This is a genomic window from Streptomyces sp. NPDC034099 (genome assembly GCF_055575415.1).
In genome coordinates, this window is the sequence record NZ_JBVISR010000021.1 from 1 (window position 1) to 55,363 (window position 55,363).

Sequence of the window (55,363 nt, forward strand, 5' to 3'; positions counted from 1 at the left end):
TCCTCCGCCTTGCAGCTGCACGCACCAGACCCCGCTCGGCTCGGCCACAAGGCACCGTCGCCCGGAGCCGGCCTGATCCAAACGACACCCCCTAGCCCTTGACCGCCCCCGCCGCGAGGCCGCTCATGATGTGCCGCTGCATCACGATGAAGATCACCAGGATCGGGATCACCGCGAGCAGCAGGGTCGGGAACACCTTGGTGTAGTCCGTGGAGTACTGGCCGACCGCCGCGTACACACCCGTGGTGACGGTGTAGACGCCGCTGCCCGGCCCCAGGATCATCTGCGGGCTGGCGAAGTCGTTCCAGACGCTGAGCGAGTTGAGGATGAAGACCGTGGCGATGATCGGCCGCATCAACGGCAGGATGATCCGCCACAGCGTGTAGTACCTGCCGGCCCCGTCGATGGCCGCGGCCTCGTCCAGCGACCTGGGCAGCACCCGGATGTAGCCGAAGAAGACGAACAGGGTGAACGGGATGGTGGTCGCCGTCATGAAGAGGATGAGCCCCGGCAGCGTCCCCATCAGACCTACCGCGCGCAGCACGAAGATGACCGGCACCAGGATCACCTGGGTGGGGATGAACATGCCCGCGATGAAGAAGAACAGCAGCAGCCGCGCGACCGGCCGTGGCGTGCGGGCCAGCACGTACGCCGCCGGCGCGCACACCGCCATGGCGAGGGCGTTCACGCAGAGCACCAGCGCGATGGTGACGCCGTAGCCCTTCAGGATGCTGAAGTCGGGATTGTTCCAGGCGTCGGCGAGGTACTGGAAGGTCGCCGAGCCGAAGGCGGGCGAGAACGGGTTGGCCAGGATCTCCTGCTGGCTCTTGAAGGCGTTGACCACCAGCAGGTACATCGGCACGAGCATGCCGAGGGACACCAGGGAGATGAACGCGACCCGGACGGTGGCGGCCGAGGTGAGTATTTTCTTCATCCGATGGACTCCGCGTCGTCCTCGGCCCGCCTGCGCAGGACGAGGACTGTGATGGCCAGGACCGCGGCGGCGACGATCAGCAGCACGGCCTGGGCCGAGGCGACGCCGATGTCCCGCTGCGGGAAGGAGACCGCGAGGATCGAGTAGGCGAGGGTCTTGGTGGACCCCGCCGGGCCGCCCCCGGTCAGCGACACGACCACGTCGTACGTCTTCAGCAGTGAGATGCCGGAGGTGATGACGGCGACTGTCACGGTGGACGCGAGCGAGGGCCAGGTGACGGCACGGAAGGTCTGCCACCTGTTCGCGCCGTCGATCCGCGCCGCCTCCAGCAGATCCGCCGGCACCGCCTGCAGGCCCGCCAGGTAGAGGATCAGCTGGACGCCGAAGAGCGACCAGACGATGACGAGGATCATCGACCACAGGGCCCAGTCGGGGTCGCTGAGGAAGGGGAGGCTGTCGGTGCCGACCTTCTCCAGCATCGTGTTGACCACGCCCTGCGGACCGAGGATGGCCTGCCACAGGAAGCCCACGACCAGCGCGCTGAGCACGTGCGGGTAGAACATGACGGCCCGGCCGAAGGTGTTGAACCGGTTGGTGCGCTGCAGCAGCAGCGCGAGCCCCAGCGCGGCCAGGTTGACCGCGACCGCGCCCACCACGGCCACCACGGCGGTGACCACCATGGTGCCGGTCATGTCGTCGGACTTGAATATGGACTCGTAGTTGTCCAGGCCGACGAACTCGGGGACGCGGTGGGGGAATCCGTTGTACCTGGTGAAGCTGTAGTAGATCGCGTAGATCACCGGTACGACCAGCAGCGCGGCGTAGATGAGCACCGCGGGGGCGACCATGCTGACACGGGCGCCCAGGTCGCGCCATGCCCGCGGCTTCGAGACAGATGTCCGTTCCATGGGTCAGCGGTTCTCGTCGACCCACTGGTCGATGTTCCTGGCCGCGTCGGCGGGACTCGCTCCGGTGTACAGGCTCTGCGCGACCTCGGTGAACTTCGGGTTGAACCCGGTGACGGGCAGCCGGACGTTGCCCTGGCCCTCGCCGACCGCGACCAGTGCGGGGGCGGTGTCGAGGATGCCCTGGATCTGCGCGTCGACCTCCGACTGCTTCGACTCGGAGCCCTTGCGGAACACCCCGTCCGAGCCCAGCTGCGCCTCGATGGCCTTGGCGTCGGTGACCAGGTACTCCACCAGCCGCTTGGCCCCGTCCTCGTCGCCGATGCCCTTGCGGATCATGTACGGGTTGGCCATGGTGGCGCCCTGCGGGCCCGGGTACTCCTTGCCGTCCGCGGCCGGCGGGGAGAACACGCCCACCTCGAAGGGCAGGTCCCCGGCCTTGTCCAGGGTGGCCGCGAACCAGCTGCCGTTGGTGTAGAGGCCGACCTTGCCCGCGGTGAAGTTGCCGTCCGCCTGGGACGGGCTGAGCCCGACGTCGCTCTTCTTGATGTACCCGGCCTTGATCCAGTCGGCGTACAGCTGGAAAACGGGCTTGTAGGCGTCCCCGACCTGGAGCTTCTCGTCGGAGACCTCGGTCTGCCACTTCGGGTGCAACTGGTTCAGCGTCGGGTGGTAGATCTGCTGGAGCTGGAGGCCGGTCTGGAAGTCACCGGCCGTCTGCATCGGCGTGTAACCGGCCTTCTTCAGGTCGCCGAGGTCCTTGGTCAGCTCGTCCCAGGTGGCGGGCGGCTCGCTGATCCCGGCCTTCTCGAAGGCGGTCTTGTTGTAGTAGACCAGCGACTGCGTCTGGGTGCCGACGCCGACCGCGTAGTGCGCCTCGCCCATGGCGTACTCGTCGAACATCGGCGTGTCCTTGGCCCAGGTCTCGCCGCCGAGGTCGATCAGCTCGGGCGCCGTGTCGTCGTCCGGGAAGACCGACTGGATGACGTCGGGCGCGGTGCCGGCCGCGAGTTGCTGAGGGAAGGACTCGGCGACGGACTTGCCGGTCGGGCCCTCTATCTTCACCCTCAGACCGGTCTCGTCCTCGAACGGCTTGACCAGCTTCTCCCAGTATGCCTGGTCGAGGTTGTCCGTCAGGTTCACCATCATCCGGATCTCGCCGTCCTCGCCCTCCGCCGAGCCGGAGCCCGACGAACAGGCCGCGACCAGGAGCAGTGGAACCACGGCGGCGAGCGCGGCACCGCGTGCCTTGCTCCCTCTTCTGGTTGACGTCATTGTCATCTCTCTTTTCCTCGGTGGGGAAAGCCGGCGGTGTCGTTCGGTGGTCACAGCCGCCCCCGGTAGGGCAGGGGCCCGACGGCCGTGATGTCGGTGGGGGCCTCGCCGTGGTCGACGCGGTAGATGCCGTCGTCGGCGACGAAGAACTCGGGGACGTCCGGGTAGCGCAGCTCCTCGGGCAGCGGCTCGCGGTCCGTCCAGGCGAAGAACTCCCGGGCGAAGACGGCCCGGTCCTTGCGGCCGTACAGATGCAGGTCACCCGCGGTCAGGGGGCTGCGCACGGCCCAGTGGACGCCGGACTCGGCCCAGTACGCCCGGTCGCCGACCAGCACCGACTGCCGTGCGCGCGGCGCGGTCACCCGGTCCCAGAAGTCCTCGTCCGGGCCGTGCCGGGCCATCAGGAACAGCAGGTCGTGCGCGTGCCAGGCGGTGCTGGGCGCGATGTCCGCCTCGTTGTGCCAGCCGCTCGCGGACGTGAAGTACCCGGCCGGGGTCTGGTGGCGGGCGTAGGTGGCGAGGCAGGCCTCGGTGAAGGCCTCGAGCTCGGCGTCGGGACCCTCGGCCAGCACCTCGTGGATGCCGTACAGGGTCAGTCCCATGCCCGCGATCAGCATCGGCGTGTCCGTCTTCAGGGCGCGCTCGCCCCGTACGTACCAGTAGCGGTGGTAGCGGGTGGCGCCGCTCTCGTCGGTCCAGGCGGAGCGGGCCACGTGCCGGCACAACCGCCGTGCCTCGGCGAGCAGTTCCGGATCGCCCTGGGCGCGGTACCCCAGCACCAGCGGCACGATCATGAGCCCGTAGTACTCGGCGGGCTCCAGGATGCCGCCCTCGGCGCGGTCGCGCACGGTGCGGAACGTCCCGGCGCTCTCCGCGTCGGGAACTCCCCGGTGGTGGAAGAGCCGGACCAGTTCGGCCAGGTCCTCGGGGATCTCGTCCGCGTAGGTCTTGTCGTCGCTCAGCTCCGTGTAGAGCTGCTTGACCCAGACCCGGGCGTACTCCTGGTTGCAGGTGCCGTCCTCGCCGGGGCGTCCGCCGCCGTAGACCTCGCAGGCGTCCAGGTTGCGCCGTACGGCGACCAGTACGGCGGCGACCTCGTCGGCGGGCAGCAGGTGACCGGCGTGGCGCACCGCGAGCAGCATGCCGAGACTGCCGACGGCGTTGTGGATGAGGCCGGTGGTCGCCGACTCGCCGACCTGGAAGCCGATGTGCGCGTACTGCCCGTCGGGCTGGACCTCGGCGCACTGGTACCGCAGCAGCCGCCGCAGCAGGGCGACGCCGCGCTCGTCGGGGCGTGCGGCCAGGGCCTTGGCGAAGGCGCCGACGGCCGGACCCGCGAACGTGGTGTGTCCGCTGGTGAAGTCCAGGAAGGTGGCCGGGTTGGTGCCCCACACGCTGTGGTTGTGGAAGCCGTTGACCGCCCCTTCGTCCGTCACCCAGCTGTGCAGCCAGCCGGCCAGCGCGGCCGTGTCCGGCGTCGTGGTCTGGTGTTCCATGGCGTTGGCGTTCCTTCCGGAGCGGATCACCCGGCCGCGTCGCGCGCGGCGTTCAGCAGGGCGGGGTCGAGGCGGTAGAAGCGGGCGGCGGTGCCGCCGAGCACGGCGGCGCGTTCGTCGGGGGCCAGCGGGGCGAGGAGTGCGCACACGGACTCCCAGGTGCGGGCGTAGCCCCCGGCCAGCAGGGAGATCGGCCAGTCCCCGCCGTACATCAGCCGCTCGGGGCCGAACAGCTCCAGCGCGTCCTCGACGAACGGCCGCACCTGGCCGGTGGTCCACGCGTCGAGGGGGCCCGAGGCCGAGTAGAGCCCGGAGACCTTGGCGTGGACGCCCGGGTGCTTCGCGGCGGCGGCGATCAGGCGGCGCCACTCGGCCCGGTCCTCGCGGCCGCCGCCGACGGGCGGCTTGCCGAGGTGGTCGACGACCAGGCGCAGGGTGGGGTGGCGGACCGCCAGCTCGGGCAGGTGGCGCAGTGCGGCGGGCGACGTGGTCGAGTAGTCGAAGGGGAGACCGGCCTCGGCGAGCAGCGCGAGACCCGCGTCGGCGTCGGGGCCCGTGATCCAGTCCGGGTCGGACCTCTCGTGGAGCAGGGTGCGTACGCCCACCACGTGCGGGTCGCGGCGGAGCGCTCTCAGGCGCGCCGCGGCCCGGTCCGGGTCGTCCAGCGGGACCCAGACCACGACGCCGACGACCTCCGGGTACGCGGCGGCGGTCGCCAGCATGTGCGCGGTGTCCGCGTCGTTGTCGGCGGCCTGGACCAGGACGGCCGCGGTGACCTCGGCCGTGCGCAGCGCCGGACGGGCCTCGCGGAACCGCATGGCCCGGTCGACGGGCGCCATCGCGGGCCCCAGCCAGTCGTAGGCGGCCGCCCCCGGGTCCCACACGTGCAGATGGGCGTCGACGACGGTCATGACGGCTCCCTCGTGGCGGGCGGCGCGGGCGGCGCGGACGGAGCGTCGGGAACGTCCGGGACCAGGCCGAGGTCCGCCAGCTCCGCCCAGAGCGCGTCCGGTACGCGGGCCGCGAGCCGCTCGGCGTTCGTACGGGACTGCCGCGCGTCGCGGGCGCCGAGCACCACCGACACGACCGCCGGGTGCCGCAGCGGGTAGGCGATCGCGGCCTCGGGCAGCGTGACGCCGTGGCGTTCGCAGACGTCCGCGAGGGCGTCGGCCCGGGCGATCAGCGCACGGGGTGCGGGCGAGTAGTCGTAGGTGGCGTCGGCCGGCGGACGGTCGGCCGCGAGCAGGCCGGAGTTGTAGACGGCGGCGGCGACGACGCCGACCCCGCGCTCCCGGGCGAGCGGCAGCAGTGCGTCCCGCGCGGACTGGTCCAGCAGGGTGTGACGGCCGGCCACCATGACCAGGTCGACGTCCGAGCGGCGGACGAACTCGGTCAGCATCGCGGCCTGGTTCATGCCCACGCCCACCGCCTTCACCACGCCCTGGTCGCGCAGCTCGACGAGGGTGTCGACGCCGGTGGTGGAGGCCTGCTGCCAGTGGTCGTCGGGATCGTGCAGGTAGACGATGTCGACGTGGTCGAGGCCGAGCCGGGTCAGGCTGCCCTCCAGGGAGCGCAGGATGCCGTCCCGGGAGAAGTCCCAGTCGCGCCGGAAGGCGGCGGGCACCGCGAAACCGCCGTCGTCCTGCCGGTGCGCGGTCTCGGGGCTCGGCACCAGCAGGCGGCCCACTTTGGTGGACACGGTGTACTCGGTGCGCGGGCGCCGGGCGAGGGCGGCGCCGAGGCGGCGTTCCGACAGCCCGAGCCCGTAGTGCGGGGCGGTGTCGAAGTAGCGCACGCCGCTGTCCCAGGCCGCGTCGACGGCGCCCTGGGCGTCCGCGTCGCTGGTCTCCCTGGCCAGATTGCCCAACTGGGCGGCGCCGAGACCGAGTTCGGTCAGCTCGGGCCCGCGTGCGGGGGTACGGGATCGCATCCGCCTCACCACACCCTCGTACGGGCGGAGGCCGCGAGGTCCTCCGGATGGGCGAAGGGACGGCCCGCCGCGAACCGCTCCACCTCGTCGGCGACGGCGTCGCCGATGCGGTGCAGTTCGCCGCCGAGCGAACCCGCCAGGTGCGGGGTCAGCACCACGTTGTCCAGTGTCCACAGCTCGCTGCCGGGGTCGGGCGGCTCGGGGTCGGTGACGTCGAGGACGGCGTCGATGCGGCCGGTGCGCACCTCGGCGAGCAGGGCGTCCTGGTCGACCACGGCGCCCCGCGCGGTGTTGACGAGTGTCGCGCCGTCCGGCATCAGCGCCAGCCGGCCCGCGTCGATCTGGCCGCGGGTCGCGGGAGTCAGGGGCTGGTGCAGGGACACCACCCGGCTGCCCGCCATCAGCTCGTCCAGCGGCACCAGACGCGCACCGAGGACTTCAGCCTGCTCCGCCGTGACCGTGGGGTCGTACAGCAGGACCTCCAGGTCGAAGGGGCGCAGCAGGTCGAGCACCGCGCGGCCCACGGTGGAGGCGCCCACGACGCCCACCGTCTGCCGGTAGTTGCCGCGGCCGGCGTACGCGCCGAAGTGGTCGGGCCGGGTCCGCGAGGCGCGGTAGCGGCGCTCCTCGGCGAGGACGCGCTTGTTGGCGAGCAGGATCATGGCGAGGGTGTACTCGGCCACGGGTCCCGAGTTGGCGGCGCGGGCGTTGGCCGCGACCACGCCGCGGGCGGCGAAGGCGGCCGGGTCCTCCAGGCAGGTCGCGGCGACCCCGCCCGCGTAGACCACGGCCCGCAGCCGCCCGGTGCGGGGCAGGTGCTCGGCCCGTACGACGGGCGCGTCCCAGCCCGCGACGAGGATCTCGGCGCCGGCCAGCGCGTCGCGGGAGCGGGCGGAGTCCAGTTCGCCGAGGACCAGTTCGGTGTCGATGTCGGTCGCGCGGCGCAGCCGGGCCAGGGCGCCCTCGTCGAAGACGGCGCGGACCAGCCGGGGGTTCATGGCGAAGACGGCGCGTGGTCGCGTCACGGCGTGCTCTCCCTCTCGGTGCGCCCACTGCGGGCGGGACGGTGGACGGGGCCGGGCACGGCGGGGGAGGCGGTGCCCGCGGAGGTACGGCCGGCCGAACCCGGGGGGCCGGGCTCGGGCACGAGCCGCAGGCCGGCATCACGGGGGCGCACGTGCGGGCCGTCGGAGCGGGCCCAGCCGGCGCCCCCTTCCGGGGCGGCGAGCGTGCTCTCGTCGACCGTGATGCCGAGCCCCGGCGCGTCGCCGAGCACGATGCCGCCGTCCTCGATCGTCTGGTCCACGCTCAGTCCGGCCGGTGTGCCGGTGTCCTGCACCTCGGTGACCAGGTGGTTGGGGGTGGCGGCGGCCGCGTGCGCCAACGGGTTGGCGTGGTAGCCGACCGGGCTGACCGGGAGGTCGTGGCCGTGGGCGAGGGTCGCCACCCGCAGGAAGTGGGTGATGCCCCAGACACCGGCGGTCTGCACCACCTGGAGGGCGTCGGCCGCCAGCAGGGGGCGGAACTGCTCCAGGCCCGTCAGGTTCTCGCCGCTGGCCACGGCGGTGCGGGCCGCCCGGCCCACGGCCCGGTGTCCCCTCGCGTCCCAGCGGCGCACCGGCTCCTCGATCCAGGCGAGTTCGACCCGGTCCTCGATCCGGGCGAGCAGCCGTACCGCCTGGTGCCTGCCCCAGGACTCGTTGACGTCGAGCATCAGGGCGGGGGAGCGGGTGTTGGCCCGCAGTACCCCGGCGACCGCGCGCAGTCTGCCGATGTCGCGCTCGGTGTCCAGGCCGCCCTTGAGCTTGGCGCCGGTGAAGCCGCGTGCGGCCCAGCCGGCGTACAGCTCGACCAGTTCCTCCTCGTCCAGCGCGATGTCGAGACCGGACGCGTAACCGGGCACGAAACGGTCCGCGGCGCCGAGGGTGCGCCACAGCGGTTCGCCGGCCATCTTCGCCTTGAGGTCCCACAGCGCCATGTCGAAGGCGCCGATGGTGCCGAAGGCGGTGCCGGCGTGACCGCTCTTGAAGGTGTGGGCCAGCATCCGGTCGTAGAGCGTGGTGACGGCGCGTGGGTCCTGGCCGTCGAGGGCGGGGAAGACCCGCCGGGCCTCGTCGTGCGCGCCGAGCCCCACTCCGGTGAGGCCGCCGTCGGTCTCGACCAGCAGGACCGGGACCTCGGTGACGCCCTGGGCGACGATGCCGTTCGCGTCCCCGACGGGACGCCCCCAGCGGTGCACGGTCGTCAGGCTCCGGAATCCGGTGATCTTCAAATGCTCCCCCTCTTCGAGCTCTCCTCGCCGTCCCGCCCACCCGGCCCACCCGCCCCGCCAGGGAGGACCGAGGCGCGCGGGAGGTGGGGGAGCGTGCCGTCGGGCCAGGGGAACGGGCGTGGTGCGGCCGCCGGAATCAGTTCCGCAACCGGGCCCTCATTGAGTCGTAACGTATCATACAAGTGATGACTGAGGAGAGGTCTTGGCGGCGACAAGTGACTGGCGCTGACGGCCCAGTCCCTCGATCTCGATCTCCATCACGTCACGGGGCCGCAGATAGGGGAAGCGGCCGGACAGGGCGACGCCTTCCGGGGTGCCGGTGTTGACGACATCTCCTGGGTCCAGGACCAGGTACTGGCTCAGGTCGTACACGATCCGCGCGACGGAGAAGATCATGTCCGCGGTGCGGGAGTCCTGCCGCGGCTCACCGTTCACGAAGGACCGCAGTCGCAGGTCCTGGACGTCGGGCACCTCGTCGGCCGGCACCAGGAAGGGGCCGAGCGGGTTGAACGTGGCGCATGACTTGCCCTTGGACCACTGGCCGCCGGAGTGCTCCAGCTGGAAGTCACGCTCGGAGACGTCGTTGGAGACGGCGTAGCCGGCCACGTGCTCAAGGGCCTGTTCGGGGGAGTCCAGGTACCGCGCGGTGCGGCCGATGACGACGGCGAGTTCGACCTCCCAGTCGGTCTTGGCGGAGCCGCGCGGGATCTCCACCTCGTCGTACGGGCCGACCACCGTGTTCGGGGGTTTGAAGAAGATCACCGGGCGGGTGGGCGGCTCACTGCCCGACTCCGCCGCGTGGGCCGCGTAGTTCTGCCCGACGCAGACCACCGCGCCGGGTCGGGCGACGGGCGGCCCGAAGCGCAGCCCCTCGGCCTCCAGCACGGGCAGCGCGCCCTCGGCCAGGGCCCGGCGGGTGCGGGTGATGCCGTGCGCGGCGAGGAAGGCGCCGTCGATGTCGGAGGTGAGGGAGGAGAGGTCCCGGGTGACGCCCCGGTCGTCGATGACGGCGGGGCGTTCCCGCCCGGGGTCTCCGAGCCGTACGAGTCTCATGTGCCGCTTTCCTTGGTCGAGGGCCGGGTCGGGCCGTGGTGGCCGCCGTGCCGAACACGCCTGTACCGGCGGCCGGACGCAGAGCCGGCGAAGGCGGTCGTCACCTGGACGGGACAGGCGCCGATTCCCGGGCGTGCGCGGAGGTCCGCGGTACCGGCGCCCTCGTGGCGCCGCCGCTCCGGGGCTTGCGGGCCCAGTATCGGTGTACGCCACCGCTGGTTGTCAATGGACTGCTTTACTGTCAACAGGCTGACAATTAGGGTGTGGCGCCATGAGTACTCGGGACGGATCGGTATGGGCCAGTGCCGCACCGGCACCGGCCGTGCTGCGGGCGGGCGCGATCCTCGACGCCCTGGCGGACGCCCGCGGCCGTGCGCTCTCGCCCGCCCAACTGGCCGCCGCCGCGGGTGGCATACCGCGCGCGTCGGTCGTCAACATCTGCGCGGCCCTGCACGAACGGGAGCTGGTCCGGGCCGTGGAGGGCGGCTTCGCCCTGGGCCCGGGTTTGCTGCGGCTCGCCCAGTCCTACCTGGACGCCCTCGATCCGGTACACGCCTTCCGGGAGCAGGTAGGCCGCCTGGGCGACCGGGAGGAGACGCTCCAACTGGCCACACTGGACGGCACGGACGTCGTCTACCTGGCGGTGCACGAGGGCACCGTCCTGATGCGCCTCACCAGCCGGGCGGGCGCGAGGCTCCCGGTCACCTGCACGGCGCTGGGCAAGGCCATGCTGGCGAGCCTCGACGACGCCGGGGTGCGTGAACTGCTGGCCGGCCGCGAGCCGTTCGAGGCCCGTACGCCCTGGTCCATCACGACCCTCGACGCGCTGCTCGCGGACGTGCGCGACGCGCGCTCGGCCGGTCACGCCGTCGACGACCAGGAGACCGCCGAGGGCATCGTCTGCGTCGCGGCGGCCGTGCCCGGACCGCCGCCGGGCGGCCGGCCCTTCGCCGTCAGCTCCTCGCTGCTCAAGTCCCAGGCCACGCCCGAGCGGGTGGCGGCCCTCGCCGCCCTCATCAAGGGCGTCGTGAGGCGGATGGGCGGAGTGGTGTGAAGTGATGCCGGGGAGGTGGCGGCCGGTGCTTCACCGTCCGGTGCCGGTGCCGGTGCCGGTGCCGGTGGCGGTGGCGGGCCCGGACCGGTCGGGAAGGTAGCGGGCGGTCTCGCCCGCGGCGTGGTCGGCGAACATCGGTCCGGCGACGTCCGGGTCTCCGTGGCGCAGGACGTCCAGGAGTTCCGCGTGGTGCTCGGCCATCGCGCCCCAACTGCCCGCGTAGCGCGGGTCACCGAGCACGTGCAGGTCCCACAGGCTGGACTCGATCATGCGCCACAGACGGATCATCGCCGCGTTGCCGGCCGCTTCACACACATGCCGGTGAAAGGACATGTCCGCGTCGCGGAAGGCACCGATGTCGTCCTCGGCCGCCGCGCGGCGCAGTCGGTCCACGTCCTCGGTGAGCAGTCGGATGTGCTCGGCGTCGAGCCGGCCGGTCACCCGGCGGGCCGCGTATTCCTCGAACATCACCCGGATGTCCCGGACGTCCTGCGCCTGACGCTCGGAGACCTGGGCGACATAAGTGCCGCGGTGCGGCTGGGAGATGACCAGCCCCTCGTACGCGAGGCGTTTGATCGCCTCACGGGGCGGCGCCTGACTGGTGCCGAAACCGCGCGCGATCTCCGACTCGACGAGGCGCTGACCGGGTGCCAGCCGGCCGCCGACGATCCAGTCGCGCAGCAGGGTGTACACGTGGTCGGAGAGCAGCTGCCGCGGCATGCGCGGCGTAACCGGCGCCGGACCGCCCTCGGCTCCGCCCGGGTCCCCGTCCGTCTCCCCGCGCGGACCGCCCGGGCGCGCGACCGGCGGATCGGGCAGCCCGGCCTGCTGCTCCCGCCAGATCCGGGCGATCGTGGACTGCGACAGACCGAGCGTGTCGGACAGTGAGCGGGTCGAGGGCACCGGGGCACCGGCGCGGGCCTGTTCGAGCACCGCCGCCACCCGGGCCTCCGCCTGCCGCCGGTCCGCGCTGCGGGGCCGTCCCGGACGAGGAGCGTCGTGCAGCCCGGCGACGCCCCGCCGCAGATAGCGCTCCCGCCACTTGGCCACCGTGGCGGGGCTGACCGTGAGCCGCCGGGCGACCTCCGCGTTGGTCAGCCCCTCGGCACAGGCCAGCACGATCCGGCCGCGCAGCCGGAGGCCGGCCGGCTGCTGCCGGGCGAGGTCCGTCAGGTCCGCCCGCTCCTGAGCACCGAGCTGGGGAAATGCCGGCAGGTCGGGATCGGTCATGGCACCGCGCTTCCTGGGATGCGTGAACTTATGACTCACGGGCCGCGAGTTCGTCGCCCCTCAGGTCATCAATTTCAGGTTCAGCCTCGCGTATTGACGACACCACGGCACGAACATATTAACTATCGTTGCTCGATCAGTGACCCACTAGTCATGTACGGCGATGCCGCGCGGGTGCTCCGCCGGAACGAGCACCCCGGGGGCGGGCCCCGCCCCCTCCGGGCCCCGGGTCCATCGGCGGACGGCGCGCAGTCGCCGGACGGCGCCGAGGTCCCCGCACCAGGAACACGAGCCCGCGCGGCACCTGAGCCCGTGACGGCACCGAACACACCGTCCGGCCCACGCGGACCCGGACCACGACATCACGCCCCCTCACGCACTCCACGCGGCAAGGAGACCTCGTGCCAACCACCCAGGTACGACCAGTACGACGACGGACCAGAAGACTGCCCCTGCTGCTCGCGGCCGGCGCCCTGCTGGTCGGCGGCGCGACCCTGGACACGCCCGACGCGAACGCCCAGGCCGCCGGCTGCAAGGCCACCGAGCTGTTCGTGTCCCCCGACGGGAGCGACAAGGGCAAGGGCACCGAAAGCAAGCCCTTCAAGACCATCGAGAAGGCACGCGACCACATCCGCGACAAGGGCCTCAACCGGCCCGGCAGGATGCGCTGCGACATCCACGTCAACCTGCGCGCCGGCGACTACCCGCTGAGCCGCACCGTCGAACTCGACGACCGCGACTCGGGCGCCGGGGGCCACCAGGTCGTCTACCGCTCCTACGACGGCCCCGGCAAGGCCCGGGTGATGGGCGCCGCACCGGTGACCGGCTGGGAGGAGTACAAGGACGGCATCTACCGTGCCGACGTCGGCACGGAGAACCCCTTCTACACCCTCTTCGAGGACGGCAAGCGCGCCACCACCGCCCGCTACCCCAACCGCAAGTCCGACGACGAGTGGGCCCCGTACCTCACCTCCACCCTGCCGGAGCCGGAGAAGGAGGCCGTCCACCAGTGGCTGTACTCCCACCCCGGTGACTGGGACGCCACGTGGGACCTGAGCAACGCCCAGGCGGTGGTCTGGTCCGGCGGCAGCTGGAGCTGGTTCACCGACACGGTCCCGATCCGGGACTGGAACCCCGCCAAGAACCAGATGACGCTCAAGTACTGGACCCGGTACGCGCTCAACAACTCCGGCGGTGGCTCACGCTACTTCCTCCAGAACTCCCTCGACTTCCTGGACCAGGCGGGCGAGTACTACCTGGACTTCAAGAAGGGTCAGCTCTACTACAAGCCGCGCGGCGACATCGACGACGTCACCGTGCTGCGTCCCACGGTCACCACCCTGTTCGACCTGGCCGGCACCGCCCCGGACCGGCGGATCCAGGACGTCGCGTTCGACGGACTCGCGCTGCAGTACAGCGACTTCGTCGACTGGTACCGCAACGGGTGGATCAGCGACGGCGACTCCGGCGAGGTGCACAAGTACCCGGAGTACGACCGGCAGATCGAGATGCCCCGCAACCGCTTCGGCGCCGTCACCGTCACCGACAGCAAGGACGTCACCCTTTCCCGGCTGAAGATCTCCGACACCGGCTACCACGCCGTCTACGCCCTCGCCGCCAACGACCATCTGACGGTCCGCGACAGCCTGCTGGAGAACATCGGCGCCGACGGAATCAAGGTGGAGGGCCCCTACCCCGGAGAGGGAAACACCTCCAACGGCCACCTGCTGACCAACAACTACATCACCCACTACGGTGAGCTGAACCCCGGCGACGCTTCCGGCATCGAGCTGATGAACACCGGGCACAGCACCGTCAGCCACAGCCACGTCAAGCACAGCGCACGCTACGGCATCAGCCTCGAGGTACGCCCCGAGGTGGCCCTCAAGGACAACTACGCCCGCGGCAACACCTTCGAGTACCTGCGCATCGACGAAGCCGGCCTGGACAGCGGCGACATGGGCGCCTTCTACACCTACGGCGTCAACAACGTCGAGCCGTACCCGATGGACAACCACGTACGCCAGATGGTCGTCGGCGACGTGATCCCGGACGAGTCGATGCCCGACAGCGGCACCCGGGGCATCCACATGGACGCCGGCGGCTGCGGCTTCACCTTCGAGGACATCGAGGTCGGCAAGACCACCGACCAGTCGTACCAGAGCTACCAGTGCAACGACGTGAAGAACGCCAACTGGGAGGACGGGTACGACGCCTCCAAGATGGAGTACGACAAGATCGGCGTCACCGCCGACTTCCCCTACCCGCTGCCCGACGGGGACACCCAGTGAGCCGTCGCTGACCGGTCGCCACCGATGAGCGCCCCCGGGCAGCGCGCCGTACGAGCCGCTGCCCGGGGTGCGGTGGGCGCGGGCCCGAACCGGCCCGTGCCGAATGCACCGAGCACACTCACCGCCCTCAACACCTATCTGGAGGCACAGCCATGCCCGAGTTGTCCCGACGAAACGTCCTGGCCGCTGCCGGAGCCTCCGCGGCGGCGACCGCGCTGAGCGCCGCTCCCGCACAGGCCGCGCCCCAGACGGGGGACGCCACCGCGTCGGCGGCGCAGCGAGGGGACCACGAAGCCAACCCGATGCGGCTGTGGTACCGCGCCCCGGCGGGGGAGTGGCTCGAGGCCCTGCCGGTCGGCAACGGGCGGCTCGGCGCCATGGTCTTCGGCGGCACCGACACCGAACGGCTCCAGCTCAACGAGGACAGCCTGTGGGCCGGCGGCCCCCACGACTACGCCCGCCCCGGCGCGGTGCGGCACCTGGCCGAGATCCGCCGCCTCGTGGTCGAGGAGAAGTGGAACCAGGCACAGCGGCTGATCGACGCCGAATTCCTGGGCAGCCCCTCGGAACAGGCCGCCTACCAGGTGCTCGGCGATCTCGAACTCACCCTCGCGGGCCAGGGCGAGGTGAGCGACTACGAACGCGAGCTGGACCTGGAGACCGCCGTGGCACGCACCAGCTACACACGGGGTGGGGTACGCCATGTCCGTGAGGTCTTCGCCAGCGTCCCCGACCAGGTACTCGTCGTCCGGCTGAGCACCGACACCCCGGGCGCCGTCGGCTTCTCCGCCCGCTTCACCAGCCCGCAGCGGTCCGACGACTCGGCCGTGGACGCCCACACCATCGCCCTCGACGGCGTCAGCGGCGACTGGTACGGACTGCCCGGCTCGGTGCGCTTCCGGGCCCTGGCCCGCGCCGAGGCCGAGGGCGGCCGGGTACGCACCGACGGCGGGACACTCACCGTCGAGGGCGCCGACAGCGTCACCCTCGTGATCTCCATGGCGACCAGCTACCGCAACTACCTCGACGCAGGCGCGGACCCGAAGGCCCGCGCCCGCACCCACCTGACCCCGGCCGCGAGGAAGCCGTACGCACACCTGCGCGCCCGGCACGTCGCCGACCACCGGCGCCTGTTCAGCCGCGTCGCCATCGACCTCGGCCCCTCCGCACGTACGAACCTCCCCACCGACGAACGCATCCCGCTGTTCGCCGACGGCAAGGACCCCCAACTGGCCGCGCTCTACTTCCAGTACGGCCGGTACCTGCTCGCCTCCAGCTCCCGGTCGCCCGGACAGCCCGCCAACCTCCAGGGCCTGTGGAACGACAGCCTGAACCCGGCCTGGGAGTCCAAGTACACCGTCAACATCAACTTCGAGATGAACTACTGGCCCGCAGGCCCCGGCAACCTCGCCGAGTGCTGGGACCCGGCCGTGCGGATGGTGCACGAACTGGCCGAGTCCGGCACCCGTACCGCGAAGGAGTTGTACGACGCCCCCGGCTGGGTACTGCACCACAACACCGACGGCTGGCGCGGCACGGCACCGGTGGACGCCGCCCAGTACGGCATGTGGCCGACCGGCGGCGCCTGGCTGTGCGTGATGCTGTGGGACCACTACCGGTTCACCGGCGAGACGGGCGCGCTCAGCCGCAACTACCCCGTGATGAAGGGCGCGGTGGAGTTCTTCCTCGACACCCTCCAGGTGGACGCGGAGACCGGCTGGCTCGTCACCAACCCCTCGCAGTCGCCCGAGGTCACCCACCACCAGGACGAGGGGGAGAGCGTCAGCATCTGCGCCGGCCCCACGATGGACATGCAGCTCCTGCGTGACCTCTTCGACGCCTTCCGGCAGGCCGCCAAGGTACTCGACCGCGACGCCCGGCTCGTCGAACGCGTCACCGAGGTCCGCGACCGGCTCGCCCCCACCCGCGTCGGCTACCTCGGCCAGATCCAGGAGTGGCTCGTGGACTGGGAGGAGGCGGCCCTGGTCAGAAGCCGCCATGTGTCCCACCTGTACGGCGTCTTCCCGAGCGCGCAGATCACCCCCCGGGGCACCCCGGAACTCGCCGAGGCAGCCAAGAAGAGCCTGGAGCTGCGCGGCACCGCGGGGCAGGGCTGGTCCCTCGCCTGGAAGATCAACATGTGGGCCCGGCTGCTCGACCCGGCACGCGCCTACCGGCACCTGGCGGACCTGCTCACCCCGGCGCGCACCGCACCCAACCTCTTCGACCTGCACCCGCCCTTCCAGATCGACGGCAACTTCGGCGGTGTCTCCGGCATCACCGAGATGCTGGTGCAGAGCCACGCCGGCGAGATCGAGCTGCTGCCGGCGCTGCCCGACGCCTGGCCGACCGGCTCCTTCCGCGGGCTGCGGGCACGCGGCGGCTTCGAGGTCGACCTGGAGTGGACGGCGGACGGCATCACCCGCGCGGAGGTGCGCTCGCTGCTCGGCAACCCCGTACGGATCCGCACCCCGCACCCGGTGCGCGTCGAGGGGGCCGACCCCGACCGCCCCGAGCCGGGCGTGGTGTCCTTCGGCACCCACCGCGGCGGCCGGTACGTGCTCGGTCCGGTCGCCCCGTAGCGGCACCCGTCACAGCGTCACCGCGGCCGCCTCACCGGAACGGGGCGACCGCGGTGCCGTCGACGGGGTCCGCCACGATCCGGTCCAGTTCGCCACCGATGGCCTCGCGCAGCGCGTCGTGCCGAGGGCCGAGCCCGAACTCCCCGTCACTCCACCGCTCACGCGGATAGAGCCACACCGGAAGACCCACCACCTCCGCCGGCTCCCACTCGTACCGCGGCCAGACATGCGCGTGCAGGAACGGATCCGTGTTCCCCAGGATCTCCAGGTTGACCCGCCGGAAGGCGGGGTCCAGCCGCCGGCAGGCGCGCTCGACGGCCTCCCCGAGCCGGTCCATGTCCGACAGGAACGACAGCCGCCCGGCCCTCGGCAGGTCCGACAACCGCTGCACACCCGGCCGGTCCACGAGCAGCACCGAGTAGCCCGGCAGGAACTGGACATCCCCGATCACCGCGAATGAGGCCGTCAGCCGTCGCAGCACGGTGGGGTTCTCACCCCTGAGCGCGGTACCGATCCGATCCGTCCGCCAGCCATCCGTCACCGCCTCAACCTACAGCGGGTGGGACGGTGTTGGATGGGCGCATGAGCGAGACGACGGACGCTGCCCTGCGTCTGCGGCGGGCGATCGCCCGGACCCGGCAGGCAACGCGGGACCGCGCCCCCGCCGGGTGCCGCCCGGAGGAGGCCGACGACGTGCGGGGCACCTTCGCCACGGACGGGGCACTCGGCTTCGACCCCTTTCCCTTCCTCCGGGCACTGCACGACGCCGGATCGCAGGCGGTGGTCATCGGCCAGGTCGCCGGCCTCCTGCACGGCTCCACCGAACTGACCGGAGACCTGGACCTGTTGTGGGACGGCACCCCTGACGAGGCGCGCGCCCCGCGTGCCGCCCTCGCCGCCTGCGGCTGCACCGAACTGCCCGATCCCGGCCGTGAACAGGCCGGGTACCGGGTCACCGGCGCAGAGGGAGACCTGTGCACCCCCGCCCTCCGCTGGGGCGACCTGGATGTGACCCCCTGCCTGGCCCGGGCCGGACCACGCGCGACCCGGTGGGCTTCACCATCCGCTACGCCGCACTCGACGACCTGATCCGGATGCGGCGGACCCTCGGCCGCCCGAAGGACCACCGTCGCGCGGACGAACTCGCCCGTCTGCGGCGGATGGACCGCACTGCTGCTGGACGCCCGCCCGCCGAAGGCGGCGGCATCAGCCCACGGAGAGCCTGACCAGCCCGTCGTGCGCGTGCGGTGCGCCCTGCACCGTCACCGCGACGTACCGGGCCGAGCCCGCACGGGTGAGCCGGCGGACGCGTCCGCGGCCGTCCAGGGTCCCGGCACGCTGGTAGCGCACCCCGTCGGTGCTGAACTCCACGCGGGCCGCCGGAGCCGCCCCGGTCCTCCACTGTGCCTCCACCCAGCGCACTTCGGTGGGCGCCCCGAGGTCGACCACCATGCGGCCGTCCCGGCCGGGCTGCCACGCCGTGTCCGGGTCGCCGTCCACGGCGGCGTCCGGACGGGACATCCCGGGCGGCAGCGGGCTCGTCGGGAAGGTCGTCCGGCCCAGGGCGTGGTCGTGGTGCGGGAAGGGCTGTGCACCGCGCAGCGTCACACGGGTCTCGCGCCCGTCCCGCACGACGGCGTCGGTGCTGCGGCCCTGCGCCTCGATCCGCAGCCGGCAGTGCGCGCCGGACAGGATCAGGGTCGCCCCGTCGGCCACCCGGGCCCGCAGCCCGGACGGCAGGGTCCGGCCGGACAGCGCGGTGAGGACGAAACGCGGCGCGAGCAGCGAAGCCGACGCCGCGTCCAGCCGCGCACGGTAGTCGACGCCCTCCCGGGTCACCGTCTGCTCGCCCTCGTAGACCTCTCGGCGCCCGCCGCGCTGCGGCACCACGACCCGCGTCTCCACCTCGTCCGCCGACAGGTTGAACAGGCCCAGGTACCCGTCCACCCGCGCCGCGCGGACCCGGCCGTCCGCGGCGGTGGGCGCGGCGCCCGCGGCCAGCACGCGCAGCTCGTCCGCGGACACACCGCAGTGCCCCTCGATCACGAGTGGCTCCCGTGCCCCCTCGGCCGGGACGATCGTGTCGCCGTACACGGCCAGCGTGTGCTCGTCCCCGCCGCGTACGACCAGCCCGGCACGGCCGTCGACGTCGAGCCAGCCGCCGCGGCTGCGCAGCGACGGGGCCGGGCCGGCCGCCAGGTCGGTCCACCGCTCGCCGTCGGACGAACCCTGGATCCGATAGGAGCGGCCGGCGGCCGCCTCCCAGCGCAGCGTGACCCGGTCCAGCGCACGCTCGGCGCCGAGGTCCACCGCCCACCAGCTGTCCGCGCGCTTCCGGTCCTCGCGGGAGACCGCCCAGCGGGTCCGGGCGTCACCGTCCGCGGCCAGCCCCGGACCCATGCCGGCCGACTGCGAGGAGGCCGTCGCCGTGCCTCCTCGCGCCAGGTCGGGGCCCTCGGCCCCGTCCCGCACCTCGACTGCGTACAGCGAGTACCCGTACGTCGGGTCCGGCTGAACGCCCAGCATGCGGAGGTGCCGCACCGTCGTCCGGGCGAAGCCCAGTTCGTCGACCCGCCCCGCGGCCGAGTCGGTGGCGTCCTGCGCGCGGACCGTGGCCGAACCCTCCGCGAACCGGTAGGTGCGGCTGCCGTCCAGGCCGGCCACACCGGGCATCGTGAGGTTGTGCACGTCGAGCCGCGACCCGCCCGCGACCGGCCCGTCGGGCGCGTAGACGACCGCGCCCGTGGGAAGTGTCGCGTACCCGGCGAAGCTCTCGCCCAGGCGCAGCACCGTGGCGCTGCCGTCGAAGCCGTCCCGCAGCGCGGTGTGCACACGTACCGTCCTGCCGGTGACCTCCGCGGCGGTCGACGGCAGGAACATCGGGGTGTCGCCGCCGAGCCGGAACAGCCAGTCGTCGTGCGCCGGCTGCCAGGCGAACTTCACGAACCCGGGCTTGGTCACCGCACCGGCCCAGGCCGCGGGGGACTGATGGGACACCAGACCGGGGCCGGTCCCGAAATCGGTGACCCCCGACGCGTGCGCGAACAACTCCTCGCGGGACAGGGGACGTACCCGCGGCCCCGCGTCCGGCCACACGTGCAGCAGATAGCTGATGGCGAGTTCCGCGCGCGCCTCGGGCTCGTACTTCGGCTCGCCCGAGAACTTCGCCAGCCGGTACTCCGGCGGGTACGCCTGGTAGGCCTCCAGCCGCGAGGCCAGCTCCGTCTCCGCGCGGGCCGCCGCCCGGTCTCCCACGACCCGGGAGAGGAAGGCCAGGGGAATGACGTCCCTGCCGTACAGGTGCTCGCGGTCGTCCACCATGGGCATCAGCGGCTCGCCCGCGTCCGACATGACGCCCAGCAGCGTCCGCCACAGCGGCTCCGCGTTGGGCTGCCTGGTCAGCACCTCGGGCAGTGGCCGGCCGGCCGCGAGGAAGTGTGCCGCGTTACGCCCCGAGGTGCGCCACATCTCCTCCTGGTAGTGCGGCCCGAACGAGCCGTGGTTCTCGACGATGAAGGTGTCGTACGTGTTGTGCGCGGTGTTGCGGGAGACCGGGACCCCGTCCACCCGTGCCGGATTGGCGAGGTCGGCGGGCGGCAGACCGCCCTCGTTGCGCGACCAGGTGCCGTAGTCGGTCGCCCACTCGGAGTGGCGCCGGTCGTCCGGTGCCCAGGCCAGCGCCGGAGCGAGGGTCTGCGCGTAGAGGCCCATCTCCTCCAGCTTGGTGTCGCCGACGTACCCGCCCTTGAGCCCGTTCGGCGTCCAGTCGCCGGAGGCCGGGTCGTCGCCCGTGCCCAGTGAGTGCGTGTACGCCGCCTGTTCGCGGGTGATGGTGTCCACCGCGGAGCGGGTGGCGGCGTCGAGCTCGTCCCACAACAGGTGCGCCGCGAGGATGAAGTACGACTGGAAGGTGGTGTCGAAGAACAGCGTGCGGCCCCACTGGGTGCCACCCGTGAGCCGGTTGGAGGCGGCGAAGTGACGCAGGGTCGCCAGGGTGCGGCGCCTGAGCGTCTCCCGGTCGATGCCGGCCGCGTCCTCGTCGAAGGTCCCGTGCGTCAGCAGCACGGCGTGCCCGAGGACGACGGCGAAGCCGAAGTACCGGTCGGTGTAGGTGCCCTTGGCGTCGTCCCACTGCGTCTCGGACCAGCGGGTGTGCCTCAGGAGCACGCGGTGGTACGTGGCGGCGACGTCGTCCGGCGGGTCAACGGCTCGGGCGGAGCCGGAGGACGAGGAGGAGGCGGCGGCCGAAGGGGACCCCAGCGCGGGTTGGAGGGCGGCCGCGGCGCCGGTCGCGCCGAGGAGTCGCAGCAGGAGTCTGCGGCCGAGGGGGACGGATATGGGGCCCATGATGGTCCTCTTCACCAGACGACAACGTTGTCAACGGGGTCATCCTCGAACGCCCCGAAGTGGCGTGTCAATGGGCGCGGATCAGGCAGATCCACCTTCAGCCCCGCTGAAGCGGGCGGTCGTGCTCCCGGACGGCGATCCTGGCCGGCTTGGTCGGCATCATGCCGTTGCGGACCTCGACGAGGTAGTCCACGGGCAGTCCGTGCATCCGGATTCCGGGTCCCCGCAACGCGTGCCAGTCCAGCACGAAGAGCGTGGCGTCGCCCCAGGGCATCAGCTTCATGGCGATGCGGGCCGCGCCGAACGGCTCGGCCCGCGCCTCCAGTTCCAGGCGGCGCTCGGGTTCGCATACGCGGACGACACAGGTGTCGTCGAGGACCAGCGGGCCCACCCCTACCCTGACGCGCAGCCGGGCACGGGAGGAGCGGTTCCACGCACCCGGAGAACAGCTGGGCACGGGCGCGATGCCGCGCCGCCACCGAGGAACCCCTCAGTCCTTGACCGCCACCCCGCAGACGGACACGTCGGCCGTGGGCTCCTCGGGCCGGTCGGCGGCCGGGCGCCAGGAGGCCGTGGCGACGACCCCGGGCTCCACCAGGTCGAGCCCGGCGAAGAAGGCGGCGATCTCCTGCGGGGAGCGCAGACGGTAGGTGTTGGCCGACTGCCCGTTGTAGACCTCGACCGCCCGGTTGAGCGCCGCGTTGCCGTTGGTGCCGTCGCTCAGGGCCAGGTAGCTGCCCGGGGGCAGCGCCGAGAGCAGCGTGCCCAGCAGCTCCGCGGGACGCTCGGCGTCGGAGATCTGCCCCATGATCCCGAGTGCGGTCAGCGCGACCGGGCGGCTGAGGTCCAGGGTCCTGGCGGCTTCCGCCAGGATGCGTTCCGGGTCCCTGACATCGGCGTCGACGTAGGCGCAGGCACCCTCCGGGCTGCTGGTGAGCAACGCCTGAGCATGGGTGAGGACGAGGGGGTCGTTGTCCACGTACACGATGCGGCTCTCCGGCGCGATGCGCTGGGCCAGCTCGTGGGTGTTGTCCGCGGTGGGCAGTCCGGCGCCGATGTCGAGGAACTGGCGGATGCCGGCCTCACCGGCCAGGAAGCGAACCGCGCGTGCCAGAAACCGTCGTTGCAGCCGGGCGACCGCGGCGAACTCCGGGAACGTCGTCAGGATGACCTCGCCGGCCTCTTGGTCGACCGGATAGTTGTCCTTGCCCGCCAGCAGGTAGTTCCAGACACGGGCGGAGTGCGGACGATCGGTCCGCAGTCCGGCCCCGACTTCTTCACGCCGATTTGTCATGGGCGAAGCTTCACACAGGACTGCGTGAGCGGGGGCCGCCGGCCGAGCCACTGCTCGGCGTCCCAGGCCCGGAACCGCTCCACCTCGGTGAAGCCCAGCTTCGCCGCGAGGCGCATCGAGCCGGAGTTGGCGGTCTGGGTGGAGAGCACCACGGGCTCGCCGGGAAGGGCGTCGTCGAGCCAGTCGAGCGCCGCCGCGCACGCCTCGGCGGCATACCCGTGTCCCCACGCCCGCGGCAGGAACAGATAGCCGAGGTCGAGCTTCCCCACGGCGGCCGGACGAAGATGCTCCGTCGTCCGCCTGAGCAGGATCTGACCGATCATCACCCCGTCCAGAGCAACGACGAAACTCCCCGGCCACCGCTCGGGCACCACGGGCAGCTCGCGCTCCAGCTCGGCACGCGGCCGGGGACCGCCGAGACAGGTGTGCACCTCCGGCGACGCCAGCAGTTCGACGAACACCGCACGGTCCCGGGCCTCGGGCTCACGGAGCACCAGCCTCTCCGTCCTGATCGGCGCGGGTGGCCAGGCGACGGGTCCCAGGGACGACATGCGCGAAGGGTAGCAGCCCTGGAGGCGTGTCAACCCTGACGATCGTCAAGGGCCGGTGTTGCCGTTCGGCTCGGGTTCTCGGCCGTACGCGCTCCTACGTTCGGGCTCATGGAACGAGAACAGCGAAGGAAGGTCCGGGGCGGCCGGACGCTCGGCGTGCCCGCCGTGCTGGGGGCGGGAGCGGGGGTGGTCGCGTGGCTGTCGCCCGGCGGGCTGGGCGAGGCCGGTGCCGTCGAGGTGACCGGGGGTGCCTCGGCGCCCGCGTACCGGTCGGTGACGGGGGCGGTGGCGGACGCGCCGTCGTGGACGGGGTCCGCTCTGGAGGTGGCCACCGAGGGCACGCTCGTGATCCTCGGAGTGCTCCTGCTCCTGGTGTGGTGGACGGCGGTGCGCCGCAAGGACGCACGAGCGGTCGCCGGGACGGTACTGACCGGACTGGGCACCGTCGCGGCCTACGCGGTGAGTGAAGCGGTGAAGCTCGTGGTGGACGAGGAGCGTCCGTGCCGTGCGCTCGGCGCGGGAGCCGAGGCGGTCGCGGAGTGCCCCGGGGTGGGGGACTGGTCGTTCCCGAGCAACCACGCCACCCTCGCCACCGGGTTGGCCGTCGGTCTCGCCGTGCTGCGACCCCGGCTCGGCGTGATCACGCTGCCGCTGGCCGCCGCAGCCGCGCTGCTGCGCGTGCTGGTGGGGGTGCACTACCCGCACGACGTGCTCGCCGGTGCGGCGCTCGGCGGCGCCGTCGTGGCGGCGGTGCTCCTCGCGCTGCTGCCCCTTGCCCAGCGGACGGCCTCACGGTTGGGGAGGCTGCGGCGGAATGATCCCGGCCTCGTGGGCCACGACGGCGGCAGCGGCCCGGTTGTCGACGCCCAGCCTCGCCAGGATGGAACTGACGTGGGCCTTGACCGTCCCCTCCACCACATGGAGTCGCCGGGCGATCTGACCGTTGGACAGACCGCCGCCCAGCAGGGCCAGTACCTCTCCCTCCCGGGCGGTGAGCGCGGCGACCCGGCGGCGGGCGGTGGAGCGCCGGCCGGCCGACGTGCCGGCACCCGTGGCGGCGAGGTGCGCGACGACCCGGGCCGCGATCTTCGGTGACAGGTAGGCGGCGCCCTCGGCCACCGCGTGGACCGAGGCGATCAGTTCCTCGGGTTCGCCCGACTTGGTCAGGAAGCCTGCGGCGCCGCCGCCGAGCGCCTCGAGGATGTAGTCGTCCTCGCCGAAGGTGGTCAGCATGATGACGCCCGTACCCGGCACGGTGGCGCGGATCTCCGCGGCGGCGTCGATGCCGTTGACGCCCGGCATGCGGATGTCGAGTACGGCCACCGCGGGCCGGTGGCGCCGGACCAGTTCCACGGCGTCGTGCCCGTCGGCGGCCTCGGCGACGACGTCGATGTCCGGATCGGTGGCGAGGACGGAGCGTACCCCGGCACGGACCATCGGCTCGTCGTCGGCGATCAGCACCCGGATCATCGCGTGCTCACGGGGTGACCGTGCCCAGGGACACCAGGGTGTCCTTCCGGAAGCAGAGCCGGTAGGCGTCGCCGGACCGGTCGTCGAACCGGTCGGCCGTCATCGCGTAGTACTCGCACGTGGTGCCGTCTCCCGTGGGCTCGTGGGTCAGCGGTCGGTAGTCGGTCTGCCGCTCCGGCAGAAGACGCCGTACCTCGGAACGAGGTTGCCCCACGTGCAGGCGGGCGTAGTCGCGGGGGTCCAGGACCGACCGCGACGCCGACATCGTCTCCCCGACCATGAGCGCTCCGCTCAGCAGGGCTCCCGTCACGAGGGGCACCATGACCGCGGCGACCAGGGTCCGGCCGACCCGGCGCCGGGCGCGTCGGTGTTCCTGCGGCAGTGGGTCACCGCGCGGGTCCGGGGCGGAGAGCGGCGGCGGTGTGAGGTGCGGGGGTGAGGGTGTGTGCGGGATGCGCGCGACGACCGCGTACCCTCCGTCGCGCGGTCCGTGGTCGAACGAACCGCCGGTCAACCGCACACGTTCCTCGAGGCCGATCAGGCCGAGCCCTCCACCACCGGGTCGGGACCGCTCACCGGCGGCGGCCGACGGGGGGCCGTTCTCCACGACGACCTCCGTTTCCGCCGCCGCGTGGGTCACGCGGACGGTAGCCGTCGCGCCGGGCGCGTGTTTGACCACGTTGGTGAGGGCCTCCTGCACGACCCGGTGAGCCGCCCGTTCGGCCACGGGCGGCAGACCGTCCGACTCGCCGTCGACGCGCAACTCCACCATGAGCCCGGCCTCGTGGGCCTCGGAGGTCAGCCGGGTGAGACCGGAGCCGTCGGCGTCGAGCCCGGTGGTGCCGGTCTCCTCCCGCAGGACCCCGATCACCTCGCCGAGGCGGTCCACCGCGGCCGCCGCCCTGGCACGGATGTCCGCCGCCGCCCTTTGGTGGTGTTCCGCGAGGTCCGGCGCCAGTTTGAGGGCGCCGGCCGCCAGCGCGATCAGGCTGAGGTCGTGGCCGAGTACGTCGTGCATGTCCTGCGCGATACGCGCCCGCTCGCGCGAGCGGACCTGGTCGGCGATCAGCCGCTGCTCGCGCTGCAGTTGATCGGCACGCTCCCACCCGGCCCGGACGAGCTGCCGGTACTGGCACCAGAACCGGCCCGCGAACCAGGGCAGCATCGTGGCGGCGACCACCACGGTCACGAACCTGCCCGCCAGCGGGAGCCAGGCGGGAACGACGGACAGCGCCGTCACACCGGCCGCGAGGATCGCGACCAGGGCGAGCGCCGTCGGAGCCGTCCGCCCGGGCCGCCGCCCCGCGAGGAACGCGGTGACGGCCGTCGGGACGGTCCACCACGGGCTCGTCGCGCTCAGACCGGCGGTCAGCGCGGTGGCCCCGATGAGCAGGGTCCCGGGGTCACGCGCCCACCGCGGGAAGACGATTGCCCTCGTACTTCCGGTCCGGCCGTTGGCCGTTGTGCTCTCCACGGAGGTGACGTTACGGACCTCGGACGCCCGCCGACCACTGCCGAAAGTCTCATACGGCAGACCAGGGTCTCCGGACGCCCGGGTGCCGGGGGCTAGAGGCCGAACTCGAGGTGCTCGATGTCCGTGAAGCGGACCTCCTCCAGGCTGCCGGCGCGGCGGCCGCCGTCCTGGAAGTACACCTCCTTGAGGGCTTCGGCCGCGATCTCCTGGAGACGGGCGTCGCCGGCACCGGCTTCCCGGGCGTCGAAGAGACGGGCCGCGTACTGCGGAGGCAGGGCGACGGTCAGGTGCCGCACGCGGTCCTGGTCGGTCGACCCGACCGGCGCGGTGTAACCCATGCGGGCGCGGGTGTCGATGACGATGCCGTCGGTGGTCGCCGCCCGCTGCCGCGCCCTGGCCCGGACCTGCGGCTGCCAGCGCTTGCGCACCTCGCGTTCGAGGCGCGCGGCGAGATCCGGGCGGGGCCTCTTGATCTGGCCCTTCACATACCGCTCGACGGTGCGCTGGGAGACCTGCAGCAACCGGGCCACCGCCTTGGTGCCCTTGAGCTGCCTGACCAGGTACCGCATCTGCGCGGGCGCGCTCTTGGGCGCCGGTCGGGTGAACGCCTTCTGCACCGCGGCGTCCAGGCCGTCCCCGAACACACTCATCGTCCGCTACTCCCCGTTGTCGACGTCGGTGACGGTGCCGTCCTTGATGTACCGGGCGAGGTTGAGCTCCGGGGCGTCGAACCGCTCGCGGACCTCCTCGCCCCACAACACGCTCTGGGTGCCCTCGTGCTTGACGAGCCCCGGATTGACGCCCAGTTTGAAGCCGCCCGGCAGGGGCTTGCCGTCCCGGTAGGGCAGGAAGTCCAGCGGCGAGGTGCCGTCGGCCGCGTAGACGACGCAGTCGGACAGGACCGCGACCGGGTACTGCCCGGTGAACGCCGCGTGCTTGACGATCTTCCGGTGGAGGTTGACCCGGGTACGGGAGATGACCGCCGCGCGGATGTCCGGCCGCCAGGTGGGGCGGGACAGGGCACGCCACGGTTCGCCGGGCCGCCAGCCCTCACCGCGAGGCCGCTCGCGCAGCTTGCCCAGACCGCCCTTGACCGTCGCCTTGATGGCGGAGGCGACGACGGCGAGCTGCGGGTCGCGTTCCCGGTAGCCGTCCATCGCCGCCAGGAAGTCGGCGGGCGCCAGGTCGGTGCCCACGCCGAGGTCGGCCATGGTGGCGAGGTAGGCGTCCCGCAGCCGCTGGTACCAGCCGTCCAGGTACCGGCCGTTCTCGTACCGGAGGTACGCCTCGACCGGCCGCACCTCGTAGCCCAGCTCCACCGCGTACGCCACGGTGGGCGTCGCGTACCAGGCCGGGCCCGTGGGGCGCTCGCCCTTCGGGGTGAACGGGCTGGGCAGCAGCTCCGCGTCCAGCTCCGCCCACCTGTCCTTGCCGACCTTCACCCGGGCAAGGTCGACGTGGGACAGGTCCACGAGCCAGGAGCCCGGCAGCTTCGGGTCGAACACCGGCGCCCTGACGCGGGTGGGTCCGCCGAGGCCGACGACCAGGCCGTTGGCCCCGGCGGCGAAGGCCATGTTGACGTCGATGCCGACCAGGTGCCGCAGGGTGCACTCGTCGTCGGTCAGCGGCCGCGCCCAGTCGTACGCCTCCTCGAACAGCTTCTCGCCGGGCCCGCGCACATGGAACCGGGGGAGTCCCTTGAGCAGTGGATGCCCGTCGGGTGCCTCGCACGGCGCGCAGTCCACCGGATCCGTGCCCAGCGAGCCGGGGTTGCGCTCGGGATGCCGTTTGCCCGTCGCGTCGGGGCCGGACGCGCGAGTCGCCGGGTGCAGCGCGGTCATCAGCTCCAGGCCGGTCACCGCGGTCGATCCGCGCGGCGTCATCACCCGGGACGCGTACACGCCCAGGACGCGGGCGAGTTCGGCCGGCGGGAGCTGCCCGGCCTCGCCCCAGTGCCGGGAGTCGAGCGCGTGCCAGGACGGGATGCACAGCTGCACGCAGGCCCGCGCGGACCCGGTGGCCGGGCGGTAGATCCGCGCCCACGGCCCGAACCCGCGCTTGGTCAGCTTCCATTCCGCGCGGGCCAGCTGCTTGACAACCTTGTGGCCCTCGCGGAGCCGCCCGGCGAGCCGTTCCTCCTCGGTGAGGGTGACGGGGAGGCCGTAGCGCTTCAGCGCGCCCTCGGTGAGCACGAGCAGCGGGTCGGCGTCCTTGCCGGGGCCCGACAGCTTCGGCTGGCCGAGCCTTGCCTCGGACAGCGTCCAGTCCACCAGGGCCGGGACGCTCCTGGCGGGCACGTCCAGCACCAGACCGCCGGTGCAGTACGCCAGCACCCGTCCGTCACCGTCCACGTCGACGACCGCCAGTGGCCCGTTCTCGAACCGCGGGTCGCGGCCGTCCTCCGCGGCACCGGACGGAGCCGCCTGCCGCACACTCGGACGGCGCGCCGTCGACGACGGCCCGGTGGTGGGCGCAGGACCCGGGACGGGCTTAGCACCCGGAGCGGGGGGCGGGGCCTGTTCGACCGCCGTGACGAGCGCGGACCCGGAGTCCGGCCCCGTGGACGGTTTCCGGACCTCCGCCGCGTCGGGGACGCTGCCCTCCGGCGGCGCGGGGTAGAGCTGCGCGAGCTTGTCCAGCAGCCGCGCGTACGCCTCACGCTCCGGTCCGCGGGGCTCGGTCGGCTTCTTGGGCGACTCCCAGCCGGACACCGTGGCCCGGCGCACCTTCAACGCGGCGGCGACTTCGTCGAGGGTCAGACCGTGCGCGACCCTCAGCCGCTTGCGCTCCTCCGCCGGCGGCAACGGAGAACGGGACGCGACCAGCGCGTCGACCGCGTCGAACAACTCGGACATGGAACACCTCCCGGACCCACACGCTACCCCTAAGCCGTACGGACACCGTACGAACCGCGTACGCATGCCGGCCCCTTGGACGGCCCCACGGGCGGCCCCTGCGTGGCGCACCTTGCCTGATCTATCGAGAAACGATAGATTCCCATCGCGGTTCGATCGAAGGAGTGATGATGGGAAAACTGACCGTGCTCGCACTGCGCGCGGTGCTCGTGGCACTGCTCGCCGGCTCGGTGTTCGTGCAGACGGTGATGGCGGTCCTGCTGGCCGTCGACGTCGAGGACAGCGCCCTCTCCGGCCGGCTCGTCCCGATCCTGACGATCGTGGTCCTCGGCGTGGCGGCGGCCCAGGTCGTCCTGGTCTGCGTGTGGCGGCTGGTGACGATGGTGCGGCGCGGCACCGTCTTCTCGCTCGCCGCGTTCCGGCACGTACACCTGATCATCGGCGCGTTCCTGGCCGCCTCCCTGCTGGTGTTCGCGCTCGGGGTCGTCCTGGCGCCGGGCGAGGCCGTCGCGCCGGGCATCGTGCTCCTGCTGGGCGGAGCCGCGCTGGCCGTCTTCGGGGTGGCGCTCGTCGTCCTGGTGCTGCGGATGCTGCTCGCCCAGGCCGTCGCGCGGGACGTGGAGGCGTCGCGGATGCGGGCCGAGCTGGCGGAGGTGATCTGATGCCGATCGTCGTGGACATCGACGTGATGCTGGCCAGGCGGAAGATGTCCGTGGGCGAACTCGCGGAACGGGTCGGCATCACCCCCGCCAACCTGGCCGTGCTCAAGAACGGCCGCGCCAAGGCGGTGCGGTTCACCACGCTCGCGGCTCTGTGCGAGGTACTGGAATGCCAGCCGGGGGATTTGCTGCGCTGGGAGGCGGAAACACCGGCGGAGGCCGTACCCTCCGGAACGGCGTCCGCGGGTCCGGGCTCCTAGCCTCGGCGCGCCTCGACGGCGGCGGGGCTCACGGTCCGGCGGAGTCGGGCGCGGCCTGCCGCTCGCCGGCGTGCAGGGAGCCGAGGAGGGCCAGGGCGTGGGCCGACGGGCTGCCCGGCTCGGCGTGGTAGATGACGAGTTGCTGCCCCGGCGCGTCGCGGACGTCGAAGGACTGGTACGTCAGGGAGAGGGCGCCGACCTCCGGGTGGAGGAGCTGCTTGGCGTCCCTGGTCTTGCCGCGCACGGAGTGCTGCGCCCACAGGCGCCGGAACACGGCACTCTGCTCGGTGAGCGCGTCCACGAGCCGGCCCAGAGGCGGGTGGTCGGGGTCGTGGCCTGCCGCCTGGCGCAGGTTGGCGACCACGGCCTGGGCGGCCCGGTCCCAGTCCTGGTAGAACTGCTTGCCCACCGGGTCGAGGAAGACCATGCGGGCCAGGTTGTCCGCGGGCGTGAAGGGGACGAAGAGCGCGTCGGCCAGGGCGTTGGCGGCCAGCAGGTCGAGGGTGCGGCTCATGACGAAGGCCGGGGTGTGGGCGTAGCCGTCCATCAGCTGGCGCAGCGCGGGGCTGACCTGCTCGCTGACGTGCAGCGAGCCCCGGGCGGCCGGCGCCACTCCGGCCAGGCGGTGCAGGTGGAGGTGAGCGTCCGTGTCGAGGAGCAGTGCGCGGCCGAGAGCGTCGAGCACCTGCGGTGAGGGGTGGCGCTCGCGGCCCTGCTCCAGCCGGGTGTAGTAGTCGGCGTTGACCCCGGCCAGAACGGCGACCTCCTCGCGGCGCAGCCCGGCCACCCTGCGCACGCCGTGACTCGCCATACCGACGTCCTGCGGCCGCAGTCCGGCGCGGCGCGCGCGCAGGAATTCCCCGAGGTGGTTGTCGTCCATGCCCCCAAGGCTAGGCGATGGTCCGGTGCGCTTCCTGGGTGTGCCGCACCCAGGGTGAGACCGGCCATCACCTCGGCTACGTCGACGACACCGGCTTCACCGCCACCGACGAGCCCGGGGCCAGCCGGTGGTAGCGGGCCGGGACGCCCGGGCCCCGTTCGCCGAGGAAGCCCTCGACCATCGTCGTGCCGATGTCGTTGAGGGCGCCGTCGTGCACGGCGTAGGCATCGTGGGGAGCGACCTCGCGCACGTAGTCGATCAGATCGCCGACCGTGGACCAGGGCGCGTGCACGGGCAGCAGCAGCGTGTCGACGGGAGTGCCGGGGACGGTCAGGGCGTCGCCGGGGTGGAACAGGGACTCGTCCACCAGGAAGCCGATGTTGGGAATGCGCGGGACGTCCGGGTGGATGACCGCGTGCCAGGTCCCGTGGACCCGGATGTCGAAGCCCGCCACGCTGAAGGCGTCCCCGTCCCCGGTGGTGACGACCTGGGTGCCGAGGCCGTCCAGGCGCTCCGCGACCGAGGCGTTGGTCCAGATGCGCAGCCCCGGACGCTCTGCTGCCGCCCGGCGCAGCACCTCCTCCGAGAAGTGGTCGAAGTGCTCGTGTGTGACGAGCACGGCGTCAGCGCCGTCCAACGCCCCGGGGTCGGTCAGACCGCCCGGGTCGATGACCAGGCGGCACCCGTCCTTCTCGAGCCGCACACACGCATGACCGAACTTGGTGAGTTTCATGACAACAACGTCCCTCTCATCTCCACCGAAATGAATTTGTACAACCTAACTGTACAACTAGACGATGAAGATGCGACTAGGATGACCCCATGGACGAAGACACGCTGGCTGAGGAACTGCGGCGGTCGATCGGGGAGCTGGTCCGTGCCGTGCGAGCCGTGGACACCATGCCTCCCGGCGAGGCCGCCATCCTCGGATACCTCGACCGTGACGGCCCCTTGACGACGGCCGACCTCGCCCGCCTGCGCGGCGTCACACACCAGTCGGCCGCCAAGTCGGTCAAGGACCTCACCGCCGACGGCCTGGTCCACAGCGAGCGGCACCCCGGCGACGGGCGCAAGTTCCTGCTGCGCCTCACCGACGCCGGCCGCTCCCGCCTCCAGCGGGAACGCACCCTCCGTGCGGGTGCCCTCGGCACCGCCATCCGCGAGACCTTCGACCCCGATGAAAGGCGACGGCTGGGCGAGTCCGTAGCCCTGCTGTCCCGCCTGACGGCCCACCTCACCGGACGCTGACGGGCTCAGAGGCAGTCTGGTCAGGCGTTGAGCGCCGGTGCGCGCGGGTCGCCGGTGCGCTGCGTTCCCGCCAGGTAAGGCCAATAGGCGACGTTGCCCCCGTATGGCATGGTCACTAGAGTCGGTCGCGTGACTGCCGGGTCGGCCATGGGCCACGCACGAGTGAGGTTCCCGGCCTCGGCGTGAGCGCGAGGCGGGCAAGAGCCCCGCCGCCGTTTCTCCGCGTCCGAGTGCCCGGCGCCCGCACAGGGCGCCTCGTTCCAGCGGTTCCCACGACCGGAGACACACCTCTGATGTCCACTGACCAGCAGCCCTCGCTTGCATCCGAACTGCCGCCGGGTGGCGTGCAGTTGAACCACACCGCCGTCTACGCGCACGACCGGCACCTGTCCGCCGAGTTCCTCTCCGTGGTCCTGGGCTTGAAGGTCGGCGCCCCGTTCGGGCCGTTCCTGCCCCTCGATCTCGGCAACGGCGTGACGCTCGACTTCTACGAGAAGAGGGACGAGCCGATTCAGTCGCAGCACTACGCCTTCCTCGTCCCCGACGAGCGGTTCGACGCCGTCATCGCCCGTCTTGAGGCGCTCGGCGTCACCTACTACGCCGACCCCGGTCACACCGAACCCGGCCGGATCAACCGCCTGTTCGGTGGTCGCGGCGCCTATTTCGACGACCCGGACGGTCACAACATGGAGGTCATGACTCGGCCTTACGTCCGCCCTTAGGGCGGAGCAGGCCGGTGGAGACGGTCCAGAGGCGCTCGGCGGTGGCCGGGTCGAGCGCCCACTCCTTGACACCGTGCGGGTGTCGCGCGAGGTCGGCGTCGTCGGGCACCGTGTAGGCCTCCTGCGCGTCGTCGAGATAGTGGCCTCCGGAGTGGGCGAACTCGGGGGCGACGGCCGCGACGACCGTGGTGGCGGCCCCCTGCTCGACCGTTTTGTACGTGAAGACTCCGGCGGCCTCGGCCGCGTCCAGCGACGCCTTCTGTTCCGGCGTGAAGTTCCGCTGCAGCCCCGTCGCGACACCGCCGGGGTTCACCGCGTTGGCCACGATCCCGTCGGACGCCCACAGACGGGTCGCCTCGACCGCGAAAAGGGAGTTCGCCGTCTTCGACTGGGCGTAGGCGATCTGCGGGTCGTAGCCGCGGCGCTCGAAGTGGAGGTCGTCGAAGTCGACGCCGGCCCGCATGTGCGCCGTCGAACTGACCGAGACGATCCGTGCCCCGTCGCGGTCGGCCGCTCCCCGGGCCAGGGCGTGGTGCAGTCCGGTGGCCAGGGCGAAGTGGCCGAGGTGGTTCGTCGCGAACTGCAACTCCCAGCCCTCACGGGTCCGTTCGAGACCGCCGGTGACCACGCCGGCGTTGTTGACGAGCAGGTGGAGCGGGCCGCTCCACACGTCGACGAACCGGGCGACGGTCTCCCGGTCGGCGAGGTCGAGCCGGACGACGCGGGGCCGGACCCCACCGGTCGACTTCCCGATCGTCTCGGCGACGGTGTCTCCCGCGGCCGTGTTGCGGACGGCGAGCGTCACTTCCGCCCCCGCGGCGGTCAGTGCACGAGCCGTCTCGATGCCGAGTCCGGAGGAGGCCCCTGTGACGATCGCGCGGACACCGGCGAGGTCGATGTCCTCCAGCACCTCGTCCGCCGTGCTGGAGGAGGTGAAGGGCGTACAGATGAGCCGGCGGGTATCCATGCCTCTACTATACGAACTAGACGATACTTGTATAGTGCGGTCGGCGCTCGTATGCTGGCCCCCATGAACAGTTCCGACGCCGGCCGACCGCCCTCGGCAGGTGCCGATGCCGACCGTCGAACCATGGTCCTGGAGTCCGCCATGGCCACGTTCGCGCGGTTCGGCTACCGCAAGACGTCGATGGAGGACGTGGCCCGTGCGGCGCACATCTCCCGGCCCGGGCTCTACTTCCTCTTCTCCTCGAAGGAGACGCTGTTCCGGGCCGCGGTGACCCAGGCCCTGGACCGCGACATCACCGCGGTCGAACAGGTCCTGTCCGACCGCGGCCGCCCCCTGCCGGAGCGTCTCGTCGAAGCGTTCGACCAGTGGGCCGGCCGCTACGTCGGCGGCCCGCTGACGCACGATGCCGCGACGGTCATCGACGACAACCCCGACATCCTCGGAGAGATCGTCGAGACCGCGCCGCGGCGTTTCGAGCAGCTGATCACCGACGCGATCGCCGTCGAGTCAGGGCGGGAGGCGGCCCTCCTCGTCGCACAGACGCTGATCAGCGCATCGATCGGCCTCAAGCACCAGGTCGCGTCGAGGGAGTCGTACCTCGAACGGCTGGCGGCCGCCGTCGGTCTCCTGGTGCGCTGAAGCGGTTCACTACCCGGCCGCACGGGTGGTCAGGTCCTCGTCCGTGATGGTGCGGGTCACCCGGCAAGGTGTTCCGACCGCGATGGACATCGGGGGAATGTCGCGGCTGACGACACTGCCGGCGCCGATGACCGACCCGTATCCGATACGGACCCCGGGCAGCACCACCGCGTTGCTGCCGATCCACACCTTGTCCTCGATCACGATCGGTTCGGAGAACCTCCCGAAGTCGACGCGTCGGGAAGGGTGCACCGGATGCCCCGTCGTCGTCAGCGTCACGCTGGGGGCGATCATCACTCCGTGGCCGACGCGTATCTCCACGTCGTCGACGAACGTCAGGTTCACGTTCCCGAAGAAGTCGTCGCCGACATGGACGTTACTGCCGAACCCGGCGTGGAACGGCGGCAGGAGCACGGTCCGTTCACCGACCGAGCCGAAGATCTCGGTCAGCAGCGACCGGCGCTTCTCCGCCTCGCTCGGCGGGGTGTGGTTGTACTCGAAGATCTGCTCCGTTCGACGCAGAGGGGACTGGAAGGCCGCTTCCGACTCGGTGTAGACGAGCCCCTCGGCGATCCGGGCCAGGACTCCTTCCTCGTGACTGTCCGCCACAGGGAGACGCTCCTTTCGCTTCGCCGACCGCGCGCCGCACGCGCCTGTCATGCCCTGACGATACGTACCGGCGTGTGACGTCCGGTCGGTCGCTCTCGAAGGGAAGGAAGCAGGCAGCCGTCACCCCGCGAGGAGGCCGGCCGACGACGTCGAGGCGCTCGAGACGTTCGGACCGCGCGGCGGCAGGTGAACAGCGGCGAGCGGGCCGGCACCCGTGCTGGCGATGCGACATCAACCCGGTGGGCGGGTGACGGCCCTTACCGCTGCGGTGCCGCTACTCGTCGATCGCCGCTCCGAAGCGCGCGTTGGCCGTCGGGGCTGAGAGACGTGCCCCGTCGTAGGTCCATGTGCCGCGGGCGACGAGGCCGGACGGCGACGCGGGCAGCACCCAGACGAAGCCGTCGTCGGTGTTCTCGCCCGGTGCCGCCGCCAGCAGGCCGAAGAGGCCGTCCTTGTTGGCGTCGATCAGCCGGACCTGGCCGCCCCAGCGGTCGGACTTCTCCGCCGTTCCGGGGATGTCGGCGAGCTGCTGGTCGAAGCTCTTCACCCCGGTGCCGCTGAATCCGGTCCGGTCGCCGCGCAGCACCCACACGGCGCCCGCGTCGGCCACGGTGCCGATGTCCTCGCCGGGCGCACCGACGGCCAGGTCGGGGTGGCCGTCGCCGTCGGTGTCCCCGGCCGACAGTTCGGCACCCCACTGGTCACCCGCTTCCGCGGTCCCGGGCACGCCGGGGGAGTCCTGGGTCCAGTGCTGCGCCGGCTCGGGCTCGAGCCCGGACAGGTCGCCGCGCCCGAGGTAGAGGGTGATGCCGCCGCCCGTCGGTGCGCCGGCCGCGGTGTCGCCGATGACGAGGTCGTCCTGTCCCGTGCCGTCCCAGTCGCCGGAGACGACGGCCGGACCACCCGGGAACGTACCCCCGTCGCCGAGACCGGCGAGGTCCGGTGCGCCGTGCAGCACGTGCACCGTGCCGGTGCCCGGCTGCTCGCCGGTGGTGACACCGGAGACCGCCAGGTCGGCCCAGGAGTCCTCGTTGTAGTTGCCGTGGGTGAGGCCGCGGAACGCGAAGCCGGTGTCCGCCGGTGCGAACTCGCTCGCCCGCACACGGTGCTCCGACAGCGTCGGGCGCCGCGCCGCCTGGCCGGGCGTGAGGGTGAAGAACAGCAGCGCGTCGTCCTCCAGGACGGCCAGGGAATCACGCGGATCGGCGTCCGGGTCGGCCGGGTCGGGGGCGAAGTACCGGGCCGCTTCGACGGCCCGCCCGAAGTGGGCGTTCGCCCGCGGGTCGTCGTTCTCCAGCCAGGTGCTGTCGGAGCCGTGCAGTCCGGTCGGCGATCCCCAGAAGACGACGGCACCGCCCGTGTCGGGCAGCCCGGCGAGGTCTTCACCCGGGATGCCGACGACGGCGTCGTCGTACCCGTCGTTGTCCAGGTCTCCGGAGGCGACGGCCCCGCCGAAGCCGTCGCCGGTTTCGACTCCGCCGGGTACGCCGGAAACGTTCTGGTGGAGCACGCTCTTGTTCGTCGTGCTCAGACCGCTGGACGAGCTGTACTGCACGGTGACGTAGCCGGCGCCCGGGGCACCGCTCACCGTGGCACCCGGGGCGCCGGTCAGCACGTCGTCGTAACCGTTGCCGTCGTAGTCGCAGTTGCGCTGCTGCCATCCGATGGACGGAAAGGGCACGACGGTCTGGGCGGCGGGTGCCGCGGGGGCGGCGACGACCGCGCCGCCCGCGACGGTGAGGAGTGCGGTGGCCGTGACGGCCGCTCGTCTGAGGTGATGCACGGGAGGACCTCCCTGGTCTCCGAGTGCCCACGGCTGCCCGGCGGCCGCGGCGGGTGACGGCGAGGACCGTGCACGTCTCCCGCTGTGGAGCAGTGCGGTGAGGGCACGGACCGTACCGCGTTCACCGAGTAGACGTCCGTACGTGGTCGAAGGTTGTACGCGCCCCGGTGCCGTCCCGAGGCCCCGCACGCCATGGCGGCCGCGGGGGTGGTGCCAGCACCCCTCCTGATCCGGGCCCTGGGCCACCTGCCTCACCGGCGACGGTGGAGGAGGGTTGCTCCCGTCACCACCAGCCCGGTCACAGCCGGACACCGACCATGGAACGGGGAAGCAAGATGGCCAGTCACACCCGGCGGAAAGTCCTCAAGGGCGCAGCGGTCGCGGCAGCAGGCAGTGTGGTGGGGAGCGGCCTCGGTCCCGGCTTCTTCACCGCGGCGGCGCAGACGACTCCCGAAGCCTCGCGGAGCGGCGGGACCGGGACAACCCCGTTTCTGGAAGGGGCCTTCGCACCGGTCACCGAGGAGCTGACCGCCTTCGGCCTCAAGGTCATCGGCCGCGTCCCGCGCGACCTGGACGGCCGCTACCTGCGCAACGGCCCGAACGCGCTCGGCGTCGAGGACGTCCGCGCACACCACTGGATGATCGGTGACGGAATGGTGCACGGGGTCCGGCTGCGCGGCGGGCGCGCGGAGTGGTACCGCAACCGCTGGGTGCGGTCCTCGCAGGTGACGGCGAAGCTGGGGGAGACCTGCCCCGGCCGGGTACCGCCGGACGACTTCGCGTGCAACACGCACGTGATCCCGTACAAGGGCCGCATTCTCGCGATGCAGGAAAGCGGGCCGCTGCCGTACGAGCTGGACGGCGAACTCGGCACCGTGCGCCCGTACGACTTCCGATCCACGCTCAAGGGCCCCCTTGCCGCGCACACCAAGTACGACGCGGTGGCCGACGAACTGCACGCGATCGCCTACTACCCCACCTGGGACCATGTGCGTCACATCATGATCGACCGGACCGGCAGGGCACGGCCGGCCACGCGGATCCCCGTCGCGGACGCGCCGATGATGCACGGCTTCGCGCTCACCGAGAAGTACGTCGTGATCGTGGACGTTCCGATCACCTTCGACGGTGCCGCCGCGGAGGCCGGCGCGATCGTGCCCTACGTGTGGAACGACGGGCACCCCATGCGCATCGGGCTGCTGCCGCGCGCCGGTGGCACCACACGCTGGTTCGAGATCGACCCCGTGTACTACTCGCACACCCTCAACGCCTACGACCACGGCGACACGGTCGTGTTGGAGTACATCGGTTTCCCCGCGCCGTTCTACGCCGCCGGGCGCGGCAACGGCGGACCGTCCGCGACCGGTTCCCCCACGCTCGACCGGTGGACGATCGACCTGCGCGCCGACCGGGTCCGCGGCACTCGGCTGGACGACCGTCCGCAGGAATTCCCCCGCATCAACGAGTCCCTGGTCTCACGACGACACCGCTATGCCTACACCGCGAGCGCGGCCGAGATGTGGCGCGCGTACGACGCCGTCGACGGGGCGTGCCCGGACGAGAAGTTGAGCAACCACCTGGTGAAGCACGACATGCTGCGGGGCCGCAGACACGTCCACCGCTTCCCCGGGGGCGCGGCGGTCAGCGAGCCGGTGTTCGTCCCCCGGCGCGGCGCGCGCGACGAGGACGACGGCTACGTCCTGTCGTACGTGAACGACCCCGACCGTGGCGCGACCGACCTGGTGATCCTCTCGGCCCAGGACTTCGACGGTCACCCGCTGGCCCGCATCCAACTGCCGGGCCGGGTACCGCTGGGATTCCACGGCAGCTGGATCGCGGACGCCTGAGCCCGGCCCTGCCGGACCCTCAGACCTGGCAGCGGTCGGCGGCGAAGAGGCGCCCGGCGGACATCGCAGCGCACGCCGTCGACACCGCACGCGGCCACTGCCCGGCTCCGGCCTCGGACTCGCCGTGGCCCGCCGGATCGCCCACGCTCACGACGCCGAACACCCCACCGGCGGAGGGCTCTCTTCCCTTCGGCGAGGGCATCGCCGAGCGGCGGCATCCGGACGCCGTCGCCGAGGGTGGCTTCAGCGGTGCCTGATGCCGGTCCGGGCGCCAGGAGCAAGGGTGGGCTCGGTGACGGGTGCGTCGCCGAGCGCCCGGTCGACGGCGGCCAGCAGGTCGTCGGGCAGCGAGACGCCGGAGGCGGCGGCATTGGCGTGGACCTGCTCGGGGCGAGAAGCACCGGTGATGGCGGAGGCGACCTCGCTGCGGCGCAGGACCCAGGCGAGCGCCAGGGTGGGCATGCTCATCCCGGCCTGCTCGGCGATCGGGACGAGGCGCTGGACCGCTTCGAGAGTGGCTTCGCTGTAGACCAGGTCCTTGGACACGGCCATGTCGGCGGAGGCGAAACGGCTCCCCTCCGGCACAGGCTGCCCGGGCTGGTACTTGCCGGTGAGCACGCCCTGGGCGAGCGGGGACCAGACGATCTGGGAGATGCCGTTCGCGGCGCACAGGCCGAAGACCTCGGCCTCGGGGGCCTGCCACAGCATGGAGTACTGCGGCTGGGAGGAGACGAACAGGTCGGGTCCGGCGAGGTCGACCGCGGCCTGGATCTGCTCGGGGGTCCACTCGCTGAAACCGATGTAGCGGGCCTTCCCCTGCTCGACGACCTTCCGGAACGCCTCGACGGTGTCCTCGATCGGCACCGCGGGGTCGAAGCGGTGCGCCTGGTACAGATCGACGTGATCGGTCTTCAGACGGGTGAGGGAGGCATCGATCTGCTGGGCGATCTGTGCCGGGGACAGGCCCTGGTCGGCCGGGTCGTCCGACATCGGGAAGTACACCTTGGTGGCCAGGACGTAGGAGTCGCGGGGGTGGGCCGAGAGGATCTCACCCCAGGCCGTCTCGGCGGCGCCCTGTCCGTAGACGTTGGCGGTGTCGAAGAAGTTGATGCCCGCCTCGAACGCCGCCTCGGTGCAGGCGCGGGTCCGGTCGGCCTCGATGCCGCCGGAGTAGGTGAGCCAGGACCCCAGGGAGATCTCCGAAACCTCGAGGTCCGAGCTGCCGAGCTTGCGGTAGCGCATGGTCGCTCCTTACGTCAGTGGGTCACATGATCAGTATGGAGACGCCCGCCCCGGTGCGCGAAGCGGCGTTTCGCCGCCCTCCGAGAGGCCGTTACGGTGCCGGCGTTTCCAGGTGCCGGAGAGATGAGGTCAGGGGATCCTCTTGATCACCGTCGCCGGTACCCCCGCGACGACGCTCCGGGCGGGAACGTCACGGGTCACGACGGCACCGGCGGCGACCACGGCGTCAGCACCGATGGTCACCCCTTGCAGGATCACGGCGGACGCCCCGATCCAGACGTTGCGTCCGATCCGGATCGGGGCCGATGTGATCCCGGTGCGCCGCTGTGCCGGTTCCAGCGGGTGCCCGGAGGTGATCAGGCTGACGTCGGGGCCGAGCATCACGTCGTCGTCGATCTCGATGCCACCGACGTCGTTGAAGCGGCAGCCCTGGTTCACGAAGACGTTGCGGCCCACCCGGATATTCACACCGTGGTCGGTGAAGACGGGCGGGATCAGGTGGAAGGTCTCATCCACCGCCTGTCCGGTGAGTTCGCTCCATCGCTCTCGAATCTCCTCCTGCTGGGCGTACGCAAGCGTGTTGATCTGCTCGGCCATGCCGATCGCCCGCTGCACCTTCTGCACAAAGTTCATGTCATCCTCCCGGCAACAACCGTCCCGTGAACGCTGCGAGTGAACCAACGCCGCGACCTCTCGGGCAAACAACCTCTGGAGCACCGGCCACAACCTCTGGTTGTGTCGCTACGATCCGGGCATGGATGTCGAAGCGGTCCGGACGTTCGTGGCGGTGGCCGACGGCGGGCAGTTCCAGGCGGCGGCCGACGAGCTGGGCATCAGCCAGCAGGCGGTGTCCAAGCGCATCGCGGCCCTCGAGAGACACCTCGGAGTCGCACTCCTGGTGCGGACCTCCCGCGGGTCGCGGCCGAGCCTCGACGGACAGGTCTTCCTGCCCCATGCCAGGAAGATCCTGACCGCCGTCGCACAGGCCGAGCACGCCGTGCGGCCAGACAGCAGGCCCCTGCGGGTCGACGTCCTCAACCGGCGCATCGCCCCGGCCCAGGCCGTCCACCGCTTCTACCGCTCCCGCCCCGAGACCGACCTCGACGTGGTCACCCTGAGCCGGGAGAACGCGGCCCAGGCGGCCCAGGCCGTGCTGGAGGGAACGGTCGACGCCACCTTCCGCGCGCTGCCGGCGGACCAGGTCCCTGCCGGAATCACCGCCGAACGCATCCTGGACGCCCCTCTGCAACTCCTGGTGGGGCCTGCCCACCCGCTGGCGAACGCTCCCGCGATCAGGCCGGCGGACCTCGCGGCGCACCGCATCTGGGTTCCCGGGATCCGACCCGGCACGGAGTGGTCAGCGTTCTACGACGCGCTGTCCGAGGAGTTCGGACTGAGCATCGACGCCCTCGGCCCGAACTTCGGTGACGAGGCCCTCATGGACGCGCTGGCCGACTCGGCCTCTCTTGCCACCCTCGTCGGCGCCGGGGACCGGTACCTCTGGCCCCGGAGCCACGACTTGCGCCGCATCCCCCTGCACGACCCGACACCGGTCTACCCGCACACCCTCCTGCTCCGCACCGGAGACCGGCACCCGGTGCTGACCGAGCTGCGCGACCACCTGCGCGCGACGGCGACCGACCCGTCCGGTGAGGTGTGGGTGCCGCGTTGGGCGCGCACCTGACGCCGTCGTCCGTTTGCCCCACCGGCCTCCTGCGCACGTGACCGGCCAGGGCACGGGCCGGGGTGGCATCCGACGGTCAGGGACGGGAGCGCGAGGACCCACTTGATACGGTGCAGGCCACGATGTCCGCGACGACTCCGATCTGGGTAAGGAGCACGGCAGTGCCCCTGGTTTCTGTGGTGATGCCGGTACACAACTCGGCCGCGACTCTCGGTGCCTCGGTGCGCTCCGTCCTCGCGCAGACCCACACGGACGTCGAACTGCTCGTCACCGACGACGCGTCCACCGACGACTCCATGGACCTGCTGCGGGACCTGGCGGACCAGGACGGGCGTGTGCTCCCGCGGGCGGCGCCCGAGCAGGGCGGCGCGGCCAGGGCCCGTAACCTCGCCCTGGCACGGGCGCGGGGGGAGTACGTGGCGTTCCTGGACAGCGACGACATGTGGCTCCCGGAGAAGCTGGAGCGACAGCTCGCGTTCGCCGCCGAAGGCGACGCCCCGCTGACGTTCACCTCCTACTACAAGGTCGCCGGCGACTACACGGGTGAGGCCTGCGACTTCACGCCGAACGGCCGTGTGGTCGCGGCAAGGGACCGTGTGACGTACAAGGACATGTTGGTGCAGGACCACATCGGTGCCCTGACCGCCATGTACGACCGGACCGTGCTGGGTACGAGGCTGATGCCGGACATGCCGAAGCGGCAGGACTACGCGCTGTGGCTGTCGATCATGAGGGACGGCCACCCTGCCCGGGGACTGCGGGAACCGCTGGCGGTCTACCGGGCCGGCCGGGCGGGATCGCTGTCCTCGAACAAGCTGGCGCTGGTGGAGCACAACTGGAGGCTGTACCGAGAGCACGAACACCTGTCGGTCCCGCGGTCCACGCTGGCCCTGTCCGGGTCCGTGTGGCACTCGCTGCGCAAGTCCCGGATCTGAGCCGGCCCGCTGGGCCGGCAGGGGTCCCGGCGGGCGAGCCCGAAGACCATGCCATGGCCGGTCTCGCGGCGCACTGACCACGAGCATCCACCTTGCCTCCGACGACGGGGTGCTCACTGCGGCCACTGGCTTTTCGTGCTGACCGCCGCCGGACAGGCTGGTGACGCGCCCGCTTTCGCTGCTCCGCTCTCCGCTCTCCGCTCTCCGCTCACGATCCGGACGCAGTGCCGGCCGGAGCCGGGTCGTGCCCCCGTGGTGGCAGGAGGGGCGCGATGTCGGCTGCCGGGCGGGCGGTGTGCAGGCTGATCAGGTCGGTGAGCAAGTCGTCCAGGGGCGGCCAGGGCAGGTTTCCGTGGTCGTTGTAGAGGCTGACCAGACCGTGCAGCGAGGTCCAGAGCAGGAGACCGGCCTGCCACCGCCGTTCCGCCGTGGCCTCGCCGCCGGTGACGGCCGCCAGGGACGCCACCACGGCCTCCAGCGGTTCGGCCCCGGCGCCGTGTGCGGAGCCGGGGACGAGGTCGTCCGGCATCCGTCCGCCGAAGAGGGTGCGGTAGTGGCCGGGCTGGTCCACTCCCCAGCGCACATAGGCCGCGCACCGGGTGACGAGGTCGGCCAGCGGGTCCGGGGCGGAACGCGCGGCCTCGTTCATCAGCCGGCCCAGTTCCTCGTAGCGCAGCCGCAGTACGTGCTGGATCAGCGCGCTCAGGTCGGGGAAGTGGCTGTAGATGCTGGCCGGTGCCACGCCGACCTCCCGCGCGACCTGCCGCAGGGTCAGCGTCTCCGGCTGGTCGAGGGTGGCCAGCAGCTTCGCCGTGGCGTCCACGAGCTGGGCCTTGAGTACCTGCCCCTGTCCGCGCGGATTGCGGCGACGGGGAGCGGACCGCTCCTGAGGCGCCATCTTCATCCCTTCCGACCTGTGTGAACGGCTGAGCAACAGGCGTTCACCGTACAGGCCCCCGCGCCTTGACATCCTTAACCAACGGTTGTTTAGTTATGTCACCAACAGTTGTTCAGTCAAAGGATGTTCGATCATGCGCATCGCCATACTCGGAGCGTCGGGACGGACCGGCGGCACACTCGTCGACCAGGCGCTGGAGCGGGGGCACGAAGTCGTGGCCCTGGTCCGCACACCGGCCAAGGTCACCGTGCCCGCGCCGCGGCAGGTGGAGGTCCGGACGGCGGACGTCACCGTCCCGCGGAGCTTCCCCGGCCTGAGCGACGTGGACGTGGCCGTCTCGGCCATCGGCATCGGCAAGGGCGACGGGCCGGGCGCGCTGGTCGCCGGGGCCAGGGCGCTCGCGGCGGCGGACGTGCGCACGGTGTGGCTCGGCGCACTGGGCTCGGGAGTGTCCAGCCGGTCGGGCGGACTGATCTACGCCGGGGTGATGCGGATGTTCGTCGGCTCGGAACTGGCCGAGAAGACCGAGGCCGATGAGGTCGCCCTGGCCGCCGGCGCCACGGTCTTCCACGCCCCGGACGTCACCGACGGCCCCCTCAGTCCCACCCGCCGCACCATCCCCCTGGCGGAGCTGCGGCGCCCCCTGCTGCCGCCCCGCATCTCCCGCGCCACTCTGGCGGCCCTGCTGCTGGACGAGGCGGAGACGGGCACGTACGGCGCCGAGATCGTCGTGCCCCGGAGCTAGCCACCGGGGGCAATCGCAAGAACCGCGGCAACCGCACCGACAGGTCATCATGAGCGTGTTCGCAGGAAAAGCAGGACTCGTCACGGGCGCCGGAAGCGGCATCGGCCGGGCGACGGCGATCGAACTGGCCCGGCAGGGCGCCGCCGTCACGGTCACCGACATCGACGAGACCACCGCCGCCGAGACCACCGAACTGATCAGGAAGGACGACGGACACGCCCACGCCCTCCCCGTCGACATCACCGACGAGGACGCGGTCCGCACGGCCCGGCGGGCACTACCTGGACGAACCGCGATTCGCCCCGCTGCTGGCGGCGGCCGAGGCGAGCGGGGCGCCGGTCTATCTGCACCCACGGGTGCCGAGCATGCTCGACCCCTACCTGCCTCATGGGCTGCTCGGGGCGATCTGGGGCTACCAGGCCGAGGCCGGCCTGCACGCCATGCGGCTCATCCTCAGCGGCACGCTGGACCGTCATCCAGGGCTGACCGTCGTCCTCGGCCATCTCGGCGAGGGCGTGCCGTACTGGCTGCGGCGCATCGACAACCGGCACGCGTTCGCCGCCGCGACGGCCGGCGCGGCGACGCCGATGCCACGGCTGTCACTGACACCGAGCGAGTACGTCCGCCGCAACTTCGTGCTCACCACGAGCGGCATCGACGACCCGGGCGTCCTGGGCCTGGCCTTGCGCGCGGTGGGCGAGGACCGCGTGATGTTCGCGGTCGACTACCCGTACGAGGACCCGAAGGCGGCCCTGGACTTCCTGCGGAACACCCCGCTGACCGACGACCAGCGCACGGCGATCGCCCACCGGACGGCGGAGCGGGTGTTCACCCTGACCGGGTGAGCCGGACCGGACCTCTGTCAGACAGGCCTAGTAACTGTCGTAGCTCGGCTGGCCGTTCGGCCGGTAGACGCCGACGACCGTGCCGCCCTTCGTCGTCGAGACGCTGACCGGCTCCAGCGCGGTGGGGACCGCACCGTCGGCGAACAGCCGCTTGCCGGTGCCGATGATCACCGGGTGGATGGTCAGCCGGTACTCGTCGACGAGGTCGTGCCGCATGAGGGTCTGGGCGAGGTCGCCGCTGCCGACGACGTTGATGTCGCCGCCGTCGGTCGTCTTGAGCTTGCGTACGGCATCGGCGACGTCGCCCTCCAGCAGGGTGGAGTTCTGCCACTCGACGGACGTCAGGGTCCGGGACGCCACGTACTTGTCCATGCTGTTCATCCGGTGGGTGAACGGGTTGCCGGGATCGGCGGTCGGCCAGTACGACGCGAAGATCTCGTACGTCTTGCGGCCGAGCAGCATCGCGTCGGAGTGCTCGTACCAGCCGGCGATGGCCGTGCCGACCTCCTCGTCGTCCACCGGCTTCTGCCAGCCGCCGTGCCGGAAGCCGCTCTCGGCATCCTCGTCCGGACCACCCGGCGCCTGCATCACGCCGTCCAGCGTCAGGAACGTGCAAACAATGACCTTGCGCATGGTGCGCTCCCTTCGTCGAGAGGTAGACCACGCGACGACCGGAAACTCATCGGCGGAACTCGGGTCGCTCCGGCCACCCCCCGCCCGGGTACTCTCTCGGGGTGACGCAGCACCGTGTTTCCGAGGAGCGGCGGCCTGCGAACGAGGGGCGCAAGGCCGCGGCCCGTAACCGGGCGGCTCTGGTCGCCGCCGCACGGGCGATCTACTCGGAGTACGGCCTGGACGCCCCGCTCTCCGCCATCGCGCGTCGCGCCGGGGTCGGCCAGGGGGTTCTGTACCGGCATTTTCCCGACCGGGAGGCGGTGGCGACCGCGGTGCTGGAGGAGAACGTCCGGGAGGTGGAGCGGACGGCTGCGGCAAAGGACACGGACCTGCCACGCATGCTCGGCGTCCTGACCTGGCACCTGACGGAGTCGGCGGCGTTCATCGGCCTGCTGCACGCCGACGGGGCGGGCAGCCCTTCCAGTGTCCCCTCCTACGCGCACGACCTGTCCGAGCGGGTCGAGCGTGCCCTGCGGGCGCAGCTGCCGGACGGTCACCGGCTGGCCGCGGCGGACGACGACCTCATGATCGCCGTTGCCATGGTCTCCGGTGCCGTCACCGGGCCCACCCGCGAGCAGCGGGAACGCCGGGCACGGGCGGCATGGCGGCTTCTCGGCGTCGAGGTGGGGCCGGTGCGCCCCTTCGCGGAGTGACGAAGCGGAGGCGTCAGCCGCCGTTGGACTGGCGGATGCCCTTGCCCAGTGCGTCGAAGCTGTAGAGACAGCCTCCGCCCGGCCCGCTCACGGTCATGTAGGCCCTGGTTCCGCCGGGCGTGATGGCCACGTTGGTCGCCGATTCGAGCCCGCGGGCGGCGCGGGCCGGGACCGTCACGGTGGCCAGGCGCTCACCGTACTTGTCGTAGACCGCCATCGCGGGGCGCCCGTGCAGGCCTTGGTACAGATTGCCGTCCGCGTCCACCGCGATCGAGTCGGTCTGGGCGATCCCGCCGTCGACCCGGATGGCGGTGTGCCGTGAGGCCACCCCGCCCTCGCCGTCCAGGAGGAGGTAGGAGACGCGGTTCTGCGTCAACTCGCTGAACCACAGCCCGCGGTAGTCCGCGTCGAAGGAGATGCCGTTCGGCGACGCCAGGCCGTCCGCCAGGACGGTGGCCTCCTTCCCCGCGCGGCCGATCCGCACCACTCGGCCCTTCGCCTCGCCCTCGGACATGCCACGTGAGTCGCTGACGTACAGGTTTCCCTCCCGGTCGAAGGCGAGGTCGTCGGGGTTCATCCGTGATCCGTCGACCTCGCCGGAGAAGAAGGTCCGCGGATCGCCACCGTCCGGGGCCAGACTCACGATGTCTCCGTGGGAGAAGTCGGTCAGGTAGATCCGTCCGTCGTACGGGCTGAACTGGGCCGAGGTGTAGGTGCCGCGAGCGTCCGTGTGGACGGGCTCCGACGTCCTCTTCCGGACATTCACCCGCAGAACCTTCGGCTCACCCGCCGGCGCGGTGACGTCGACGACGAGCAGTTGGCCGTCCTCGTCGAAGACCGGCCCTTCCAGCAGGGTCGTCCCGGTCTGCTCGTGCACCTCCGTCAAGCGCATGACCTGTTGCGCGCGGATGGTCCGGTCACCTCCGGAGGCGCCCGGGTCCAGCGGCGCACCGGCGGTCTGCGTGCCGCACCCCGCGAGGGCCAGCGCGGCGAGCGTGACGACCCCGGCCAGGGGCCGGATCGGGAGGCGTCGCATGTGCATCACTCTTCCTGTCCGAAAGTATGCGGAAGCAACCTGCAGCCAACCGGACAACACTGTCCGGGTCTTGCTACGGTACTGCATGGCTGCTCAAGTCCCGTCGGTTCCGGCCCGGTTCACGGACGCGTGGCTTCCTGACGGTGAAGCGGAAGGAACAGGGTCCCCCCACATGGCACATTCACAGGAGCTGACTCCCGAGGCACTCGCCGAACTCAGGGAGCGGTACCGGCGCGAGCGGGAGCGACGCGTACGCCCCGACGGCACCCGGCAGTACCTCGGCGCGGACGCCGAGTTCGGCTACTACGCCGCCGACCCCTACGCGGGGGAGACGGAGGGGCGCGAGCCGGTGCGGGACCGGGTGGACGTCGCGATCGTCGGCGGCGGATTCGGCGGCATCCTCGCGGGGGCGCGGCTGCGTCAGCAGGGCGTCGCGCGCGTCCGCGTCATCGAGAAGGGCGGCGACCTCGGGGGCACCTGGTACTGGAACCGCTACCCCGGCATCCACTGCGACATCGAGGCGCACGTGTACCTGCCGATGCTCGACGAGACCGGCTACGTACCGGAATGGAAGTACGCCCCCGGCGAGGAGATCCGCCGGCACGCGGTGCGTATCGGTGAGAAGTTCGACCTCTACGCGGACGCCCTGTTCTCCACCGCGGTCACCTCGCTCACCTGGGAGGACACGAGCGGGGCGTGGATCGTCGAGACCGACCGGCACGACGAGTTCCGGGCGACCTACGTCGTCACGGCCACCGGAACCCTGTCGGAGCTGAAACTGCCGGGCATCCCCGGCATCGAGCGGTTCGAGGGCCACACCTTCCACACCTCGCGCTGGGACTACGCCTACACCGGCGGCGGCCCGGAGGGCGGTCTGACCGGCCTCGCGGACAAGCGTGTGGGCGTGGTGGGGACCGGTGCCACCGGCATCCAGGTCGTTCCGAAACTGGCCGAGGACGCCGGACATCTCTACGTCTTCCAGCGGACTCCGTCCACCGTGGACGTGCGCGGCAACCGCCGCACCAGCGCGAGGGACGTCGGCGCCGACCGTGCCGGCTGGGCCGCCGAGCGCCGCGACAACTTCCTGCGCATCGTCTCGGGGGAGGCCGCGGAGGACGACCTCGTCGCGGACCAGTGGACCGCGGCGGCCGGTCTCCTGGAGAAGCTGCTGCCGAGCTTTCGCCGGCAGGGCGACCGGGCGGCGTTCGAAGCGGCCTACGAGGTCGCGGACGCCGCCAAGATGAACCAGATCCGCGCCCGCGTCGACGACGTCGTCACCGACCCGGACACGGCGGACCGGCTCAAGCCCTGGTACCGGTACGCCTGCAAGCGCCCGACCTTCTCCGACCTGTACCTCCAGGCGTTCAACCGGGACAACGTCACCCTCGTCGACACGGCGGACACCCATGGCATCGAGCGGATGACCGAGCGCGGTGTCGTGGTCGGCGGCACCGAGTACCCCCTCGACTGCCTCGTCTTCGCCACCGGCTTCTCCGTGGGCGTCTCCGGCGTCCACTCGGGCCGGCTCCCCGTGCGGGGCCGCGGCGGCGTCCGACTGCGGGACGCGTGGGCCGAGCGTGGCCCGCGCACAGTGCACGGATTCACCAGCAACGGCTTCCCCAACCTGATCCAGCTCGGCGGGGTGCAGAGCGCCAGCAGCGTCAACTACACCCACGTACTGGACGAGCACGCCGTCCACGGCGCGGCGCTCATCTCGGCCGCAGAGGCCCAGGGCGCCGTCATCGAACCGTCCCGCGAAGCCGAGGAGGCATGGATCGCCGCCCTGGCCGAACACGCCCCCGACCAGGCCTGGTTCCACGCCGAATGCACCCCCGGCTACTACAACGCCGAGGGACGCGGCAGGCCGAACGGCCCCACCGCCTACCCGCACGGCGCCGTCGCCTTCCATGAACTCCTCAAGCGGTGGCGCGAGGAGTCCATGGACGACATCCTGATCCCCAGGACACCTTCGCGGGGGTAAGTTCCGGCTGCTGTCGGCTTCGTGGGAGGTCGGTGCCGTATCAGACCGCGGACCAGCCGTCGTCGACGGGCAGGATCGCTCCGTTGACATTGCTCGCGGCGTCCGAGGCGAGGAACAGGATGGCCGCCGCCTGTTCCTCCGGCTGCGACACCCGGCCGAGATTGACGAAGTGCGGACCGAGCGCCGCCGGGCCGTGTGCCGTCCGGTCGGCCTCCACCGCGATGGCGGTCGCGGTGCCGCCCGGGCAGACGGCGTTGGCGCGGATACCGTCCTTGCGGTACATCACCGCCAGCGACTTCGTCAGTCCCACCACACCGTGCTTGGACGCCGTGTAGGCGGCGCCCGCCGCGCTGCCGCGCAGGGCGGCCTCGGAGGCGGTGTTCACGATGGCGCCGCGGCCCGCGGCCAGCATGTGCGGCAGTACGGCGCGGGCGAGCAGGAAGGGTGCCGTGAGGTTGACCCTGATGACCCGCTCCCATTCGGCGTCACTCACGTCGGCCGGCGCCGACATGCTGTCCATGATTCCCGCGTTGTTCACCAGGACGTGCACGCCGCCGAACCGCTCCACGGCCGTGGCGGCCACCCGGTCGACGACGGCCTGCTCGCTCAGGTCCCCCGTGACGGCCACCGCGGTGCCGCCCGACCGCTCGATCTCCTCGACGGTCGCCGCAGCACCTTCGGCATTGAGGTCCGCCACCACGACGCGGTCGCCCTGGGCGGCGAAGGCCAGCGCGGCCGCGCGGCCGATGCCAGATCCCGCTCCGGTGACGATCACACTGCGTCCGTTCAGGCCCGTGGTCATCAACTGCTCCGTTCGAAGAATCGCCGGCGCGGCGGAGTGCTGCCACACCGTGCCGGCACTCTACAAGTTTATGTCTCGCAGTGACATAAAGTCGTGGGGCAGAATGCCCACGACACCGATCACCGGCGCCGGAGGGCCAGATGACCGCAGCCCGTGGACGGACGGGGCGACCGCCGCTGACCGACGAACGCAAGGCCGCCATCCGGCTGGAGATCGCTCGCGCCGCGGTCGGCCTGTTCACCGCCCAGGGCGTCGCCGCGACCACGGGCGAGCAGATCGGGCAGGCGGTCGGCGTCTCGGCGCGGACGGTCTGGCGGTACTTCCCGACCAAGGAGAGCTGCGTACGGCCGCTGTTCTCGACCGGCATCGACATGATCGCCGCCGCGCTGCGGGAGTGGCGTCCCGGCAGGCCCCTCCAGGAGGCCTTCGACCACGTGTGGACCAACGACGAGGAACTGACCGGACCGGACGTCGGTGCCCTGCTCCGGCTGACCCGCACCGAACCGGGCCTGCGCGCGGTCTGGCTGCGGACCCGCGACGAAGCGGAACCCGCCTTCGCGCGCGCCCTCGCCGAGCGCGCCGGGCTGCCCGACGACGACGTACGGCCTGCCGTCTGGGCCGCCATGCTCAACGCCGCACTGCGCGCAGCCGTCGAACACCACGCCTACCGATCGGCTGAACCGGACTCCGGCCCCACGCCCGCCCAAGCCGACCTCGCAGCCACTCTGCGCACCGCCTTGGGTCTCGCGGCGGCCGGGCTCACCTGACTCGGACATCGGCCAGGACGACGCGCCCTGGCCGCCCACCGGTCGTCCAGGCGGAACCGAGGTGCCTCGGCGGGCCCCGGTCGGGTAGCGTGCGGGCCATGTCGAGTCCTGAGTCGGACGAGGTGGGGGCTTTCGGTCACGCCGTCAGCCCCCTGAACCACTGAGCGCACAGCCCTGCCGTCGCGCCGCATTCCGCGGTGGGACGAGTGCCCCTGGGGGCCGACCGCGGTGACGAGAAGACCTCCTCGTGCCTCTCCTCACCTCGGAGCCACTCGATGCCTTTCCCGCTGTACCTGCTTGCCCTGGCCGTCTTCGCCATGGGCACCTCGGAGTTCATGCTCGCCGGTCTCTTGCCGGACATCGCCTCGGACCTCGACGTCACCGTCGGGACGGCAGGCACGCTCACCTCGGCCTTCGCGGTCGGCATGGTCGTCGGCGCCCCCCTGGTTGCCGCGCTTGCCCGCGCTTGGCCCAGGCGCTCCAGCCTTCTGGGGTTCATCCTCGCCTTCGCCGCGGCTCACGCCGTGGGCGCCACCACCGCCAGCTTCCCGGTCCTGTTCACGACCCGGGTCGTCGCCGCGCTCGCGAACGCAGGGTTCCTCGCCGTCGCTCTGACGGCTGCCGCCGCTCTGGTCCGGCCCGACAGGAAGGGGCGTGCGCTGGCCGTACTGCTGTCGGGCACGACGCTGGCCACGGTCGCCGGTGTCCCCGGCGGATCGGTACTCGGCGCGCTGCTCGGCTGGCGGGCCACCTTCTGGGCCGTGGCCGCCCTCTGCCTGCCCGCCGCCATCGGCGTCCTCGCCGGACTCCCCGCGCACCGCGTGCGGATCGAAACGACTGACGGACCCGCCTTGCGAACGGAGCTCGCCCAGCTCACCAGGCCGCGATTGACCCTGGTGATGCTGCTCGGCGCGCTGGTGAACGCGGCGACGTTCGCGAGCTTCACCTTCCTCGCCCCCGTGGTGACCGACACCGCAGGGCTGGACGAGTTGTGGATCTCCGTCGTCCTGGTGCTCTTCGGTGCCGGCTCCTTCGTCGGCGTCACCGTTGCCGGGCGGCTCTCCGACCGGCGCCCCGGCCTGGTCGTCACGGTCGGCGGTCCGCTGCTGCTCCTCGGCTGGCCGGCCCTGGCCCTGCTGGCCGACGAGCCGGCCGCCCTGTTCCTCCTCGTGTTCGCGCAGGGCGCGCTGTCGTTCGCGTTGGGCAGCACGCTGATCACCCGGGTCCTCTACGAGGCCGGAGGAGCCCCCACCATGGCCGGCTCCTACGCGACCGCGGCCCTCAACGCCGGCGCCGCCGTAGGCCCCCTCGCCGCCGCGACCACCCTCACCACCGCGGCCGGGGACCGCGGCCCCCTGTGGACAAGCGGCCTCCTGATCGCTGTCGCCCTGCTCATCGCGTTCCTCCTCCGCGCCGCGATCACGCCTGACCAAGGCGTCGAGACGCCCCAGTGACACGCGTGGGGAACCGCCTTCGGCCATGACGCGGCGGCGCTCGCGAGGGTCGCCTGCGGGGGCTCAGCTCGTGGCGGCGGCGGTGGTCCCGGCTGACGCGGTGACGGCCGCGACGGTTCGGAGTACCGCGGTGTTCACCGCTTCGGCGCCCCAACTGGACTGCTCGAACTGCTTTCCGCGCCGGTAGACGGCGCCGGACCACGGGATCACCCGGTGCAGGCTCGGCAGGGTGCCGCTCGCGGAGAGCAGGCCGGCCAGCGCCGCCGTACGGCCGTCCGGCTCCGCCCCGTCGACGAGGACCGCGCGCACGCGTTCCACCAGGGCCTCCTTGTGCCCGGTGTCGGCGGGGCGCATGACCGTCGTCCGGAGGACGCCCAGCCTGCGCCTGCTCTCGCGGCGCAGCATGCCCCGCTCCACGAGGCGGTCGAACACGGTCTCGCGCAGCCGCAGTCCGGTGCCGAGCTCGATGAGGAGGGTCTGTACGCCACGCACGCGTTCGGCGACCTTCTCGGTTGCTGCCCGCAGGACGGGATCGGACGGCGGCTCACCTTCGACGGCGTGCACCCGCAGGCCGTTCAGCCCGTTGTCCGCCTCGTCGACCCTGACACGGCCGGACTGGGCGAGTTCGACGAGCACGGCGCCGCCCAGGGTGTAGTACAGCGTGCCGGCCCCCGCGACCGTGCCCGATCTGTCGTCGAACATCAGCAGCATCAGGTCCTCGACGATGAGCAGGTCTTCGCGCATGGATCCTCTTCCGTCTTCCGCCGTCGGGCCCCGCACACGCAAGTACGACTTGCCTGCCAGGAAAGCCAAGGGTAACTTTCCCGGTAGGAAAGTCCAGCACGACGCAACAACACACGGGGAGGCGGTGACCGTGAGCACACCGGTCGACGCGGAACAGGCATGGAGGGACCTGCAGCGCATTCGGGTGCCGCAGGAGCGGGTGTACGACGAGGTCGAGCGGTCGGCGTCCGGCGGGCCCGGCGCGACCTGGGCGACGGCCTCGATCATGTGGGTCTTCCTGGTCGTCACCGGTCTGGAGCTGCCCAAGTGGGGTGTCTGGCTGGCGCTCGCCGGATATCTCGTGGTGCTGGGCGCGCTGGCCCGGACCTACAGTCGCAGGAGCCGGGTCCGCCTGCATCACTCCCGCTGCGACTGGCGGATGCTCGCGAGCTTCCTCTCGGGAGCGGTGGTGACCGGCGGGACGATCGTGCTGTCGGGCCGGCTGGTCGAGCCTCTGGAGCCGATGACGGGCGCGTTGGTCCAGGCCACGGTCTCGGCGTCGGTGTTCGTCCTGTTCGTCGGGCCGTTGACCCGATGGTCGATGAGCTCCCTGCGAGGCCGAGAGGGCCGGCCGGCCGGCGAGGGGGCGGGCAGGTGAGCGTTCCCGCCGGCTTCGACGAACTGATCCATCCCGCCACCCGGCTGTCGGTGGTCGCGCTGCTCGCCGCCACCGAATGGGCCGATTTCGCCTTCGTGCGCGACAGCCTCTCGCTCAGCGACTCCGCGCTCTCGAAGCAGCTCCACACCCTGGAAGAGGCCGGATACCTGGAGCTGCGCAAGGTGGGTGGCGGCCGCAAGCGGCGCACGAACGTGCGGCTGACGGACCGGGGGCGCGGCGCGTTCGAAGGACACGTCGCGGCGCTCCGGGCGATCGTCGAGGGCGCCGGCACACCGGCACCGGCACGGCAGCATCCGACGGAGGCCGTACGGTGACGCGCCCGCACACGTCCGAACGGGCCGTCGTCGAGGCGCGCGACGTGACGATGACGTACGGCGGTGTCGACGTCCTGCGCGGCGTGGACCTGGACATCCACCGCGGCGAGGTCTTCGCCCTGCTGGGGCCCAACGGCGCCGGGAAGACCACCACCGTCGAGATCCTGGAGGGCTTCCGGCGGCGCTCCGCCGGTGACGTCCGCGTCCTCGGCGCCGACCCGGAGCGGGGTTCCGACGGCTGGCGCGGCCGGATCGGACTGGTCCTGCAGTCCTGGCGCGACCATCCCCGCTGGCGGGTCGCCGAACTGCTCACGCACTTCGCGACGTACTACCCCGACCCGCGCGACCCGGCCGAACTGCTGGCGCTGGTCGGCCTCGACGAGCAGGCCGGGCGGCAGGTGAACCGGCTCTCCGGCGGTCAGCGCCGGCGGCTGGACGTCGCGCTCGGCATCATCGGCCGCCCCGAGCTGCTCTTCCTCGACGAGCCGACCACCGGCTTCGACCCCGAGGCGCGGCACGAGTTCCACCTCCTGGTCGAGCGGCTGGCCCGCGACGAGAGCGTCACCGTGCTGCTCACCACCCATGACCTGGTGGAGGCGGAGCGGCTCGCCGACCGGATCGCGATGCTGGTCGGCGGCCGTATCCGCGCCTGCGGCACCCCGGCCGACCTGGCCCGGCGGGCCGCTGCCGAGGCCGAGGTGCGCTGGACGGCCGACGACGGGACGCCTCGGCGCGAACGCACCGCGGACCCGTCGAAGCTGGTCTGGGAACTCCACCGGGACGCGGACGGGCCGATCCCCGGCCTGGAGGTCCGCCGCCCGACGCTGGAGGACACCTACCTGCACATGGTGCACCGAGCGGGCGATGGCCCGGAGGGGGAGACGCGGGCCGCATGAGGGGAACGAAGGGAACACCCATGACGGGGCACTGGCGTGCCGGACTCCAACGCGGCGGAATCGAACTGCGCCAGCTGCTGCGCCATCCGAAGGAGCTGTTCGGGCATCTGACCAACGTGGTCGTCGCGCTGGCCGTCGCCGCCTTCGTCGGCGACGAGGTGCCGGGCACCCAGACGCCGATGGCCCACCTGGTGCTGGCCGGCTTCGCCGCCTACCTGCTGTTCCAGATCGGGCTGGTCAACCTTCCGCAGATCCTCGTGACCGAGCGCGAGGAGGGCGCCCTGCTGCGGCTGCGCGCCACCCCGGGCGGGATACGGGCGTACCTCGTCGCCAAGTGCGTGCTGGTGGTCGTCACCGCGCTGGGCACCCTGGCCCTGCTCCTGCTGACGGCGGCCGTGCTCGTGGAC

54 protein-coding genes and 2 pseudogenes (1 of these 56 cut by a window edge) are annotated in these 55,363 nt (G+C 71.9%); 24 read left to right on the forward strand and 32 right to left on the reverse strand.

Translation table 11 applies throughout. The features are described 5' to 3' along the window. Positions 1–91: 91 nt before the first annotated feature. From ACZ56V_RS36560 to ACZ56V_RS36600, 9 genes are all read right to left on the reverse strand, one after another. Positions 92–934 (reverse strand): carbohydrate ABC transporter permease, encoded by an 843-nt coding sequence (locus ACZ56V_RS36560; protein WP_468947903.1) that lies wholly within the window; start codon positions 932–934, stop codon positions 92–94. After that, the gene (locus tag ACZ56V_RS36565) at positions 931–1,842 is read right to left on the reverse strand and encodes a carbohydrate ABC transporter permease (protein WP_468947905.1); all 912 of its coding nucleotides are present in this window, start codon (positions 1,840–1,842) and stop codon (positions 931–933) included. The genes ACZ56V_RS36560 and ACZ56V_RS36565 overlap by 4 nt, the downstream gene beginning before the upstream one ends. Before the next feature lie 3 nt (positions 1,843–1,845). Next, a complete protein-coding gene (locus ACZ56V_RS36570) occupies positions 1,846–3,120 on the reverse strand; it encodes an ABC transporter substrate-binding protein (RefSeq protein ID WP_468947907.1) in 1,275 nt (424 codons plus the stop codon). A gap of 44 nt (positions 3,121–3,164) precedes the next feature. Beyond that, entirely contained in the window at positions 3,165–4,610 is a 1,446-nt protein-coding gene (locus ACZ56V_RS36575; protein ID WP_468947909.1) for a hypothetical protein, read from the reverse strand. 26 nt (positions 4,611–4,636) lie between these two features. After that, a complete protein-coding gene (locus ACZ56V_RS36580) occupies positions 4,637–5,521 on the reverse strand; it encodes an amidohydrolase family protein (RefSeq protein WP_467380278.1) in 885 nt (294 codons plus the stop codon). Continuing rightward, positions 5,518–6,540 (reverse strand): aldo/keto reductase, encoded by a 1,023-nt coding sequence (locus ACZ56V_RS36585; RefSeq protein WP_467380280.1) that lies wholly within the window; start codon positions 6,538–6,540, stop codon positions 5,518–5,520. Before ACZ56V_RS36585 ends, ACZ56V_RS36580 begins: the two co-directional genes overlap by 4 nt. Positions 6,541–6,545: 5 nt before the next feature. Further along, entirely contained in the window at positions 6,546–7,565 is a 1,020-nt protein-coding gene (locus ACZ56V_RS36590; protein WP_467380281.1) for a hydroxyacid dehydrogenase, read from the reverse strand. Beyond that, entirely contained in the window at positions 7,562–8,812 is a 1,251-nt protein-coding gene (locus tag ACZ56V_RS36595) for a mandelate racemase/muconate lactonizing enzyme family protein (RefSeq protein WP_468947910.1), read from the reverse strand. Before ACZ56V_RS36595 ends, ACZ56V_RS36590 begins: the two co-directional genes overlap by 4 nt. A 174-nt stretch (positions 8,813–8,986) precedes the next feature. Next, positions 8,987–9,865 (reverse strand): fumarylacetoacetate hydrolase family protein, encoded by an 879-nt coding sequence (locus tag ACZ56V_RS36600; protein ID WP_468947911.1) that lies wholly within the window; start codon positions 9,863–9,865, stop codon positions 8,987–8,989. A 271-nt stretch (positions 9,866–10,136) separates the two neighbouring features. Between ACZ56V_RS36600 and ACZ56V_RS36605 the strand changes: the two genes are divergently transcribed. Further along, the gene (locus ACZ56V_RS36605) at positions 10,137–10,919 is read left to right on the forward strand and encodes an IclR family transcriptional regulator (protein WP_467380287.1); all 783 of its coding nucleotides are present in this window, start codon (positions 10,137–10,139) and stop codon (positions 10,917–10,919) included. Between the two features lie 30 nt (positions 10,920–10,949). On the opposite strand, the gene ACZ56V_RS36610 is transcribed toward ACZ56V_RS36605, so the two are convergent. After that, on the reverse strand, positions 10,950–12,149 hold the full coding sequence (locus tag ACZ56V_RS36610) for a GntR family transcriptional regulator (RefSeq protein ID WP_468947913.1): 1,200 nt from the start codon (positions 12,147–12,149) through the stop codon (positions 10,950–10,952). Positions 12,150–12,550: 401 nt separating this feature from the next. On the opposite strand from ACZ56V_RS36610, the gene ACZ56V_RS36615 reads away from it, so the two are divergent. Then, complete coding sequence (locus tag ACZ56V_RS36615; protein WP_468947915.1) at positions 12,551–14,440, forward strand: right-handed parallel beta-helix repeat-containing protein; 1,890 nt, start codon at positions 12,551–12,553, stop codon at positions 14,438–14,440. A 152-nt stretch (positions 14,441–14,592) separates the two neighbouring features. After that, positions 14,593–17,022 (forward strand): glycoside hydrolase family 95 protein, encoded by a 2,430-nt coding sequence (locus tag ACZ56V_RS36620; protein ID WP_468947917.1) that lies wholly within the window; start codon positions 14,593–14,595, stop codon positions 17,020–17,022. Between the two features lie 31 nt (positions 17,023–17,053). Here the strand turns inward: ACZ56V_RS36620 and ACZ56V_RS36625 are convergent, their stop codons facing one another. Next, positions 17,054–17,563 carry an HIT family protein gene (locus ACZ56V_RS36625; protein WP_468947919.1) on the reverse strand — a complete coding sequence of 170 codons (510 nt, stop codon included), beginning with the start codon at positions 17,561–17,563 and terminating at the stop codon, positions 17,054–17,056. Positions 17,564–17,604: 41 nt separating this feature from the next. Here ACZ56V_RS36625 and ACZ56V_RS36630 point away from each other — a divergent pair, with 41 nt between their 5' ends. After that, positions 17,605–18,111: a hypothetical protein gene (locus ACZ56V_RS36630; protein ID WP_468947921.1), complete on the forward strand. Its 507-nt coding sequence runs from the start codon at positions 17,605–17,607 to the stop codon at positions 18,109–18,111. Between the two features lie 117 nt (positions 18,112–18,228). Here the strand turns inward: ACZ56V_RS36630 and ACZ56V_RS36635 are convergent, their stop codons facing one another. The 4 genes from ACZ56V_RS36635 to ACZ56V_RS36650 all read right to left on the reverse strand — a co-directional run bounded on the left by ACZ56V_RS36635 (position 18,229) and on the right by ACZ56V_RS36650 (position 23,214). Beyond that, positions 18,229–21,369, reverse strand: a complete 3,141-nt coding sequence (locus tag ACZ56V_RS36635) for a discoidin domain-containing protein (protein ID WP_468947923.1) — start codon at positions 21,367–21,369, stop codon at positions 18,229–18,231. A gap of 97 nt (positions 21,370–21,466) precedes the next feature. Then, entirely contained in the window at positions 21,467–21,826 is a 360-nt protein-coding gene (locus ACZ56V_RS36640; protein WP_468947925.1) for a hypothetical protein, read from the reverse strand. 33 nt (positions 21,827–21,859) lie between these two features. After that, positions 21,860–22,663, reverse strand: a complete 804-nt coding sequence (locus tag ACZ56V_RS36645) for an SAM-dependent methyltransferase (protein ID WP_468947926.1) — start codon at positions 22,661–22,663, stop codon at positions 21,860–21,862. Further along, positions 22,660–23,214 (reverse strand): GNAT family N-acetyltransferase, encoded by a 555-nt coding sequence (locus ACZ56V_RS36650; RefSeq protein WP_398909021.1) that lies wholly within the window; start codon positions 23,212–23,214, stop codon positions 22,660–22,662. Before ACZ56V_RS36650 ends, ACZ56V_RS36645 begins: the two co-directional genes overlap by 4 nt. A gap of 108 nt (positions 23,215–23,322) precedes the next feature. Here ACZ56V_RS36650 and ACZ56V_RS36655 point away from each other — a divergent pair. Further along, positions 23,323–24,045 (forward strand): annotated as a pseudogene (locus ACZ56V_RS36655) (phosphatase PAP2 family protein); the annotation flags it as partial. Here the strand turns inward: ACZ56V_RS36655 and ACZ56V_RS36660 are convergent. From ACZ56V_RS36660 to tap, 4 genes are all read right to left on the reverse strand, one after another. Then, positions 24,004–24,684: a response regulator gene (locus ACZ56V_RS36660; protein WP_398909023.1), complete on the reverse strand. Its 681-nt coding sequence runs from the start codon at positions 24,682–24,684 to the stop codon at positions 24,004–24,006. The pseudogene ACZ56V_RS36655 and the gene ACZ56V_RS36660 sit on opposite strands and share 42 nt — an antisense overlap. 7 nt (positions 24,685–24,691) lie before the next feature. Next, the gene (locus tag ACZ56V_RS36665; RefSeq protein ID WP_468947928.1) at positions 24,692–26,158 is read right to left on the reverse strand and encodes a sensor histidine kinase; all 1,467 of its coding nucleotides are present in this window, start codon (positions 26,156–26,158) and stop codon (positions 24,692–24,694) included. A 92-nt stretch (positions 26,159–26,250) separates the two neighbouring features. Continuing rightward, the gene (gene tpg / locus ACZ56V_RS36670; RefSeq protein ID WP_398909026.1) at positions 26,251–26,808 is read right to left on the reverse strand and encodes a telomere-protecting terminal protein Tpg; all 558 of its coding nucleotides are present in this window, start codon (positions 26,806–26,808) and stop codon (positions 26,251–26,253) included. 6 nt (positions 26,809–26,814) lie between these two features. After that, on the reverse strand, positions 26,815–29,013 hold the full coding sequence (gene tap / locus ACZ56V_RS36675; protein WP_468947930.1) for a telomere-associated protein Tap: 2,199 nt from the start codon (positions 29,011–29,013) through the stop codon (positions 26,815–26,817). Between the two features lie 170 nt (positions 29,014–29,183). On the opposite strand from tap, the gene ACZ56V_RS36680 reads away from it, so the two are divergent. Then, positions 29,184–29,675: a DUF2975 domain-containing protein gene (locus ACZ56V_RS36680; RefSeq protein WP_398909030.1), complete on the forward strand. Its 492-nt coding sequence runs from the start codon at positions 29,184–29,186 to the stop codon at positions 29,673–29,675. Beyond that, a complete protein-coding gene (locus ACZ56V_RS36685) occupies positions 29,675–29,932 on the forward strand; it encodes a helix-turn-helix domain-containing protein (RefSeq protein WP_398909031.1) in 258 nt (85 codons plus the stop codon). Before ACZ56V_RS36680 ends, ACZ56V_RS36685 begins: the two co-directional genes overlap by 1 nt. Before the next feature lie 28 nt (positions 29,933–29,960). On the opposite strand, the gene ACZ56V_RS36690 is transcribed toward ACZ56V_RS36685, so the two are convergent. Together ACZ56V_RS36690 and ACZ56V_RS36695 are read right to left on the reverse strand one after the other, a co-directional pair. Next, a complete protein-coding gene (locus ACZ56V_RS36690) occupies positions 29,961–30,812 on the reverse strand; it encodes a helix-turn-helix transcriptional regulator (protein ID WP_398909033.1) in 852 nt (283 codons plus the stop codon). A gap of 76 nt (positions 30,813–30,888) precedes the next feature. Then, complete coding sequence (locus ACZ56V_RS36695; protein WP_467380309.1) at positions 30,889–31,545, reverse strand: MBL fold metallo-hydrolase; 657 nt, start codon at positions 31,543–31,545, stop codon at positions 30,889–30,891. 89 nt (positions 31,546–31,634) lie between these two features. On the opposite strand from ACZ56V_RS36695, the gene ACZ56V_RS36700 reads away from it, so the two are divergent. Both ACZ56V_RS36700 and ACZ56V_RS36705 read left to right on the forward strand, forming a co-directional pair. Then, positions 31,635–32,060 (forward strand): MarR family winged helix-turn-helix transcriptional regulator, encoded by a 426-nt coding sequence (locus ACZ56V_RS36700; protein ID WP_468947933.1) that lies wholly within the window; start codon positions 31,635–31,637, stop codon positions 32,058–32,060. A 293-nt stretch (positions 32,061–32,353) separates the two neighbouring features. Next, complete coding sequence (locus ACZ56V_RS36705; RefSeq protein WP_468947935.1) at positions 32,354–32,782, forward strand: VOC family protein; 429 nt, start codon at positions 32,354–32,356, stop codon at positions 32,780–32,782. Here ACZ56V_RS36705 and ACZ56V_RS36710 read toward each other — a convergent pair. After that, positions 32,754–33,749: an SDR family NAD(P)-dependent oxidoreductase gene (locus ACZ56V_RS36710; protein WP_468947937.1), complete on the reverse strand. Its 996-nt coding sequence runs from the start codon at positions 33,747–33,749 to the stop codon at positions 32,754–32,756. The two genes, ACZ56V_RS36705 and ACZ56V_RS36710, sit on opposite strands and share 29 nt — an antisense overlap. Before the next feature lie 63 nt (positions 33,750–33,812). Between ACZ56V_RS36710 and ACZ56V_RS36715 the strand changes: the two genes are divergently transcribed. After that, entirely contained in the window at positions 33,813–34,388 is a 576-nt protein-coding gene (locus tag ACZ56V_RS36715; protein WP_398909043.1) for a TetR/AcrR family transcriptional regulator, read from the forward strand. 9 nt (positions 34,389–34,397) lie between these two features. Here the strand turns inward: ACZ56V_RS36715 and ACZ56V_RS36720 are convergent, their stop codons facing one another. Further along, positions 34,398–34,997, reverse strand: a complete 600-nt coding sequence (locus ACZ56V_RS36720; protein ID WP_468947939.1) for a sugar O-acetyltransferase — start codon at positions 34,995–34,997, stop codon at positions 34,398–34,400. A gap of 274 nt (positions 34,998–35,271) precedes the next feature. After that, complete coding sequence (locus tag ACZ56V_RS36725) at positions 35,272–36,780, reverse strand: esterase (protein WP_468947941.1); 1,509 nt, start codon at positions 36,778–36,780, stop codon at positions 35,272–35,274. A gap of 335 nt (positions 36,781–37,115) precedes the next feature. On the opposite strand from ACZ56V_RS36725, the gene ACZ56V_RS36730 reads away from it, so the two are divergent. Then, positions 37,116–38,627: a carotenoid oxygenase family protein gene (locus ACZ56V_RS36730; RefSeq protein ID WP_468947942.1), complete on the forward strand. Its 1,512-nt coding sequence runs from the start codon at positions 37,116–37,118 to the stop codon at positions 38,625–38,627. A gap of 19 nt (positions 38,628–38,646) precedes the next feature. Here ACZ56V_RS36730 and ACZ56V_RS36735 read toward each other — a convergent pair whose 3' ends face one another. The 3 genes from ACZ56V_RS36735 to ACZ56V_RS36745 form a co-directional block, all read right to left on the reverse strand. Then, a complete protein-coding gene (locus ACZ56V_RS36735) occupies positions 38,647–38,778 on the reverse strand; it encodes a hypothetical protein (protein ID WP_468947944.1) in 132 nt (43 codons plus the stop codon). Positions 38,779–38,870: 92 nt separating this feature from the next. After that, entirely contained in the window at positions 38,871–39,869 is a 999-nt protein-coding gene (locus ACZ56V_RS36740; protein ID WP_467380324.1) for an aldo/keto reductase family protein, read from the reverse strand. Between the two features lie 129 nt (positions 39,870–39,998). Then, positions 39,999–40,586: a DapH/DapD/GlmU-related protein gene (locus tag ACZ56V_RS36745; protein WP_468947945.1), complete on the reverse strand. Its 588-nt coding sequence runs from the start codon at positions 40,584–40,586 to the stop codon at positions 39,999–40,001. A 37-nt stretch (positions 40,587–40,623) separates the two neighbouring features. On the opposite strand from ACZ56V_RS36745, the gene ACZ56V_RS36750 reads away from it, so the two are divergent. Together ACZ56V_RS36750 and ACZ56V_RS36755 are read left to right on the forward strand one after the other, a co-directional pair. Further along, positions 40,624–41,553, forward strand: a complete 930-nt coding sequence (locus ACZ56V_RS36750) for a LysR family transcriptional regulator (RefSeq protein ID WP_468947946.1) — start codon at positions 40,624–40,626, stop codon at positions 41,551–41,553. A 161-nt stretch (positions 41,554–41,714) separates the two neighbouring features. Then, positions 41,715–42,488, forward strand: a complete 774-nt coding sequence (locus ACZ56V_RS36755) for a glycosyltransferase family 2 protein (protein WP_398909058.1) — start codon at positions 41,715–41,717, stop codon at positions 42,486–42,488. A 208-nt stretch (positions 42,489–42,696) separates the two neighbouring features. Here the strand turns inward: ACZ56V_RS36755 and ACZ56V_RS36760 are convergent, their stop codons facing one another. After that, a complete protein-coding gene (locus ACZ56V_RS36760) occupies positions 42,697–43,392 on the reverse strand; it encodes a TetR/AcrR family transcriptional regulator (protein WP_398909060.1) in 696 nt (231 codons plus the stop codon). Positions 43,393–43,519: 127 nt separating this feature from the next. On the opposite strand from ACZ56V_RS36760, the gene ACZ56V_RS36765 reads away from it, so the two are divergent. The 3 genes and pseudogenes from ACZ56V_RS36765 to ACZ56V_RS36775 all read left to right on the forward strand — a co-directional run bounded on the left by ACZ56V_RS36765 (position 43,520) and on the right by ACZ56V_RS36775 (position 44,976). Beyond that, the gene (locus ACZ56V_RS36765) at positions 43,520–44,131 is read left to right on the forward strand and encodes an NAD(P)-dependent oxidoreductase (RefSeq protein ID WP_468947949.1); all 612 of its coding nucleotides are present in this window, start codon (positions 43,520–43,522) and stop codon (positions 44,129–44,131) included. A gap of 49 nt (positions 44,132–44,180) precedes the next feature. Beyond that, positions 44,181–44,345: pseudogene (locus ACZ56V_RS36770) on the forward strand (SDR family NAD(P)-dependent oxidoreductase); the annotation flags it as partial. 94 nt (positions 44,346–44,439) lie between these two features. Beyond that, positions 44,440–44,976 carry an amidohydrolase family protein gene (locus ACZ56V_RS36775; RefSeq protein WP_468948004.1) on the forward strand — a complete coding sequence of 179 codons (537 nt, stop codon included), beginning with the start codon at positions 44,440–44,442 and terminating at the stop codon, positions 44,974–44,976. Between the two features lie 27 nt (positions 44,977–45,003). Here the strand turns inward: ACZ56V_RS36775 and ACZ56V_RS36780 are convergent, their stop codons facing one another. Further along, positions 45,004–45,609 (reverse strand): dihydrofolate reductase family protein, encoded by a 606-nt coding sequence (locus ACZ56V_RS36780; protein WP_468947951.1) that lies wholly within the window; start codon positions 45,607–45,609, stop codon positions 45,004–45,006. A 101-nt stretch (positions 45,610–45,710) separates the two neighbouring features. Between ACZ56V_RS36780 and ACZ56V_RS36785 the strand changes: the two genes are divergently transcribed. Beyond that, complete coding sequence (locus ACZ56V_RS36785) at positions 45,711–46,304, forward strand: TetR/AcrR family transcriptional regulator (protein WP_468947952.1); 594 nt, start codon at positions 45,711–45,713, stop codon at positions 46,302–46,304. A gap of 13 nt (positions 46,305–46,317) precedes the next feature. Here the strand turns inward: ACZ56V_RS36785 and ACZ56V_RS36790 are convergent, their stop codons facing one another. Continuing rightward, positions 46,318–47,340, reverse strand: a complete 1,023-nt coding sequence (locus ACZ56V_RS36790; protein ID WP_467380338.1) for an SMP-30/gluconolactonase/LRE family protein — start codon at positions 47,338–47,340, stop codon at positions 46,318–46,320. A 172-nt stretch (positions 47,341–47,512) separates the two neighbouring features. On the opposite strand from ACZ56V_RS36790, the gene ACZ56V_RS36795 reads away from it, so the two are divergent. Then, positions 47,513–49,321: a flavin-containing monooxygenase gene (locus ACZ56V_RS36795; protein WP_468947955.1), complete on the forward strand. Its 1,809-nt coding sequence runs from the start codon at positions 47,513–47,515 to the stop codon at positions 49,319–49,321. 40 nt (positions 49,322–49,361) lie between these two features. Here the strand turns inward: ACZ56V_RS36795 and ACZ56V_RS36800 are convergent, their stop codons facing one another. Continuing rightward, positions 49,362–50,123 carry an SDR family NAD(P)-dependent oxidoreductase gene (locus ACZ56V_RS36800; protein WP_468947957.1) on the reverse strand — a complete coding sequence of 254 codons (762 nt, stop codon included), beginning with the start codon at positions 50,121–50,123 and terminating at the stop codon, positions 49,362–49,364. A 140-nt stretch (positions 50,124–50,263) separates the two neighbouring features. On the opposite strand from ACZ56V_RS36800, the gene ACZ56V_RS36805 reads away from it, so the two are divergent. Continuing rightward, on the forward strand, positions 50,264–50,890 hold the full coding sequence (locus tag ACZ56V_RS36805; protein WP_398909074.1) for a TetR/AcrR family transcriptional regulator: 627 nt from the start codon (positions 50,264–50,266) through the stop codon (positions 50,888–50,890). Between the two features lie 275 nt (positions 50,891–51,165). Next, complete coding sequence (locus tag ACZ56V_RS36810; RefSeq protein ID WP_467380342.1) at positions 51,166–52,344, forward strand: Cmx/CmrA family chloramphenicol efflux MFS transporter; 1,179 nt, start codon at positions 51,166–51,168, stop codon at positions 52,342–52,344. A gap of 63 nt (positions 52,345–52,407) precedes the next feature. On the opposite strand, the gene ACZ56V_RS36815 is transcribed toward ACZ56V_RS36810, so the two are convergent. Next, a complete protein-coding gene (locus tag ACZ56V_RS36815) occupies positions 52,408–53,088 on the reverse strand; it encodes a GOLPH3/VPS74 family protein (RefSeq protein WP_398909078.1) in 681 nt (226 codons plus the stop codon). A gap of 130 nt (positions 53,089–53,218) precedes the next feature. Here ACZ56V_RS36815 and ACZ56V_RS36820 point away from each other — a divergent pair, with 130 nt between their 5' ends. The 4 genes in view from ACZ56V_RS36820 to ACZ56V_RS36835 are tightly spaced (at most 50 nt apart) and all read left to right on the forward strand, a layout consistent with a single transcriptional unit that may run on beyond the window. Beyond that, positions 53,219–53,725 (forward strand): hypothetical protein, encoded by a 507-nt coding sequence (locus ACZ56V_RS36820; RefSeq protein WP_467380345.1) that lies wholly within the window; start codon positions 53,219–53,221, stop codon positions 53,723–53,725. After that, entirely contained in the window at positions 53,722–54,060 is a 339-nt protein-coding gene (locus tag ACZ56V_RS36825; protein ID WP_356367674.1) for a transcriptional regulator, read from the forward strand. The genes ACZ56V_RS36820 and ACZ56V_RS36825 overlap by 4 nt, the downstream gene beginning before the upstream one ends. Before the next feature lie 50 nt (positions 54,061–54,110). Then, positions 54,111–54,956 (forward strand): ABC transporter ATP-binding protein, encoded by an 846-nt coding sequence (locus ACZ56V_RS36830; RefSeq protein ID WP_398909408.1) that lies wholly within the window; start codon positions 54,111–54,113, stop codon positions 54,954–54,956. A 20-nt stretch (positions 54,957–54,976) separates the two neighbouring features. After that, positions 54,977–55,363 carry the beginning of an ABC transporter permease gene (locus tag ACZ56V_RS36835; protein ID WP_468947960.1) on the forward strand. The gene runs 465 nt beyond the window's last position, so only the first 387 of its 852 coding nucleotides appear in the window; its start codon is at positions 54,977–54,979; its stop codon lies off the right edge, out of view.

Coding starts and splice junctions, on each gene's coding strand:
- ACZ56V_RS36710 (WP_468947937.1), bottom strand. CDS start 33,749: ATGGATACCCGCCGGCTCATCTGTACGCCCTTCACCTCCTCCAGCACG.
- tap (WP_468947930.1), bottom strand. CDS start 29,013: ATGTCCGAGTTGTTCGACGCGGTCGACGCGCTGGTCGCGTCCCGTTCT.
- ACZ56V_RS36740 (WP_467380324.1), bottom strand. CDS start 39,869: ATGCGCTACCGCAAGCTCGGCAGCTCGGACCTCGAGGTTTCGGAGATC.
- ACZ56V_RS36570 (WP_468947907.1), bottom strand. CDS start 3,120: ATGACAATGACGTCAACCAGAAGAGGGAGCAAGGCACGCGGTGCCGCG.
- ACZ56V_RS36635 (WP_468947923.1), bottom strand. CDS start 21,369: ATGGGCCCCATATCCGTCCCCCTCGGCCGCAGACTCCTGCTGCGACTC.
- ACZ56V_RS36560 (WP_468947903.1), bottom strand. CDS start 934: ATGAAGAAAATACTCACCTCGGCCGCCACCGTCCGGGTCGCGTTCATC.
- ACZ56V_RS36830 (WP_398909408.1), top strand. CDS start 54,111: ATGACGTACGGCGGTGTCGACGTCCTGCGCGGCGTGGACCTGGACATC.
- ACZ56V_RS36585 (WP_467380280.1), bottom strand. CDS start 6,540: ATGCGATCCCGTACCCCCGCACGCGGGCCCGAGCTGACCGAACTCGGT.
- ACZ56V_RS36685 (WP_398909031.1), top strand. CDS start 29,675: ATGCCGATCGTCGTGGACATCGACGTGATGCTGGCCAGGCGGAAGATG.
- ACZ56V_RS36580 (WP_467380278.1), bottom strand. CDS start 5,521: ATGACCGTCGTCGACGCCCATCTGCACGTGTGGGACCCGGGGGCGGCC.
- ACZ56V_RS36705 (WP_468947935.1), top strand. CDS start 32,354: ATGTCCACTGACCAGCAGCCCTCGCTTGCATCCGAACTGCCGCCGGGT.
- ACZ56V_RS36600 (WP_468947911.1), bottom strand. CDS start 9,865: ATGAGACTCGTACGGCTCGGAGACCCCGGGCGGGAACGCCCCGCCGTC.
- ACZ56V_RS36800 (WP_468947957.1), bottom strand. CDS start 50,123: ATGACCACGGGCCTGAACGGACGCAGTGTGATCGTCACCGGAGCGGGA.
- ACZ56V_RS36700 (WP_468947933.1), top strand. CDS start 31,635: ATGGACGAAGACACGCTGGCTGAGGAACTGCGGCGGTCGATCGGGGAG.
- ACZ56V_RS36605 (WP_467380287.1), top strand. CDS start 10,137: ATGAGTACTCGGGACGGATCGGTATGGGCCAGTGCCGCACCGGCACCG.
- ACZ56V_RS36765 (WP_468947949.1), top strand. CDS start 43,520: ATGCGCATCGCCATACTCGGAGCGTCGGGACGGACCGGCGGCACACTC.
- ACZ56V_RS36760 (WP_398909060.1), bottom strand. CDS start 43,392: ATGAAGATGGCGCCTCAGGAGCGGTCCGCTCCCCGTCGCCGCAATCCG.
- ACZ56V_RS36805 (WP_398909074.1), top strand. CDS start 50,264: ATGACCGCAGCCCGTGGACGGACGGGGCGACCGCCGCTGACCGACGAA.
- ACZ56V_RS36650 (WP_398909021.1), bottom strand. CDS start 23,214: ATGTCGTCCCTGGGACCCGTCGCCTGGCCACCCGCGCCGATCAGGACG.
- ACZ56V_RS36780 (WP_468947951.1), bottom strand. CDS start 45,609: ATGCGCAAGGTCATTGTTTGCACGTTCCTGACGCTGGACGGCGTGATG.
- ACZ56V_RS36795 (WP_468947955.1), top strand. CDS start 47,513: ATGGCACATTCACAGGAGCTGACTCCCGAGGCACTCGCCGAACTCAGG.
- ACZ56V_RS36690 (WP_398909033.1), bottom strand. CDS start 30,812: ATGGACGACAACCACCTCGGGGAATTCCTGCGCGCGCGCCGCGCCGGA.
- ACZ56V_RS36815 (WP_398909078.1), bottom strand. CDS start 53,088: ATGCGCGAAGACCTGCTCATCGTCGAGGACCTGATGCTGCTGATGTTC.
- ACZ56V_RS36680 (WP_398909030.1), top strand. CDS start 29,184: ATGGGAAAACTGACCGTGCTCGCACTGCGCGCGGTGCTCGTGGCACTG.
- ACZ56V_RS36630 (WP_468947921.1), top strand. CDS start 17,605: ATGAGCGAGACGACGGACGCTGCCCTGCGTCTGCGGCGGGCGATCGCC.
- ACZ56V_RS36645 (WP_468947926.1), bottom strand. CDS start 22,663: ATGACAAATCGGCGTGAAGAAGTCGGGGCCGGACTGCGGACCGATCGT.
- ACZ56V_RS36810 (WP_467380342.1), top strand. CDS start 51,166: ATGCCTTTCCCGCTGTACCTGCTTGCCCTGGCCGTCTTCGCCATGGGC.
- ACZ56V_RS36575 (WP_468947909.1), bottom strand. CDS start 4,610: ATGGAACACCAGACCACGACGCCGGACACGGCCGCGCTGGCCGGCTGG.
- ACZ56V_RS36620 (WP_468947917.1), top strand. CDS start 14,593: ATGCCCGAGTTGTCCCGACGAAACGTCCTGGCCGCTGCCGGAGCCTCC.
- ACZ56V_RS36565 (WP_468947905.1), bottom strand. CDS start 1,842: ATGGAACGGACATCTGTCTCGAAGCCGCGGGCATGGCGCGACCTGGGC.
- ACZ56V_RS36730 (WP_468947942.1), top strand. CDS start 37,116: ATGGCCAGTCACACCCGGCGGAAAGTCCTCAAGGGCGCAGCGGTCGCG.
- ACZ56V_RS36610 (WP_468947913.1), bottom strand. CDS start 12,149: ATGACCGATCCCGACCTGCCGGCATTTCCCCAGCTCGGTGCTCAGGAG.
- ACZ56V_RS36750 (WP_468947946.1), top strand. CDS start 40,624: ATGGATGTCGAAGCGGTCCGGACGTTCGTGGCGGTGGCCGACGGCGGG.
- ACZ56V_RS36715 (WP_398909043.1), top strand. CDS start 33,813: ATGAACAGTTCCGACGCCGGCCGACCGCCCTCGGCAGGTGCCGATGCC.
- ACZ56V_RS36790 (WP_467380338.1), bottom strand. CDS start 47,340: ATGCGACGCCTCCCGATCCGGCCCCTGGCCGGGGTCGTCACGCTCGCC.
- ACZ56V_RS36660 (WP_398909023.1), bottom strand. CDS start 24,684: ATGATCCGGGTGCTGATCGCCGACGACGAGCCGATGGTCCGTGCCGGG.
- ACZ56V_RS36695 (WP_467380309.1), bottom strand. CDS start 31,545: ATGAAACTCACCAAGTTCGGTCATGCGTGTGTGCGGCTCGAGAAGGAC.
- tpg (WP_398909026.1), bottom strand. CDS start 26,808: ATGAGTGTGTTCGGGGACGGCCTGGACGCCGCGGTGCAGAAGGCGTTC.